At 65.5% G+C, this 57671-nt stretch carries 42 protein-coding genes; 23 read left to right on the top strand and 19 right to left on the bottom strand.

Going from position 1 to position 57671, the window contains the following annotated elements; all coding sequences use genetic code 11:
• Window positions 1-802 precede the first annotated feature (802 nt).
• The 4 genes from ACIPVK_RS10845 to ACIPVK_RS10830 form a co-directional block, all read right to left on the bottom strand.
• Window positions 803-1168 (bottom strand): hypothetical protein, encoded by a 366-nt coding sequence (locus ACIPVK_RS10845; protein ID WP_407611989.1) that lies wholly within the window; start codon window positions 1166-1168, stop codon window positions 803-805.
• Between the two features lie 557 nt (window positions 1169-1725).
• Complete coding sequence (locus ACIPVK_RS10840; protein WP_407611988.1) at window positions 1726-2367, bottom strand: NAD(P)H-binding protein; 642 nt, start codon at window positions 2365-2367, stop codon at window positions 1726-1728.
• 95 nt (window positions 2368-2462) lie between these two features.
• A complete protein-coding gene (locus ACIPVK_RS10835; protein WP_407611987.1) occupies window positions 2463-3389 on the bottom strand; it encodes an intradiol ring-cleavage dioxygenase in 927 nt (308 codons plus the stop codon).
• 29 nt (window positions 3390-3418) lie between these two features.
• Window positions 3419-4522, bottom strand: a complete 1104-nt coding sequence (locus ACIPVK_RS10830) for a maleylacetate reductase (protein WP_407611986.1) — start codon at window positions 4520-4522, stop codon at window positions 3419-3421.
• A gap of 394 nt (window positions 4523-4916) precedes the next feature.
• Here ACIPVK_RS10830 and ACIPVK_RS10825 point away from each other — a divergent pair, with 394 nt between their 5' ends.
• The 5 genes from ACIPVK_RS10825 (at window position 4917) to ACIPVK_RS10805 (ending at window position 10781) form a co-directional block, all read left to right on the top strand.
• Window positions 4917-6497 (top strand): bifunctional 3-(3-hydroxy-phenyl)propionate/3-hydroxycinnamic acid hydroxylase, encoded by a 1581-nt coding sequence (locus ACIPVK_RS10825; protein ID WP_407611985.1) that lies wholly within the window; start codon window positions 4917-4919, stop codon window positions 6495-6497.
• Window positions 6475-7632: an alpha/beta hydrolase gene (locus ACIPVK_RS10820; protein WP_407611984.1), complete on the top strand. Its 1158-nt coding sequence runs from the start codon at window positions 6475-6477 to the stop codon at window positions 7630-7632. The genes ACIPVK_RS10825 and ACIPVK_RS10820 overlap by 23 nt, the downstream gene beginning before the upstream one ends.
• A 10-nt stretch (window positions 7633-7642) precedes the next feature.
• A complete protein-coding gene (locus tag ACIPVK_RS10815) occupies window positions 7643-8461 on the top strand; it encodes an SDR family oxidoreductase (RefSeq protein WP_407611983.1) in 819 nt (272 codons plus the stop codon).
• Window positions 8462-8501: 40 nt separating this feature from the next.
• On the top strand, window positions 8502-10088 hold the full coding sequence (locus ACIPVK_RS10810; protein ID WP_407611982.1) for an FAD-binding oxidoreductase: 1587 nt from the start codon (window positions 8502-8504) through the stop codon (window positions 10086-10088).
• Window positions 10089-10163: 75 nt separating this feature from the next.
• On the top strand, window positions 10164-10781 hold the full coding sequence (locus ACIPVK_RS10805) for a TetR/AcrR family transcriptional regulator (protein WP_407611981.1): 618 nt from the start codon (window positions 10164-10166) through the stop codon (window positions 10779-10781).
• Between the two features lie 17 nt (window positions 10782-10798).
• Here the strand turns inward: ACIPVK_RS10805 and ACIPVK_RS10800 are convergent, their stop codons facing one another.
• Window positions 10799-11884, bottom strand: a complete 1086-nt coding sequence (locus tag ACIPVK_RS10800) for an alpha/beta hydrolase (protein ID WP_407611980.1) — start codon at window positions 11882-11884, stop codon at window positions 10799-10801.
• A 1393-nt stretch (window positions 11885-13277) separates the two neighbouring features.
• On the opposite strand from ACIPVK_RS10800, the gene ACIPVK_RS10795 reads away from it, so the two are divergent.
• Both ACIPVK_RS10795 and ACIPVK_RS10790 read left to right on the top strand, forming a co-directional pair.
• Window positions 13278-15011, top strand: coding sequence for a CocE/NonD family hydrolase (locus ACIPVK_RS10795; RefSeq protein ID WP_407611979.1), 1734 nt, complete (start codon window positions 13278-13280; stop codon window positions 15009-15011).
• Window positions 15012-15442: 431 nt separating this feature from the next.
• Complete coding sequence (locus ACIPVK_RS10790) at window positions 15443-16384, top strand: helix-turn-helix domain-containing protein (protein ID WP_407611978.1); 942 nt, start codon at window positions 15443-15445, stop codon at window positions 16382-16384.
• Between the two features lie 499 nt (window positions 16385-16883).
• Here the strand turns inward: ACIPVK_RS10790 and ACIPVK_RS10785 are convergent, their stop codons facing one another.
• On the bottom strand, window positions 16884-18194 hold the full coding sequence (locus tag ACIPVK_RS10785) for an ABC transporter permease (protein WP_407611977.1): 1311 nt from the start codon (window positions 18192-18194) through the stop codon (window positions 16884-16886).
• Window positions 18195-19284: 1090 nt separating this feature from the next.
• Between ACIPVK_RS10785 and ACIPVK_RS10780 the strand changes: the two genes are divergently transcribed.
• The 9 genes from ACIPVK_RS10780 to ACIPVK_RS10740 all read left to right on the top strand — a co-directional run bounded on the left by ACIPVK_RS10780 (window position 19285) and on the right by ACIPVK_RS10740 (window position 31820).
• Complete coding sequence (locus ACIPVK_RS10780) at window positions 19285-20784, top strand: helix-turn-helix domain-containing protein (protein ID WP_407611976.1); 1500 nt, start codon at window positions 19285-19287, stop codon at window positions 20782-20784.
• A 104-nt stretch (window positions 20785-20888) separates the two neighbouring features.
• The gene (locus ACIPVK_RS10775) at window positions 20889-21785 is read left to right on the top strand and encodes a universal stress protein (RefSeq protein WP_407611975.1); all 897 of its coding nucleotides are present in this window, start codon (window positions 20889-20891) and stop codon (window positions 21783-21785) included.
• Between the two features lie 76 nt (window positions 21786-21861).
• Complete coding sequence (locus ACIPVK_RS10770; protein WP_407611974.1) at window positions 21862-23307, top strand: PLP-dependent aminotransferase family protein; 1446 nt, start codon at window positions 21862-21864, stop codon at window positions 23305-23307.
• A gap of 159 nt (window positions 23308-23466) precedes the next feature.
• Window positions 23467-24663 (top strand): alanine racemase, encoded by a 1197-nt coding sequence (gene alr / locus ACIPVK_RS10765; RefSeq protein WP_407611973.1) that lies wholly within the window; start codon window positions 23467-23469, stop codon window positions 24661-24663.
• 165 nt (window positions 24664-24828) lie between these two features.
• Window positions 24829-26223 carry an aspartate aminotransferase family protein gene (locus ACIPVK_RS10760; protein WP_407611972.1) on the top strand — a complete coding sequence of 465 codons (1395 nt, stop codon included), beginning with the start codon at window positions 24829-24831 and terminating at the stop codon, window positions 26221-26223.
• A gap of 23 nt (window positions 26224-26246) precedes the next feature.
• On the top strand, window positions 26247-27260 hold the full coding sequence (locus ACIPVK_RS10755; protein WP_407611971.1) for a phosphotransacetylase: 1014 nt from the start codon (window positions 26247-26249) through the stop codon (window positions 27258-27260).
• 79 nt (window positions 27261-27339) lie between these two features.
• Entirely contained in the window at window positions 27340-28896 is a 1557-nt protein-coding gene (locus ACIPVK_RS10750) for an APC family permease (protein WP_407611970.1), read from the top strand.
• Between the two features lie 127 nt (window positions 28897-29023).
• Window positions 29024-30100 carry a YeiH family protein gene (locus ACIPVK_RS10745; RefSeq protein WP_407611969.1) on the top strand — a complete coding sequence of 359 codons (1077 nt, stop codon included), beginning with the start codon at window positions 29024-29026 and terminating at the stop codon, window positions 30098-30100.
• Between the two features lie 256 nt (window positions 30101-30356).
• Complete coding sequence (locus ACIPVK_RS10740; RefSeq protein ID WP_407611968.1) at window positions 30357-31820, top strand: protein adenylyltransferase SelO; 1464 nt, start codon at window positions 30357-30359, stop codon at window positions 31818-31820.
• 117 nt (window positions 31821-31937) lie between these two features.
• Here ACIPVK_RS10740 and ACIPVK_RS10735 read toward each other — a convergent pair whose 3' ends face one another.
• The 5 genes from ACIPVK_RS10735 to ACIPVK_RS10715 all read right to left on the bottom strand — a co-directional run bounded on the left by ACIPVK_RS10735 (window position 31938) and on the right by ACIPVK_RS10715 (window position 36561).
• Complete coding sequence (locus ACIPVK_RS10735) at window positions 31938-32405, bottom strand: 2'-5' RNA ligase family protein (RefSeq protein ID WP_407611967.1); 468 nt, start codon at window positions 32403-32405, stop codon at window positions 31938-31940.
• 89 nt (window positions 32406-32494) lie between these two features.
• Entirely contained in the window at window positions 32495-32917 is a 423-nt protein-coding gene (locus ACIPVK_RS10730) for a DUF1801 domain-containing protein (protein ID WP_407611966.1), read from the bottom strand.
• Between the two features lie 74 nt (window positions 32918-32991).
• Window positions 32992-34710 (bottom strand): cobaltochelatase CobT-related protein, encoded by a 1719-nt coding sequence (locus ACIPVK_RS10725; protein WP_407611965.1) that lies wholly within the window; start codon window positions 34708-34710, stop codon window positions 32992-32994.
• Between the two features lie 19 nt (window positions 34711-34729).
• Window positions 34730-35716, bottom strand: a complete 987-nt coding sequence (locus tag ACIPVK_RS10720) for an AAA family ATPase (RefSeq protein WP_407611964.1) — start codon at window positions 35714-35716, stop codon at window positions 34730-34732.
• Window positions 35717-35721: 5 nt separating this feature from the next.
• Window positions 35722-36561: an IclR family transcriptional regulator gene (locus ACIPVK_RS10715; RefSeq protein WP_407611963.1), complete on the bottom strand. Its 840-nt coding sequence runs from the start codon at window positions 36559-36561 to the stop codon at window positions 35722-35724.
• 191 nt (window positions 36562-36752) lie between these two features.
• Between ACIPVK_RS10715 and xsc the strand changes: the two genes are divergently transcribed.
• Window positions 36753-38558: a sulfoacetaldehyde acetyltransferase gene (gene xsc / locus ACIPVK_RS10710; RefSeq protein ID WP_407611962.1), complete on the top strand. Its 1806-nt coding sequence runs from the start codon at window positions 36753-36755 to the stop codon at window positions 38556-38558.
• Between the two features lie 191 nt (window positions 38559-38749).
• A complete protein-coding gene (locus ACIPVK_RS10705) occupies window positions 38750-40087 on the top strand; it encodes an NAD(P)/FAD-dependent oxidoreductase (RefSeq protein ID WP_407611961.1) in 1338 nt (445 codons plus the stop codon).
• Between the two features lie 78 nt (window positions 40088-40165).
• Here the strand turns inward: ACIPVK_RS10705 and ACIPVK_RS10700 are convergent, their stop codons facing one another.
• The 3 genes from ACIPVK_RS10700 to ACIPVK_RS10690 all read right to left on the bottom strand — a co-directional run bounded on the left by ACIPVK_RS10700 (window position 40166) and on the right by ACIPVK_RS10690 (window position 45744).
• Window positions 40166-42634, bottom strand: coding sequence for a TOTE conflict system archaeo-eukaryotic primase domain-containing protein (locus tag ACIPVK_RS10700; protein WP_407611960.1), 2469 nt, complete (start codon window positions 42632-42634; stop codon window positions 40166-40168).
• A gap of 61 nt (window positions 42635-42695) precedes the next feature.
• Window positions 42696-44486 carry a flavin-containing monooxygenase gene (locus ACIPVK_RS10695; protein WP_407611959.1) on the bottom strand — a complete coding sequence of 597 codons (1791 nt, stop codon included), beginning with the start codon at window positions 44484-44486 and terminating at the stop codon, window positions 42696-42698.
• 97 nt (window positions 44487-44583) lie between these two features.
• Entirely contained in the window at window positions 44584-45744 is a 1161-nt protein-coding gene (locus ACIPVK_RS10690) for a GAF domain-containing protein (RefSeq protein WP_407611958.1), read from the bottom strand.
• 163 nt (window positions 45745-45907) lie between these two features.
• Here ACIPVK_RS10690 and ACIPVK_RS10685 point away from each other — a divergent pair, with 163 nt between their 5' ends.
• Together ACIPVK_RS10685 and lhgO are read left to right on the top strand one after the other, a co-directional pair.
• Complete coding sequence (locus ACIPVK_RS10685; protein WP_407611957.1) at window positions 45908-46477, top strand: histidine phosphatase family protein; 570 nt, start codon at window positions 45908-45910, stop codon at window positions 46475-46477.
• Between the two features lie 139 nt (window positions 46478-46616).
• Window positions 46617-47816, top strand: coding sequence for an L-2-hydroxyglutarate oxidase (lhgO, locus tag ACIPVK_RS10680; protein WP_407611956.1), 1200 nt, complete (start codon window positions 46617-46619; stop codon window positions 47814-47816).
• Window positions 47817-47909: 93 nt separating this feature from the next.
• On the opposite strand, the gene ACIPVK_RS10675 is transcribed toward lhgO, so the two are convergent.
• On the bottom strand, window positions 47910-49160 hold the full coding sequence (locus ACIPVK_RS10675) for a hypothetical protein (RefSeq protein ID WP_407611955.1): 1251 nt from the start codon (window positions 49158-49160) through the stop codon (window positions 47910-47912).
• Between the two features lie 122 nt (window positions 49161-49282).
• The gene (locus tag ACIPVK_RS10670; RefSeq protein WP_407611954.1) at window positions 49283-50575 is read right to left on the bottom strand and encodes an exonuclease domain-containing protein; all 1293 of its coding nucleotides are present in this window, start codon (window positions 50573-50575) and stop codon (window positions 49283-49285) included.
• 175 nt (window positions 50576-50750) lie between these two features.
• Between ACIPVK_RS10670 and ACIPVK_RS10665 the strand changes: the two genes are divergently transcribed.
• Window positions 50751-52010, top strand: coding sequence for an APC family permease (locus ACIPVK_RS10665; protein ID WP_407611953.1), 1260 nt, complete (start codon window positions 50751-50753; stop codon window positions 52008-52010).
• A gap of 151 nt (window positions 52011-52161) precedes the next feature.
• On the opposite strand, the gene ACIPVK_RS10660 is transcribed toward ACIPVK_RS10665, so the two are convergent.
• The 3 genes from ACIPVK_RS10660 to ACIPVK_RS10650 all read right to left on the bottom strand — a co-directional run bounded on the left by ACIPVK_RS10660 (window position 52162) and on the right by ACIPVK_RS10650 (window position 55273).
• Complete coding sequence (locus ACIPVK_RS10660; protein ID WP_407611952.1) at window positions 52162-53955, bottom strand: BCCT family transporter; 1794 nt, start codon at window positions 53953-53955, stop codon at window positions 52162-52164.
• Between the two features lie 320 nt (window positions 53956-54275).
• Window positions 54276-54947, bottom strand: a complete 672-nt coding sequence (locus tag ACIPVK_RS10655) for a response regulator (RefSeq protein ID WP_407611951.1) — start codon at window positions 54945-54947, stop codon at window positions 54276-54278.
• A complete protein-coding gene (locus tag ACIPVK_RS10650) occupies window positions 54944-55273 on the bottom strand; it encodes a hypothetical protein (protein WP_407611950.1) in 330 nt (109 codons plus the stop codon). Before ACIPVK_RS10650 ends, ACIPVK_RS10655 begins: the two co-directional genes overlap by 4 nt.
• Before the next feature lie 112 nt (window positions 55274-55385).
• Here ACIPVK_RS10650 and ACIPVK_RS10645 point away from each other — a divergent pair, with 112 nt between their 5' ends.
• Window positions 55386-56567 (top strand): sensor histidine kinase, encoded by a 1182-nt coding sequence (locus ACIPVK_RS10645; protein WP_407611949.1) that lies wholly within the window; start codon window positions 55386-55388, stop codon window positions 56565-56567.
• Between the two features lie 448 nt (window positions 56568-57015).
• Window positions 57016-57639 (top strand): malonic semialdehyde reductase, encoded by a 624-nt coding sequence (locus ACIPVK_RS10640; RefSeq protein ID WP_407611948.1) that lies wholly within the window; start codon window positions 57016-57018, stop codon window positions 57637-57639.
• Window positions 57640-57671: the final 32 nt, after the last annotated feature.

Here is a 57671-nt window from a genome sequence, read left to right as displayed (position 1 = left end):
CGTCCGCGTGCTTTGCGAACGTTACCGGTGGAGAAGCCTGGCGCATCACGACTCGGCGGCGCGCTCCAACAGCTTGTGTTGGTGGTGGAGTACGAACTCGTGTCTGTAGTGAAGCCCAAGTCACGGGGAAGCGGTAAGTCCATCGATGTCAGACGCTTTCAGTTGCGGGAGTTTGTCTGGGCGGGGTGTTTTACCCGGGGCGCTTGAATTAGACGCCTACTGGCGAGTGCTAGTTAAGGTGGCTCGGTGCCACAACATGGTCTCTTCTCCCCTCGGATAGGTGGTCATCTGGCTGAAGAAATGAACAGGGAAAGCGGGGCATCCGTCCGTGAAACGACGCAAAAGAGAAGGTTCCTTCCCGCTAACAGGCGCAGAGGATGTCCTCGACACTGATGCAGCTTCACGTACCCTCGAAGTGTGTTCCAGATAACTCCGTGGGACAACCGGGATAGTCATTGAATAAACAAGCCTGCAGTGCAGGAACATAAGACTGCCTTCGTTGATCGTTCTGGAGCTGGACCGGATCCGCGATTCACTGTTCTTAAGCCGCGAGGACACCGGCTTCCCCCTCGCCAAGTCCGTACCGCCGTCGCCGAACCCTGGCGCCTGGACCCTTCTGGTTTTAGCAAAGCGGTGGAAAACGCGGGGAACCCGTGAAACGAGTCCAGGGTCGGGAAAACTGCCCCATGATGCGTTGGGAGATGGAGTATGAGGAGTAATGGATTGCGCGTTTAGGGGCGGCTTGTGAATTTAGCGCTGTTGTTTACATTCTCTGATGCAATCAATTATTTAATTTATTGCTTTAGTTGAAATGCCGGTGATTCCGGGATTCAGGGTGTCTGGTGGATGCCGCCGACCAGTCACTCCCCGCCGGGGGGGGGTATTCTCGTGCAGCTCGACGTACTAGGTGGCCGGCGTTGGGCTTGAAGCCGGCCGTGAGTATTTGCGGGTTGTGGGCGTCGCCTTCCAGCACGGGGCCGGAAAGGATCTTGTCGAACGGGATTCGTGCCGGGTCGATGTACTCTGCCTCGAGGGCGTATTCCTTCTCCAGATAGGGGCGTATCTCGGCGTGCCAGCGCTGTTCCGATTCATCGGGCCGGGCAAACACGTTCATGACCTTCACCGCGAGCTCTTCCGGGCCCTCGATCACCGGGGCCGTGGCCTCCACGGCCGGGGAAACCTGGGCGGCGTCCTCGGTGTTGCCGGGCAGCTGCGCACATCCGGCGATGGCCAGGACGGCCAGCCCGGCACAGGAGACTGCAGTTGCCTTGGACCACAGGCCGGCACGCGCCTGGGCCTCTTGGAACCGTGGGAAGTGGAGTCGGGGGCATGGGGGTTCGTGAAGCCGGGCATTAGAGGGGTGGCTTGTGAAAAAGTGAAATATCCGACGGTAGGGCGATTCCCTGCCCGGGACGGGCCTTCGTCTGGCCTTTAGCCCGTTCCAATCATGGGGTCTGATACCAATAAAGGAACATCGGTTGGCGCTAAGGAACCTGTTTAGCCGGCAGGGCCCAGGTGTTGCTGGTGAAGCGTCCGGTGACGGGGCGGTGGAGTCGACCAGTCGATGCACACTTGGCCCAGCTTGAAGCTGGGCCCGCCATTTGCATCCCCCACTGCCCTGTGCGATGCGAACAGGGCAGTGAGGCACAAACGAGGTCGATGGCTGCGGGACATGGATGTGGCGCTATGAGCGGAGTTTTCCGGCGACCGTCGTGACTGCGTGGCTCAGGCGTCACCGACAGTGAAGCGGGTGTTGTGATGCCTCGGTTGCTCGATCTCATCGAGGAGGGCGACGGCCATGGTCCCGGTCGTGGTGTGGGACTTACCGTCGGCCGCTAGCAGCAGTTCGTCCACTCCAATCATCGGCTTGCTCGCCCTGCCCGGGGCGAACGTCGCTTGCGGTGATGCGCCGACCCATTTCACGTGCTCAATGGTGCGCAGGTACGCCAGCTCCTGAAGCTGTTGCTCCGGGATGCTTATCCAGGCCTCGGCGCCCGGTGCCTTCCGGATCTCTTCGATGAACAGGTGGCGGTCCTCGCCGGTGACCAGCGAGCCGGCGCCGAGGATGAACACCAGTCGCGGCTGCTTCGGTCCTGCACATTCGACCAGATGCCGGGCCAGGTCCACATGCTTTTGAGCTTGGTCCGGTGACGTGCCGAAGGCGTCGACCACGACATCGAATCCCGCCAGGTCTTCGGCCGTGAGCGCGAAGGCGTCACGCTTCAGGACCGGTGCCTGGTCTCCCAGGACTTCGGTGGCCCGAGCCTGGTCGCGCACGATCGCGACCGTGTCGTGGCCGCGGGTTACGGACTCCTGGAACACGGCCGAGCCGGCTTTGCCGGTGGCCCCGATGATGCCGATCTTCATGGATTTCTTCTCCTTGCAGTGAAGTGGGTGGTGCAAAGGGCGTCGCTGCGGGCCGGGTGTCGGGTGGCCGCGACGAAGAGGGGGAGGAAGTGTGGTTACAGGATGCTGGCGGGGGCGAGGACGATGTCGAAGCGGGCCCGGGTCCAGACCGCGTCCAGCAGGTCGCGGCCGTCGGGGGTGGGGGTCCCGGCGGGCTGTTGCGCGAAGTCCTTGATGAGGGACTCCTTGACGCCGAAGACGGTGTCGTGTTTCAGCAGCTCGTCGCCGCGCACGAAGATGTGCGTGACCAGGGTGCGGTGGTTCTCGGCCGTGACCATGAAGTGCAGGTGGGAGGCGCGCATGGGGGACCGGCCAGTGGCCTCGAGCAGTTTCCCGACGGGGCCGTCGTGGGGGATGGGGTACGGGGTCGGGGTCAGGCCCCAGAAGCGGTAGTTTCCCTGGTCGTCGCTGAAGAGGTGGGCCCGCCCCGTCACCCGGTTGTCGGGGTACTGCACGTCGTAGAAGCCGTCTTCGTCGGCCTCCCAGACCTCGATCCGCACATGCGGGATCGATGAGCCGTCGGTGTCCTTCACGGTGCCCTCGACCCAGCAGGGCTGGCCGGAAGCACCTCCGGCAATGTCCCCGCCGATCGGGATTTCGGGGGCGTCCTCTACGAAGAAGGGGCCGAAGACGGTGGCCTCGGTGGCGTTGCCTAATGCGTCGTTGTTGACGTTGATGGTCTGCATCGAGACCCCGAGGATGTCGGAGAGCAGGATGAATTCCTGGCGGCGGTCATCGGTGATGTGCCCGACCTGGGTGAGGAACTCGATCGCGGTGTTCCATTCGGCTTCGGTGAGCCGGACATCGCGGATGAAGGCGTGCAGATGGGAAACCAGGGACTGCATGAGTTGCTTCAGCCGCGGGTCGGTGCAGTCCTCGAAGGAGGCGAGCACGTTGTTCGTCAGGGTCTGCTCGACCGCCTGCTGTTGGGTGGAAATGGCAGCGGGAAAAGCGGGCGAATCGGTGCTGGTGGTCTCCGTCATGGGATCCTCCTCGGTTCTGGGTGGGTGGATTAGCGAGCAGGCGTGGTGGCTACCATGGGGGTGGCACCGGTGAGTGCTTCGGTCAGCAATGCCGTGATGTTCTGCTCGGTGACGGCCGTGGGGTTCGACGCTGGTGCCGCCTTGACCACGCGCTGGACCGCTTCGGGGATCCCGGCCTCGGTGAACCCGTAGTCGGCCAGCCGGGCGGGCGCTTGCACCGCCGAGTAGAGCTCGCGCAGGGCGGCCACCGCGGCGTCGGCAGGGTCGTGCGTGGAGGCTTCGCCGCCGAGGGCGATGGCCAGCCTGCCGGCCAGCTCGGGCACGGCCGGGGCGTTGAACGCCAGCACATAGGGCAGCACGGTGGCGTGGGTCTGGGCGTGGGGCAGATCAAAGGTGCCGCCGAGCACGTGGCAGATCTTGTGGTGCAGCCCGGAACCGGCCGAGGCGAAGGACACTGCGGCCAGGTAGCACCCGTAGAGGGCTTGTTCGCGGGCGTCCATATCGTCGGGGTTGGCCACGATTCCCCGCAGGGCCAGGCCCAGCGCACGTGCCCCTTCCAGGGCCAGAGCCTGGTTGATCGGGTCGGCGTTTGGGGCCCAGAGGGAGTCGACGCAGTGGGCCATGCCGTTCAGCCCGGAGGCCACGGACAGGCCCACGGGCAGGGTCTTGGACAGGTCCGCGTCGTAGACCACGGTGGTCGGCAGCACCCGGGGGTCTGTGCCGGTGGTCTTGGTGCGGTCCTCGGTCAGTCCCCACACGTTGGTGGCCTCGGAACCTGCGTAGGTGGTGGGCACGGCGATCACCGGCAGCCCGGTGGTCAGGGCCACGGCCTTGGCCAGGCCGGTGGTCGAGCCGCCGCCGACGCAGACGATGACGTCCACGGACTCGATGGCCGCCGCTGCCCGGGCCTTCTCGGCGACCTCAGCCGGGACGTGCTGGATGACCTCGTCCCACCACAGGGCGGGGACGATCTCGGCGGTGGCAACCTCGGCCAGGGCGCGCTCGGGGGCGCCGGCGATGACCATCGGGCGGGTCACGCCCAGCCGGGAGATCTCGGCGGCCACGTGCTTGGCTGCCTGCCCGGTGCCGAATAGGACCCGCTGTCCCAGGGTCGTGTGCTCGAACTTCAACATAGGTATGTGCCTTCCTAGATATGGCCAGCCGACAGGAGTGCGTCCCGGCTGGCCTAAAAGATCGCCGACGCGGCGGAGGGCCGGTCAACGTAGGGGTTACTTCCTTCGCTGCGCCCTGTTTCGCTCGGGCCCGGGGTGCCCCGGCCTGACCGTACGCTGCGGCTCGACCATGGGTCCCGGCAATCCGCACCGTCAGCGATGCTCACAGGAAGAACGGCGGATTGTGTGAGTCCAATTTATACATTTGTACCGGGTTGTTGTCAACGAATAAATGGAGGAGAGATTATCCGTTGACAGATCGCGCATAGAAATGTAAGTTTATGTTCACATTGTCAGTGACGTGGTTCACACCATGTCGCTGTTCCGTATCAAGCACACTAGTCAGGAGTCTCCCGTGCTCACAAGCGCAGCCCCCGCCAAGATCGCCGTGGTCGGTTATGGACCGGCGGGCATGTCCGCCGCTGCCCTCCTCGGCCAACTCGGTCACGAGGTCGTCGTCATTGAACGGTGGCCCAAGCTGTATGGCCTGCCCCGGCTCACACACATTGATGATGAGACCGCGCGGATCCTGCAGGGTATCTGTGACATCGACAAGGCCCTTGCCGATTCAACCCCGATCCGTTACGAGTGGTTCAACGGGAAAAACGAACTTCTGCTGGAAGTCCCGACCATCACACGTGACCAGGGCTACCCGGCCCGCAATTCCATTCACCAGCCGGACATTGAGGATGCTATCGACGAGCGGCTCCGGTCCTTGCCGAATGTGGAGATCCGCCAGGGGTGGGCACTGATTGACTACAGCCAGGATGAGGCTGGGGTGCACCTGCGAATTGCTCCTTGGGAAGGGAAAGCTGCGAACGAAGAAGCCGCGGTGTCGCTAGACGTCGACTACCTGATCGGTGCTGACGGGAACCGTAGCGTGGTCCGGGAGGTCATGGGCACCGGCCGCAAGGATTTCGATTTCCACGAGCAGTGGATCAACATTGATACTGAGTGGCTCCGACCGCATGACGGTAGCTTCACCAGCGCGAAGCAGTTCTGCGACCCGGCCCGGGGGCACATGTTCATGGGCATCGGACTGCACCGGCAGCGCTTTGAGTTCGCGGTCCTGCCCGGTGAGGACGCCGCGCAGTTTGAGAAGACGGAGGCGGCGTGGGAGTGGCTGGAGCGCACCCATGGCCTCGGGCCGAAGGATCTCAAGATCATCCGCCACTTGTCGTATACGTTCGTTGGTCGCACGGCTGATGAATGGCGTCAGGGTCGGGTCTTCCTGGCCGGTGACGCCGCGCACGTCACGCCCCCGTATCTGGGCCAGGGGGCCTGCTCCGGGATCCGCGATGCGGCCAACCTGGCGTGGAAGCTGGACTTGGTTGCCACGGGCCGTGCCCCGCAGGCCCTGTTGGACACCTATCAGGAAGAGCGGATGCCGCATGCCACGGCCGTGATTGAAATGTCGATAGCGTTGGGCAAGATCGCCAACACTACCGACCGGGAGGCAGCCGCTGCCCGGGACGCGGCGTTCATGTCCGGAATGACTCCGCCGCCGCTGACCCTGCCCCGCATCGAAGGGTCCCTGCTGCCGTCGGCCTCCCAGGACTCACCGACCGGACAGATGTCGCCGCAAGGAGTGCTCGCCCGGGATGGTCAGGCACAGCGGGGTGATGACGTGCTGGGGGCCGGGTTCCGTCTGCTCGCCCTGCCCGGGGCGTTGGACCAACTGGGGGATCCCGAACGGGCAATCCTCTCCACCCTGAAAACCCAAGTCCACGTGCTCGACGTGGACGTCGAAGATGTCGATAGCACCTACGTCGACTATCTGAAAGCACACGCGGCGCAGGCGTTGGTCATTCGACCGGACCACCTGGTGCACGCCACCGCGACGGCCGAGGAGCTACCGGCCGTGATCGCCGACTTGGGCCAACGGCTGGACCTGACAGTGCAGGGCGAGCCTCGTGCCTTCAGTCAGCATGCCTGACGAGGTGCCGGGGACGGTGAGGAATACCGCGACTGTGGAGCGCGCGGGGCAGGGCGCAGAAGCGCTCCACCGCGACATGCCCTTCACCCGTCTGGTCGACTGCGGCATGGATCATGCCGACGCCCGCGAACTGTTGGATAGGACCCTCCACGGCCAGCCCTGGCACGTCGTGGCGCGGGAATTGGGCGAACGGCAGGCCCACCGCCGCGATCAGGCGACGGCCCGTGGCTTCCGTGCCACCGCACTGGACGCGGCACGGTACGCGATCGCCGCGTTCACCTTCGCACAGATGGCCCATGACCGGGACACCGCGCACAAGACCGACGACTACGAGCGGCTGGATGCGGCCATCGCCGAACTTGTCGCTTTGAGGCCGGCCGAGATTCGAGAGTTCACCACTCCCTACAAGCACGGTGAGCTGAACGGCTGGCTGCTCACGCCCCGGCACGCCGAGCCGGTCGCCACGGTGATCGTGTGGGGTGGGCTGAGCGGCTGGGGCATGGCGTACCTGCCCGTCGCCGAGGCCCTGGTGGACCGCGGCCTGGCGTGCCTGCTGGTGGAAGGGCCAGGACAAGGACGGTCGCGACTGAAGCACCGGCTCTACGGGTCCCGGGAGTCGATCGGTGGGTTCGGCACGTTCGTGGATGTCGCCACCGAGGCGCTCGGACTGCCAGGAAGGATCGGCATCCTGGGCAACAGTTTCGGCGGTCTCATCGCCGCGCACGTGACCGCGCGTGACAAGCGGGTTGCTGCCTGTGTCATCAACTGTGGACCGGCGGTGATCTCGGTGCCGTCCGGGCCCTCGGCCCGGGAACAGCTCGGAGCGTTCCTCGGCACCGACGACATTAACCGGATGGACCAGGAGCTAACCCAATTGCAGTTTCCCCCCGAACCCGGGGAAGAGACTGCACAAATCCGCGTCCCCTGCCTGGTGCTCAACGGAGGTCAGGACCCCCTGGCTCCGTCCATCGCGCAGGAACCGTTCCTGGCGCAGGCAACCCACCCGGCGTCCCGGCTGCAGACTTGGCCCGACGGCCAGCACAACCTCTACAACCATGCAGCCGAACGCAACGCCCTCGTCGGCGACTGGTTTCTGACCCATCTCACCACCCCTACTGCATCAACACATCGCTAAGGAGAATCACATGTCAGCATTCACGGACCTCACGGGAAAGACCGCCTTTATCACCGGAGGAGCCTCCGGCATCGGCCGCGGCATCGCCGAACACTTCCTCGAGGAAGGCATGAACGTCGTCATCGGCGACATCGAAGAGGACGTTCTGGCGGCCACCGTTAAGGAACTGGGCTGCAAGGGCATCAAGACCGACGTCACCAAGCCCGAAGACCTCGTCGCGGCCGCCGAGTACACGGTCGCTGAGTACGGGGCCGTGCACATCGTGGTCAACAATGCCGGCGTCGGCTCGATGGGACGGATCAAGGACCTCTCCCTGGCGGACTGGCGCTGGATGCTGGAGGTCAACCTCTTCGGCGTGATCAACGGCGTGCACACCTTCCTGCCGCTGCTGTCGCAGAACCCGGAGGGAGGCCACATCGTCAATACCAGTTCGATGGCTGGCCTGACCTCATTCGCCAATCTAGGCTCCTACACGACCTCCAAATTCGGGGTCGTCGGTCTCACCGAGGCCCTGGCCCGCGAATTGGAAGAAGACGGTTCCCGGGTTGGGGCCACCGTGCTTTGTCCGGGTCCGGTGCGCAGCAACATCAAGGCAGGTCTCCGCTCCCGTCCGGCGGAGGAGACAAGTGGGCTCTTCGACGTGGATGCCTCTGTCGAGGGACCGCTGGCCTCGATGCGGTGGATGCCCGCGATCGAGTGCGGGCGCTTGGTTGGCCGTGCGATCAAGAACGGTGATCTGTATGCGATCACCCATCCGGAATTGTGGCCCCTCGTGGAGGACCGCCAAGCCGGTGTGCAGGCCGCCTTTGCAGGCCAGCCGGTCCGCTGACCGGACCAAACCCAGATTCAGATCCAGACAGGAACACGACATGACAGATCAGACTACGGCGCCCTTGAGTGAGACCGCGACCGCATCGAACCTCTCCGCGGCCGTCCAGGACTGGGCCACGGCCCTGGGCCGGGAACACGTGCTGACGACCGAGGAGGAGGTCAGCAACTTCACCGACCCGTATGCCCCCGCTTCGACCCGTCCTCTGGCTCCGGCGGTGCTACTGCCCGCCACGGTCGAGGAGGTCCAGCAGGTGTTGAAGATCGCCCAGGACCACGGCGTCTCCGTCTGGGTGAACTCGCAGGGGCGCAACAATGGCTACGGGGGCTCCGCCGCCGCCGAGGTCGACACCGTGGTGGTGAGCCTGCGGCGCATGAACCAGGTGCTGGAGATCAACGAGGAGCTCGCCTATATCGTGGTCGAGCCCGGTGTTTCCTACTTCGACCTCTACGAGGCGGTCCGCCAGTCAGGCAAGCGGCTCATGATCGACGTGCCTGATCTGGGCTGGGGCTCCGTGCTGGGAAACGCCCTGGAGCACGGCAACGGATACACCCTCAACGGCGACCACGCCGCCTCGGTGTGCGGCATGGAGGTCGTTCTCCCGGATGGAGAAGTGATCCGCACCGGAATGGGCGCCCTGGACGGGGCCCAGACCTGGCATCTGAACAAGCGTGGCTTCGGGCCCTCCGTGGAGGGCCTGTTCATGCAGTCCAATCTTGGGGTCGTCACGAAGATGGGGCTCTGGGTCATGCCCCGGCCCGAAGCGTACTTTGACGGGTGGCTGACCATCGAGCGCGACGAGGACCTCGAAGAGCTGATCGACCGGTTCCGGCCCTTCATGCTCGACGGCACCGTGGGCAACTGCCCCTCGATATTCAATCCGCACTGTGCCCTGTCCACGAAGGTCACCCGGGCCGACCTCTGGGATCAACCCGGACCCTTGCCCCAAGACGTCGCCCTGTCCATTGGTCGCAGCCAAGGCCTGGGCGCCTGGACCATGCGCTTCGCCCTCTACGGGGACGAAGCCGTCGTCGCCCGGCATCGCCAGCGCATCGAAGACGCCTTCGCGAGCCTGGAGGGGGCGACCGTCACCGGGAGCCTGCTGGATCTGGACCGGGTCGTCCTCGAATCCGAGGACCTGGACCAGAAGCAGAAGGTCCAGGCCGGCGTGCCCGACCTGTCGATGCTGAAGATGCTCGACTGGGACGGCGCCCCCGGCGGGCACCTGTCCTTTGCCTCGACGGTGCCCCTTACCGGCCGGGATGTCCGTCGGATCGTCTCGCTGGTCAGGACCGAACAGGAGTCCCAGGGAATCGACTATCACGCCGGCATCCTGCTCTATCAGCGCTTCGCCATCCACGCGTCCTTGCTGATCTATAACCTCGACGACGAAGCCCGGTATCAGACCGTGCGGGACATCTACACGAAACTCGTCGTCGAGGCCGCCCGCCTGGGCTACGGCGAATACCGCGCCCACGTGGACTTCATGGACCTGGTCAGCGACCAGTACGGGCACAACGACCACGCGCTGCGACGGTTCGTCACCTCCTTGAAGGCCCATCTCGACCCGAAGGGTATCCTCGCCCCCGGTAAACAGGGCATTGGCTCTTCCCGGCACCGCAACTAGGCGCACCGGTCCTGTAAGGTCGGAAGCATGCCCGCACTGCCCGCCAAGCCTCCGGCCCTACAGGACCGCAGCCGAATGACCGAATACCGAATCCTCCAGGCTGCTCTCGGGATCATGGGCAAGGAAGGCCTCGAGGATCTGACCACGACCAGGGTCAGCGAAGTCGCCGGAGTCTCCGTCGGTACAATCTACCGGCGCTTTGGCAACAAGGAGCACTTGGTCCATGCCACCCAGCTGGAGTTCCTGCGCACCTTCCGCGAACACTTCGTGAAGCGCATCGAAGACCGAGGTCCCAGCCAGCTCAATCCGCTGTTGGCCGTCGAAGCCGCGACCCTGGCCCTGTGTGAAAATTTCAGGGACTACGAAAAATTCGTTCGCCAGCAGCTCTTCCTGGGCCTGCAGAACGAAACCGTCTTCACTGACGGCCGCGAGGCCAGCCTGGCCATTGGCAAGCTGTTCGGGGCACCAATCCTGCGGCACCGCTCGCTGATCGTGCACGATTCGCCCGAAGAAGCCGTCGACTACATCTACAGCCTGACCTTCTCCGCCTGCGCCCATCGCATCGGCCAACGCGGATTGCTGGAATCAAACCAGCCCCGCCGGTGGGATGACCTGATTAAGCGTCTTGTCCGAACGAACCAGGCCTACCTCTTCTGCCCGCTCGGGCAAGAGCCCTCTGAGCCACCGCGATAAGCCCGGCCGGACTCCACTCAGCGGGCCGTCCCGGCACTGAATTGATCCGCGAACCAGTCCGTGACCACATTGTTCCGTTCGTCGCTGTGGTTGTAGATCGTGTGGTTGCCGTCGTCCCAGACCTTCAAGGTGGCCTCAGAGCGGGCAGCTTCGAGGAAGGGCTGTTGGTCCTCCAACCGCACCAGCGGGTCCGCACCACCATGCACCACCAGAACCGGGCATTCGATCCGGTGTCGACCCGCATCGAAGCGCAGTCGGCGGAAGTTCTCCTCAATGGCGGATGCGTCCTCCGAACCGAGCATGGCCCCCGCCTGCTCCCGGAACGCCCGGAACTCCATTAGGTGTCGTTCGGCAAGGCCACCATTGATGCACACGGCGTCCACCTCGCTGTTGGCCGCCGCCGTGAGCGCGGCATAAAGCCCCCCCATGCTGTTGCCCCACAGCCCCACGGGGCCGCTATCGAGCGTACGGGCGTACGCGACGAACTCACCGTAAGCGGCCGTGACATCCACGTCCAGGTACACGTGGTGACGCATGCGGGTTTCACCCTGGCCCGGCCCTTCGGCCAAGATCGTGGTGAGCCCACGGTCGCCCAGGGCGTCCGCGTAACGGAGATAGGTGGCACCCCAGCCGCTCTGGCCCCCGAATACGATCACCGTTCCGCGGGAGGTATCACCAACCGGTTGGACCTGCCAGCCCACCAGGGCCCCGTTCTGGAAGGGCAGCTCAATACGGTTGACTGCCCGTGGTGCCAGCCGACCCGCCTCCCTTACCGCCCCAACGAACCCTTCATAGAGCTCCAGCTTGCGAGCAGTGTCCGTATTGATAGCCATCTGTGCAAAGGCAAAAGCAGCAGCAGCGGCCCGGTACTCACCAGCAGCCGTGACCCGGTGACCCGCGCTGGAAGCGGCACCAGCGCGATCAAGGCGCCTAAGCCCCGTCCGCTCCAGGGTGACATCCCACGCTTTGCCTTCGCTGGTGGCGCCTTCGAGCGACACGACGTCGGCATACTGCATCCCGCCGTCCAATAGGCGTGAGACCGGCATCGCGCGCCAATGAGCGGCATTCTCCGCCGCAAGTACGTCCAAGCCAGCTAGAGTCATCGCGAACCTCTCCTTCTACGCGACCTTCCGGACAGACCAGGCCAGGCACCGTGCCTGGTGTTGGCCCGCCAACTCAGGCCGGGTTCATGAGCGGCTCGCATCAGATATCTCTCCCCGTCCAGGCCACCGGGGAGATCGCCGGCTGCTGACCGGGGCGGGCGTTCGATCCTCGCACGCTGTCATCGCTCTTGAACACGTCGAGCTCCTAACTGGTTAAGGTACGGAGGCCCCGGAAGAGTGAGGCATGCCATAGCTAATATGAACATGAACTTACATTGGGTGGGGGTCGAGGGTCAATGGTGACGAAGGGGTGGTTACTTGCAAGGACTGACGCTGAACCCGGCGGGATATCCATTCCAGTTCCAGTGTCCCGTGAAGCTTGGCCTCTGCTGGGGGCTCCGTTGCAGAAGGGCTTTGTCATCCGCTTCGGTCGGAAGAGCCGGGCCGTCCTGCCTGGCGATAAGTCCATAAGTCTGGCTCAGGCTGCTTGGCAAATGCCGGATAAATGTGAATGCAAGATCGCAAGCTCGATACTTGGGCGCTAATCGCGGGAACACATCCTCCTGCCGCCTGCAATGGACGGGCAGCATCGGTGCCTCCCCGTCGGCCGGTGGCTGCCGCTGGGTGGAGAACGGCGACACTGCGGGCAACAGTGGTTCGTGCAGGTGCCCGCAATCCCCGCTCCACGCAAGCACAGACAATATCCCGGTGAACCACCGCCAGCGAAAGCTCCTGCCGCTTCCAATAGCGTTTGCGGACAAACTCCTCAACCACCGCCTCTATGGGCGGCGACCATCGGATCCCGCCCCTGCCGCCACCTGACCGTCCGGGAACCAAGTCCATCACCAGAACGGTACCTCACCTGAAGCCCTCGACCAGCCTGGCAACCTGTCGATGGGGAACACCGAACCGTGGGGCAGCATCGTCCGCCACCCCATGACCAACGACATCAAGTCCGGCCAAAGGAAGCAATCACAGCAGCCTGCTGCACCGCTATATCCCAAGCAGCATCAGACATCGTCAGCTGACCCCGCTCAACGATCGGCGGCGCATCTTCTGTCATACCCGCCACCGAAGAGGACGGAGTTTCGAAGCCATCGCTAATGGTCGTGCAGACGCCTTCAATACAAAATGGCTGCTGTGCAGCCGACTGAAAAACAACTGTTCAAAGTCGGCTGCACGCTCCCGGACTTCCGGATAGATCAGTGCAATCGACTTCGAAAAACGACAAGACCCGATTAGCGAGATTTGCTTCCGCTGCGTCCGGTCAAGCACGCGAGATCGCGGTTGGCGGGAATGCGCATGGCTGCTGGCAGGATTCCGAATGCCCCCGCCCTTGCCGGATGCCTACGCTGGCGCAATCCATCGCCAGTTTCATTCAAAGGAGAATCTCGTGGCACAACCCAACGCCGCTCCGATACCGACCCGTGACGGCACTGTTCGCGGCGTACCGGACCATCTGCCGATCATCTACTCACCGCTCGAGAGCGCCGAACAATCGCCGTACCCCGGCTTCGCGCCAGGTACCACTGTGCATCCGCGCGGCTCGATCCACCGCGAAGGCGGCATGCCGCTGCCCTGTGACGTGCTGGAAGAACGCGATGTGGCCATTGTGCTGCGCGACGGAACGACGATTTACGCGGATGTATTCCGTCCGGCCGACAGTGACGCACCAGTAGCCGCGCTCCTCGCGTGGAGCCCATACGGCAAGCGCGGCGGCATTATCAATCACGACACGTTCCTGCCCGGCAGGATGGACGTCAAGACCGAGTGGGAAGACGGTCTCAACAAGTTCGAGGGCCTCAATCCCGGCTACTGGGTAAGCCACGGATACGCGGTTGTTAACCCAGACGCCCGCGGTGCCTGGAAGTCCGAGGGGGACCTGCACTGGTTCGGCACGCAGGAAGCCGAAGACGAGTACGACACCATCGAGTGGGTCGCCGAGCAGTCCTGGTGTGATGGCAAGGTCGCGCTGACTGGTAATTCGTGGCTCGCCATCACACAGTGGTTCGTGGCAGCCATGAAACCGCCGCATCTCGCTGCTATCGCGCCATGGGAAGGGCTGGATGACGCATACCGCGATTGGTTCTGCAAGGGAGGCATTCCCGATGGCTCCTTTGCTGACCTCTTCCTAGGTGCCCTCCGCGGGGACGGCCGGTCGGAAGCCCCCCTGGCAACGCTCGACCGATATCCACTGATGAACGAATACTGGGACTCGAAGGTCGTCGATCATGCTTCGATCGAGGTGCCGGCCTACGTCGTCGCGTCGTGGACGAACATTCTTCACACGCGTGGCACGTTTCAGGGCTGGCGCAAAATGTCGTCGCCGCAAAAATGGCTGCGCGTCCACAATACGCACGAGTGGAACGACTATTTTAATCCGGTCAATGTCGAAGACATGCGCCGCTTCTTCGACCATTTCCTCAAGGACGTCGACAACGGTTGGGAATCGACCCCCCGCGTGCGTCTGACCGTACTCGACCCGGGCCACGACGACCTCATGTACCGTGCTGAGTCGGACTTCCCGCTCGCTCGAGCAACGAGCACAAGGTATGACCTTGACATCGCGGATCGGTCGCTTCGCACGGAGCCCGTAGCGGCAAGCGAAGTCTTGGCCTACGAGCCCGACGAGCAAGGTGTGACCTTCACGCTCCCGATCGCGCGCGACACCGAGTTCACGGGCTATGGCAAGGTGAAGCTCTGGGTGGCTGCGGAGGAGGCCAATGATCTCGACGTGTTCGTGACCGTGTCGAAGCTCGACGCCGACGGCCAGGAACTGCTCACGGAGGTCGTCAGCGGCCGGACGCACGCTGGCCAGTCGGGGCGACTACGGGTTTCACTGCGTGCCCTCGATGAGGCAGCATCGACCGAGCTCGAACCGCGGCAGTCGTTCCGCACGAGCGAGCCGGTCGAGCCCGGTCAAATTGTGCCGATCGAGATTCCACTGTGGCCCTACTCAATCCGCTTCCACGCTGGCGAGTCGCTGCAACTGCGCATCCACGGTATCGATCGCCTCAAGCGGCCTGAGTTCCCTGAGCTGCCTTCTGATCCCACGGTGAACCGGGGACGGCATCTGCTCTACAGTGGCGGCGAGCACGACTCGCACCTGCTGTTGTCGCAGATCTAACGCAGTCGATTCCGACGCAGAGCGGCACCGGTCGTCTTCCGAAGGTTGGTGCCGCTCTGTGTCATCACCGGCAGGATCGCCTGGCGTCCGCAACCCGTGCGACGACCGCGGGCGCGCCCCGATGTTGCGATCGATTATTCCTCTGGCGACCGCGGGAATCGAGTGTAGGGTTCAGCCGATCTGATGCTGCCGAATCACCGATGAACATTTGCGGGTCGTCGCATTCGAGCCCGGCGATCTCTGGTGCAGACGGCTCCGCAGCGGCACGAGATTCCCGGGGTTTGACAACGCGACGAGTGGCGAAGCACCAGAATTTCCACGCCTTGTCTCCGTCCGGCAGTAGTGGGGGAGGAACGACCTATAGTGGCTGGGCCTGTGTACTGTGAGGTCAGGTTCGCACTAGGCGGACAAGGTTTGGCGGAAGGGCTTTCATGACGGAGAGACTCAACAAAGGGCGCGCATCGCTGGACGCATTCGGTCTTGTCGACTACATGAGCGCGCTGTTCGGGGAAGTGAAGGTCGACACCGGCCAAGAATTCGCCGCTCGTGTGCGCAGCGAGCACCATCAGGACGTGCGCCTCATGCGGATTGCCGCGCCAGCGCACTCTGGGGCCAGCGACGGCGTCGTTCAGACGTCGGCGATCGCGCCGGCCCTTATCTGCTCCTATCAGGTGTCGGGCCGACTCAACCTGGTGCAACACCGCGACCACTCGTCGATCAATCCGGGCGACATCGTGATATACCGCACGGACGCGCCTGTGGAGCTCCGATTTGATGGCAGATACGAGCTCGTGGCGGTCACTGTTCCACTTGGCTCACCCATGATGCGGCCACTGCACTCAAGGCTCGACAGTGTGTGGCGACTGCCGGCCGACGATCCGGTCGCCTCGGCGCTGGGACTCTCGATCGACGCGGTGGAACGGGGCCTGTCACGGTCACCCCAAACGCTTCGAACACGAATGATTGAACACAGCGTCGGGGCTGTCGAGATCCTCGTTGCGCATGCCGCGGGTACGGTAGCCACACCGCAGTCACGGGACTCAAATCTGCTCCAGCAAGCTTTGCGGGTGATCGATGAACGACTTCGCGATCCGTCCCTCGGCGTCGACCTAATTGCCGCCGCGCTTTTCGTGTCATCGCGGCGGCTCTACCGCGAATTCCACGCCAGCGGTATGACCGTGGCAAGTTCGATCCGGCAACGTCGTCTCGAACGTTGCCGCAGCGACCTCACCGACCCGCTGCACGCATCGCGTTCGCTCACCGAAATCAGCTCGTCGTGGGGTTTGACGTCACCCAGTCATTTCAGCCTGATGTTCCACGGAGCATTCGGATGCCCTCCGAGCGAGTACCGCGCGAAGAACGGGAATGCTTAGCTCACGACGAGTCCTCGAAACTCTGATGGGGTCCGGTGGGTTCTCACTCTCGTCGGCATGAGGGCGAGATTGGAGCTGGAGGACCTGCGCGCCGAGGAAGCTGCGCGGAGCGAAATGACCGATACCGACGAAGGCCGGTGCCGTGGGAGGACGTCAGTGCGGCGCTGGACCTTAGCAAGAAATTTGAGTGCCAGCTTGGGACGAGCGTAGAAACCTAGTCTCAGACACTGCCCCGTGGGCGCCGAACCTGTCCGCCTCCGCAGCCAGGTGCCCGGTGGCCTTGCCGGTGCCGAAGGGCACGCGTTGGGGCAGGGTGTCGTGGCTGAAGTGCATTCGCATGTTCACGAAATGCTCCTGCTCCCTCTCTGCGTCTTGGGAGCGGGAGCGGGACGGCAGGCGTTCAAGACACGGGCAGTTCCATTCGCCGGGAGGCCGCACCATGCCCATCGGTGATTCGGGCACCGCTGGCACGGGAGGCGCGCCCCCGGGCTGGTCTCTTTTACTCGTAACGCAGTGACTCCACGGGATCCGCCTTTGCGGCGCGCGCGGCAGGGATGGTTCCCGCCAGGAATGCAATGACCATGACCAGTAGGATGATTCCGCCGATGTACATCGGATCGAAGGCGATCAGCTGCAACCCCGGGAGATCGGCCAGCAGTGTCCGGGACAACAGGGCGCTGAGGCCGGTACCCGCGGCGATCGCCAGGCCTGCACCGATGGCGCTGCCAAGGAAGCCGATGAAGGTGGCTTCGAGGCTGAACATCCCGAAGACCTTGCCGCTGCCCATGCCCATGGCCTTCATCAAGCCGATCTCTCGGGTGCGTTCCTGCACGGACATGAACAGGGTGTTCACGATCCCGAAAGCCGCTGTCAGCAGTGCCAGAATGGCGAAGGCATTGAGCACCAACACGATGCCGTCGACGACGCTGGTGATCATTCCGAGCTGGTCTGCAGTCGTGGTTCCTTCGTATCCGGCCTCGGCAAGCCGGTCCTTGAGCGCGGCAATCCCGTCCTCGCCCACGCCGGGGTCGAACCGCACGCTCGCGTTGGCGAATTTGTCGGCCTCCGTCGAGGATAGGCCGGTGCTCTGCTTTTCGAAGAGCGCGTCTCCCAGAGCCTCGTTCATCAGGATGCTCGAGCCGAAGGCGGAAGCCAGGGCCTCTTCGGTGACGCCCACGATGGTTGCCTCAATGTCATGCTGCTTGCGTTGCGCATCGGTGATGCCGATGACGAGCGTTTTGCCGATTGCGCTGCCGGAGTCGTCGAAACCCAGGGGTTCCACATACGAGGCGGGCAGGGACAGTTGGAGGTCGGCCGAGTCGTCGTCGGGATCCGCGCCGTTGGCCAGCAGCATGGTCTGCCCGGCCGTCAAGCTGCCGGCACCCGCAACATACCGGGCGCCGTTGCCAAACTGGATGTAATCCGGGGTGATGGTGCGCTGTGCTTCCACTGCCACCACATCCTCGATCTGCCCGATCGCCGTGATGTCATCAGGGGTCAGCGCGGTCACCGTGGCGCCGGGGGCGCCGAGGGCTCCTGCCGAGACCGCATCGGGATCGTATTCGGCCGGCCCCGCTTCCGGGGGGCCGAACCCGGAAGCAGCCTCGCTGGTCTTGGAGACGCTCATGGCGTCGGCAGCGCCTGCGCCGCTGAGGGTGTCGTCAATGTAGGAATTGATGCCGGTGCCCAGGCCGCTGGTGATCGAAAGGGTGAACGCGCCGATGAAGATCGAGAGGATCGTCAGCAGGGTGCGGGTTTTTGAACGGAAGGTGTTGGAGACTGCCGAGGAGATGAGATCGGTGGTTTTCACGCGGCAACCACCAATCGCAAATACAGCAGGCACCGTGTGCGTTGGTGCACAAGAGGAGAACGCCACCTATGCCCCGGCAGCTACGACCATCCCAGCTCGCCCAGCTACTGCTGCCCCCAGTGCTGCTCCTACAGTGCCGGCGGTTGCCCCGGCCCCTGGCCTGCCCGCTTTGCCTGCTGCTGCAGCGCCAGCGGCTCCTCACTCGCATTCAATTCGAGTACTAAAAGCCTTGTCTTGATGGTTCTGATATTCGCGTGGCACGTTCCTGCTGCGTAGGACATCCCCTAGTTCATTAGACTGCTAGCTTTATTTCATGGCAAAGGGACAGCCGTGCTGCTGTACACATTGGGCAGCTCGCGCCAGTGAACCACGTTGGCAGCCTCATCGAGTACCGCCATCAAGGAGTCTTGAGTCGTCCGCCTGGCTGCAGCGACGCCGTATTTTCGCTTCCGTCATCAAGGCCATCGCCAGCGCCTTCCTTGGATACCAGGAACAACGTATTGGTTGAGGTTGCGAACCGCTTGTGGTCCAGCTGCGGCCGTCCCGTTACGCCAGTTTCGCGAATCCACGGGGTCACCTGATCATTGGAGAGCACGTTGACCCACGGCCGCATAGTGCCATACAGGGGCTTGTGAAAAAGTGAAATAATCGACGTAGGGCGATTTTCTGCCAGAAATGTGCAGCCGCTGACCAGCACTCTGTCCGGTTTGTAGCCCTGGGTCCGATCTTCGTGGGCCTTGTGTATCGCAAAGCCCGGAGGCCATTACGTTGGCGTGCACGACAAGCGCTACACCACAAACCTCTACAATCCAGGGATGCATTAGCGCCTCGGGCAGTGTCTTCCAAAAGATCGTTACCTGATGCCGCGCGGGCCTAGCGTCGGATGTTTGACGAATTCACATTCTGGCCCTGGGCGGTGGGAAAGCCCGACGCGAATTGCTCCACATCGAGTCCTGGTGTTTCGTGGATTGCTGTGCAGACTGGCGGATTCGGCATGTAACTTCCTTGAAACGCATGTTTGGCGTTTCCACGGCAGCCTTTTCTGGTCAAGAGCTGGGAAGATCTCCACTTCTTCGCGTACGCTGAAAACGTGAGCACCCCCACATGGAACCGGCCCGCTACACCGGAGAAGAGCGTCCTGTCGCCGGAAGACGCCGAGCAACTGGACATCATTTCCCTCGGCCGGCGCATCCGGCACCTGCGCAAGGCCAAGGCGATGACCCTCGACGACCTCTCCGAGGCCGTGGGCACCGCCCCCAGCCAGCTGTCGCTGATGGAAAACGGCAAGCGCGAGCCCAAGCTCAGCATGCTCAAGTCCCTGGCCGCCATCTTCGGGGTCGGACTGGACGAGCTGCTCGGCGCCGCGCCTCCCACCCGCCGCGCGGCCCTGGAAATCGAACTGGAACGCGCCCAGCGCGGGCCGCTCTACCAATCGCTCGGGTTGCCCAAGGTGCGCATTTCCTCGCGCACGCCCATGGACGTGCTCGAATCCCTGGTCGGGTTGCAGGGGGAGCTGGAACGCCGGCTGAACGAACAATCCGCCACCCCCGAGGAAGCGCGCCGCGCCAACGCGGAGCTGCGCGGCGAGATGAAGGAACGCAACAACTACTTCCCGGCGATCGAGAAGGAAGCCGCGCGCGTGCTCAAGGCCATCGGCCACACCTCCGGGCCGCTCTCGCACCACCAGGTCGCCGACATCGCCTCGCACCTGGGCTTCTCCCTGCACAACGTCTCGGACCTGCCGCACTCCACCCGCTCGGTCACCGACCTGAAAAACATGCGCGTCTACCTCACCCAGTCCCAGCGCTCGGAGCATTCCACCCGCTCGGTGCTGCTGCAGGCCTTCGGCCACCACGTGCTGGGCCACGGAACCCCGGGCGACTATGCCGAGTTCCTGCGCCAACGCGTGGCCACCAACTACTTCGCCGCCTCCCTGATGATGCCGGAGAAGGCCACCGTCGATTTCCTGCAGCGCGCCAAGAGCGCCCGCGAGCTCGCCGTCGAGGACATCCGGGACGCCTTCGCCGTCTCCTACGAGACCGCCGCGCACCGCTTCACCAACCTGGCCACCGAGCACCTGGGCATCACGGTGCACTTCCAGAAGGTCCACGAGTCCGGCATCATCCACAAGGCCTACGAGAACGACGGGGTCAACTTCCCGATGGACCACATGGGCGCCATCGAGGGCCAGTCGGTGTGCCGGTACTGGACCAGCCGCGAGGTCTTCGACGTGGCCGACCAGTTCAGCGCCTACAACCAGTACACCGACACCGTCGCCGGAACCTTCTGGTGCACCGCACGCACCGAGCGGTCCAACACCGGCAAGTTCTCGCTGAGCATCGGGGTGCCCTACGTGCACGTGAAGTGGTTCCGCGGGCGCGACACCACCGAGCGCTCGACCTCCACCTGCCCGGACGAATCCTGCTGCCGGCGCCCGCCGCTGGAGCTGCAACAGCAGTGGGCGGGGCAGGCCTGGCCCAGCGCCCGCGCCCAGACGCACCTCTTGGCGGCCATGCCGCAGGGGGCCTTCCCGGGCGTGGACGAGACCGAAGTGTATTCGTTCCTGGCGCATCACTCGATGGACAAATAGTGCGCCGCGTCACAGGCGCGTCATTCTTTCTGCCCGGCCCCGACAACTGGTAGGCATGAGGGGGAATGCCCGAACCGACTCCCAGTGAAGGGGGACCCCGCGCCATGAGATATGTCGTTGGATGCACCGAGGACAAGCGCGGCCGCGAGGCGATCTCGCTGGCCCTGGCCCTTTCCCGGTCGCTGGCCGCACCCATCGCGGCGGAGCTCGAGCTGGTCCACATCATTCCGGGGGTTCCGCCGGGGCAGGCCGCCACCCGCAACGAGCGCGTCTACCAGGAGTTCCTTGAACAGGCCGCCCAAAAATGGATGGACCGGGCGTTGGCCCTGGTGCCCTCCAGCATGGAGGCGCGCACCCACATCCGCTTTGCCGCGTCGATGGCCGAGGGATTGCTCGAGGCCGTCGCCGCGTTCAAGGCGGACCTCGTGGTGGTGGGCGCCGCCAGCACCGGTCCGCTGCGCCGGTTCACCGTGGGCTCCGTGGCCAACGCCCTGCTGCACTCCTCGCCGGTTCCGGTGGCGTTGGCGCCCTCGGGCTACCTCCCCCCGCGGGAGATCACCCGCATCACCTGCGCCCTGGGCACCCGCGCCGGGGCGGATTCGGTGCTGGAGGCCGCGGTGGATTCCGCCGCCGTCCGCCACGTTCCGCTGCGTCTCATCTCCCTGGTGGCCATGGACGGCGAGAAGCACCACGGCGACCGGATCGAGGCGGCGCGCGTCCATGCCCGGCGGACCCTGGAGACCGCCGTCGCGGGCGTGCGGAACCGGACGATCGTCACCGCAGACGTCGCGCAGGGCCGTTCGACCGAGGCCGCGGTCGACGCCCTTGACTGGGACGAGTCCGAGATCGTCCTGCTCGGCTCGAGCCGCCTGGCGGAGCGGAGCCGGATCTTCCTGGGGTCCACCGCGAACAAGATGCTGCGCGCCCTGCCGGTGCCCATCGTGGTCGTCCCGCGCTTCTACGTCCCCGTCCCCGCGGGCGCCAGCCATGGATACGTCTAGGACCCGCCGCCCCGCGAACCCGCAAGCCCGGCGGCCGCCGGCGGAAGAACGCGCAGGAGTCAGGGCACCCATCGCTGTGTCGGCCGAGTCCGGCGAGCCGCTCTACCGGCAGCTGCGGCAGGCGCTGGAACACCAGATCCTCGTCGGCACCCTGGTGCCCGACCAGCCCCTGCCTTCCTCGCGCGAGATGGCCCGCGAGCTGGGGCTTTCGCGCAACACCGTCAACGCCGCCTACCAGGAACTGCTGGCCTCGGGCATGATCGAGTCCCGCTCGCGCCGCGGCTACTTCATCAACACCCGGATGCTGCGCAACCGCGCACTGGACGGCGCCACCGCCACGGCCGACGGATCGGCCGTGGACTGGTCCCGGCACATCCGCCCGCGCGAGGACGCCGGCATGCCCGAAATCACCAAGGTCCGCAACTGGTCCACCTACCCCTACCCGTTCGTGGCGGGGCAGGTCGACGAGCGCGACTTCCCGCGCCTTGCCTGGTCGCGGGCGCTGCGCGACGCACTGGATCCGCCGCACCTGTTCTACTCGCTGCGCGACTCGGTGGACGAGGACGACCCGTACCTTCTCGAGGTGCTGTGCAAGCGGGTCCTGCCGGCCCGCGGCATCCTGGCAAGCCCGGAAAACATCCTCATCACCGCCGGCTCCCAACAGGGCCTGGACCTGCTGGCGCAGACCATGATGGGCAGCGACACCGTGGTGGGGGTGGAGAACCCCGGGTACGTCGATGCCCGCCACACCTTCGTGCGCAGCGGCGCCACGCTGCGGCCGCTGGCGGTCGACGAGAACGGGCTGGTGCCGCCGGACAACTTCGCGGACCTGGACCTGCTCTACCTCACGCCCAGCCACCACAGCCCCACCAACGTCACGCTCTCCGGCAACCGCCGCCAGGAAATCCTGGCCGGCACCCGGGACGCCGGGGCACTGGTCATCGAGGACGACTACGATTCCGAGTTCCGCTACCGCGGCAAGCCCACCCCGGCGCTGAAGGCCCTGCCGAACTCCGGGCACGTCATCTACCTCGGGTCCTTCACCAAGTTCCTGGCCCCCGGGCTGCGCATGGGCTACCTGGTGGCTGAGGCCGAACTGATCACCGAGCTGCGGAACCAGCGGCGGTACAAGATCCGGCACATCGCCGGACATCCCCAGCGCGCCATGGCGCTGCTGATCGAATCGGGCCAGTACCACCGCACCATCTCGCGGCGCCGCACCCAGCTGCAGCGCAAGTGGCAGGTGCTCACCGAGGCGCTGGAGGAGTTCGTGCCCTTCAAGGTCGTGGCGCCCCCGGGCGGGGTCAGCGTCTGGATCACGGGTCCCGCGGACCTGGACTGCGTGGAGTTGGCCGCCCGGGCGCTGGAGGCCGGGGTGGTCATCGAGCGCGGGGACGTCTTCTTCGACGACCCCGGCGCAAACCGCAACCACTTCCGCCTGGGCTTCGCCGCCATCAAGCTCGAGGCCATCGAACCGGGCATCAGGGAGCTGGGCCGCGTCATCGCCGGGCTCGCCGGGTAGCGCGGGAAGGTCCCCTCGAGCCGGTGGACCCATTGAACCCTGCCCGATCTGGATCTGTGCCGAACGGCTCCCCTGCACAACAGTAGAAGACAACGCGGGCGGTTCGCCGCCCCGCCGCCGCGCCTGCGCTTCGGCACCCCAAACGACAAGGAAGTCGCCATGAATCTTTCCAGCACGCTCGAAAACAACACGCTCGAAGACAACCAGGCCGCAGGCCCGCGGACCGCCCCCGGGACGGTGCCGCAACGGGCCGCCTACATTGAAACGGCGGCCATCACCGCCAACGTGCGGGCCCTGCGCAAGGTCGCCGCCGGCGCCAGGCTGCTGGCGGTGCTCAAGGCCGACGGCTACGGCCACGGCCTGGTGCCCGCCGCCCAAGCCGCGCTGGCCGGGGGAGCGGACTACCTGGGCACGGCCGTGCTCGAGGAGGCCTTCGCGGTGCGCGCCGCCGGGATCACCGCACCGCTCTTTTCCTGGCTGGCCGCCCCCGGCGCCCCCTATGCCCGGGCCATCGCCGAGGACATCGAGCTCGCCGCCTATTCGGTGGACCAGCTGCGGGAAATCGCCGACGCCGCCCGGGCTGCAAGCGCGGTGGCCAGGATCCACCTGAAGATCGACACCGGCATGTGGCGCGGCGGGGCAACCATCGAGGACTGGCCCGCGCTGTGCGCCGCGGCCCGGGAACTGGAGGCCGCCGGCCGGATCCGGGTGGTGGGCATCTGGTCCCACCTGGCCTGCGCCGACGAGCCCGGGCACCCCTCGGTGGCCGCACAGCTGCGGGTCTTCGCCAACGCCATCGAGATGGCCAGGTCCCTGGGGCTGGACCCGCAGCTGTGCCATATTGCCAACTCCGCGGCAACGCTCGCGACCCCGGAAGCGCATTTCGACATGGTCCGCACCGGTCTCGCCGTCTACGGGGTCAACCCGCTGCCCGAACCCGAACGCGCCGGCTGCCCGGACTTGCGCCCGGCCATGACCCTGGGCGCGGCCGTGGTGCAAACCAAGCGCGCCCCGGCCGGTGCCGGGATCTCCTACGGCCACACCGAATCCACGCAGCGGGACACCACGCTGGCCGTGGTGCCGCTGGGCTACGCCGACGGGGTCTTCCGCAGTGCAAGCTCCGCCGGACCCGTCCAGGTCGGCGCCGGGCGGTACCGGGTGCTGGGCCGGGTCTGCATGGACCAATTCGTCATCGACGTGGCCGACGACGACGTAGCGCCCGGAGACGCGGCTCTGCTCTTTGGCCCCGGGGACGCCGGGGAGCCGCATGTCGAGCAGTGGGCCGAGGCCTCCGGGACCATCCCGTACGAGATCCTGACCCGCGTGGGGACCAGGGTGCCGCGCATCTACGTGTAGGCGCGCCGCTGGTACCTAGAAAGTGACGCCAATTTGGGTCTGGGAAAGGACCCAGTCCGAGGGCAGAGTGATACTCACCACACCGCATCGTCGGATGGTGCGGGGATCCCCGGGGCAAGGAAGCGCCCGGGGCCCTGACAGGAAAACTTTGAATGGAGGGGTCTCGTGACCAACTCAGATATCCGCAATCGTGCACAGCGGCATCTCTACCCGCACTTCACCGCAGGCCAGGTGTGGAACGACCCGAACCTGCCCATCATCACCCGGGGCGAGGGAAGCTACCTCTTCGACGAGGACGGCAACAAGTTCCTCGACGGGCTGGCCGGCCTCTTCTGCGCCAACATCGGCCACGGCCGCCAGGACATCCCGAAGGCCGCGTACGAGCAGATGTCCAAGCTGGCCTACTGGACCAACTGGGGTTCGGCCCACCCGGCCGCGGTCGACGCCGCGACCCTCATCGCTTCGCTGGCCCCCGGCGACCTCGACGTCGTGTTCTTCGTGAACTCCGGGTCCGAGGCCGTGGAGTCGGCCATCAAGTTCGCCCGCCAGTACCACCGCGGCCAGGGAGAACCTGAGCGCACCAAGATCATCGCCCGCAACATGGCCTACCACGGCACCACCCTCGGCGCCCTGGCCGTCACCGGGATCCCCGCCTACAAGGAGGCCTTCGGCACCCTGATGCCCGGGGTCTTCCACGTTCCCAACACCCTGGGCGAGGTCATCCCCGAGGGCGGCAGCGCCGCGGACCTGCCCTCCATCCAGGCCATCCGCGAGGTCATTGCCCGCGAAGGCGCACACACCATCGCGGCGCTCTTTGCCGAGCCGGTGCAGAACTCCCGCGGCGCGCTGGTCCCGCCGGCCGGCTACTGGCAGGAATTGCGTTCCATCTGCGACGAGCACGGCATCCTGCTGGTCGCCGACGAGGTCATCACCGGCTTCGGCCGCCTCGGCGAGTGGTTCGGCAGCATCAAGTACGGCGTGGTCCCGGACCTGATCACCTTCGCCAAGGGCTCCACCTCCGGCTACGCCCCGCTGGGCGGAGTCATCATCCGCAAGCCGCTGGCCGACGCCATGCTTGCCTCGCCGCTGGCCGGCATGTTCACCCACGGAGCCACCTGGGGAGGCCACCCGGTCTCCACCGCGGTGGCCGTGGCCAACATGACGGCGCTCAAGGAAGAGGATGTCGTCGGCAACGTCCGGAGCCTGGAACCGTACTTCCAGAACGGCCTGGACAAGATCGTCTCGGCGCACACCAGCATCAAGGAATACCGCGGGACCGGGTTCTTCTACGCCATCGAGCTCACCGGCAACCGGGAAACCGGGCGCGAACTCACGGCCGAGGAATCCAAGGAACTGCTGACCAAGGTGATGCCCAAGGCCATGCGCGAGGTCAACCTGATCACCCGCCCGGACAACCGCGGCGCCACCATGCTGGTGCTCTCCCCGCCGCTGGTCGCCGACCAGGACGTGCTCGATGACCTGCTGCAGAAGGTCGACCACGTGATGAGCGCCGCCGACAGTTACCTCAAGTCGCCGGCCGTCACCCTGGCCGCGGTCTAGGAAACAGGGGAGGAAACCGTCTCATGGCCATCGCAACGGTGCGGCCCGCGGGAGTCGACGAAAACATCCTGGCCCGGTTCCTGGCAGGCCCGGCCGAAGGCTCCCGCGGACCGGTCATCCTTGCCGATGGGCACGACCCGCGGGCCATTGCCGCCGCCGGCGTACTCAACGGGATCGGCGTGGACACCATCCTGGTCGGCGAGCGCGAGAGCATCAGGGCGACCGCGCTCGCCGAGGGCATCACGCTCGCCGACGCCACGACGATCATGGGCGTGGCCGAGCTGCGCGAGGGTGCCGCCGGGACACACCTTTCGGGCAAGGTCGCCGGCCTTGGCCCCGCCAAGACCGCCGGGTGGATGGACGACCCGTTGTTCCTGGCGGTCGCGGCGGTTCCGGCGGGGCTGGCCTCGGCCGCGGTCGCCGGTGCCACCCGGCCCACCGCCGACGTGCTGCGAGCGGCACTGCGCGTGGTGGGCACGGATCCCGGCGCCGGCACCATTTCCTCCTCCTTCCTCATGCGCCTGGCCGACGGGCGATATGTGGGATACGGCGACTGTGCCGTCATCCCGACCCCCGACGCCGCCCAATTGGCGCACATCGCGTGCGCCACCGCGCGGACCTTCGCCCTGCTCACCGGCGAGGAACCGGCGGTGGCCATGCTCTCCTTTTCCACCGCCGGGTCCGCGGAGCACGAAAGCATTTCCACGGTCCGCGCGGCAACGGCCCTGGCCCGGGCGGCCGAGCCCACGCTGGGGATCGACGGGGAATTGCAATTCGACGCCGCATTGCTTGAATCCGTTGCCGCGTCCAAGGCCCCGGGCTCAACGGTGGCAGGACACGCAAACGTCTTCATCTTCCCCAACCTGGCAGCGGGAAACATCGGGTACAAAATCACCCAGCGCCTCGCCGGGGCCCAAGCCTACGGGCCCATCCTGCAGGGGCTGGCCGCGCCGGTCAACGACCTGTCCCGCGGCGCAAGCGTCGCTGACATCGTCAACGTTTCACTCATCAGCATGATGCAGTCGCAAAAATCTTGACCCACCGCTCCGCCCCTTCCGGGGCGAGCGGTCTTCGCAAGCGGTGGCATCGCCGCCACCACCCGAGAACGAGGTTAAAATGAAAGCCACAACAGACAAGACGGTGGTAACTCCCATGGCACCGGCAGCTCCCGGTTCCGGACACGACCAGCCGGAACGCATGGAAAAAACCCTCAAGGCACGGTGGGTCTGGGCCATTGCCCTGGGCTCGGCCGTGGGCTGGGGCGCCTTCATCCTCCCCACCGACTGGCTGGCCATGGGCGGTCCCGTCGGGACCATCTCCGGCTTCATGATCGGCGGCGCCCTGATGGTGCTCATCGCCGTCAGCTACGGATTCCTGATCAAGTCCTTCCCGGTCTCCGGCGGCGAGCTTGCCTTCGCGCTGGTCGGCTTCGGACGGACCCACGCCTTCTTCTGCGGCTGGTACCTGACCCTGGGATACACCTGCATCGTGGCGCTGAATGCCTCGGCGCTGGCCCTGCTTTTCCGCAAGCTCATGCCCGACGTCGTGCAGCAGGGCTACCTGTACACCGTGGCCGGCTGGGACGTCTACCTGGTGGAAGTCGTCATTTCCATGGTCGCCCTGGCGGTCTTTGCCTACCTGAACATCCGCGGCACCGCGCTGTCCGGGCAGATCCAGTTCATCGCCTGCGTCATCATGCTCGTTGCGGTGGCCTGCATCCTGGTGGCCGTCATCGCCAGCCCGCAGGTCGTCTTCTCCAACGCGCTTCCGGCCTTCCCGAAGGACGTGAACCCGATCGCCGCGATCGCCGCGATCGTGGCCATCGCACCCTGGGCCTTCATCGGCTTCGACAACGTGCCGCAGGCCGCGGAGGAATTCGACTTCCCGCCGTCCAAGGCCATGCGCCTGATCGTGCTGGCCCTGCTGGCCGCCGCCCTGCTCTACTGCGCCATGATCGCCGCCGTGGCCATGGCCGCACCGTGGGAAGCGCTCGTTGCCGGGGACTCCGCCTGGGGAACCGCGGACGCCCTGACCGGGGTCATGGGCGGTTCCGGGATGCTGCTGCTGACCATTGGCATCACCATGGGCGTGAGCACGGGCCTGAACGGATTCTACGTCTCGGCCAGCCGCATCCTGCTCGGCATGGGCCGGGCGCAGATGGTCCCGAAGATGTTCGCCAGCCTGCACCCCAAGTACAAGACCCCCTACATCGGGATCATCTTCGTCGGCGCCATCTGCCTCATCAGCCCGTGGTTCGGCCGCGCGGCACTGACCTGGGTCGTTGACATGTCGGCGGTCGGAGTGACCGTCGCCTACCTCTACACCTGCCTGTGCGCGTTCCGCCTCTTCCGCACCTCCGGCGCCCCGGCGCGTGCGGGCACCCTCGAGGGCACAAACTCGACCTCCAAGAAGGTCCTCAGCGCGCTGGGCGCGGTGACCTCCCTGGTCTTCATGGGCCTGCTGCTGATCCCGGGATCCCCGGGGGCGCTGGGCAAGGAATCGATGCTGGCGCTGGCCGTCTGGTCGCTGCTGGGCGTCGTGTTCTTCCTGATGCGGCGCAAGCACAACAAAACCCTGTCCGACGACCAGGTCGACATCCTGGTGCTGGGCGCCCCGCGCCCGAAGGGCAGCGAGCTCAGGTCCGCGAGCCCCGCCGGGGCACCCGGCGCCTGATTAGCAGGCAGAATAGGAACCGTACCCACACGTTGTTCGCGGTGCGGCCGCACCCCCGGCGGGAGAAACATCCCGGGGGGGGTGCGGCCGCACCGCGGCAACGTAATTCTTCGAAGGAGCCACCTTCATGGTGCATCAAACTCACGAGCCGGCACTGCAGCCCCCGGCCCCGACCGGTCCCCGGAAGCCCCCGGGGCGCGCCCGCAGCTGGGTCTCCGGGCACTGGGCCGGCCTGGCGGCCTGTGCCGTGGTGGTCCCGTTGTCCTTCCTGGTCCACTTGCTCGTCCCCTCGATCCCGGTCATGACCACGGCCGTGGTGCTGGGAATCCTGGCAGCCAATCTCCCGGGGACCAACACGCTGGTGGTGGGCCCCTGGCGAAAGGGCCTGGGCTTCGCCGGGAAGAAACTCATGCGGGCCGGAATCGTGCTGCTGGGCCTGAAACTGAGCATCGTCGACGTGCTGGAACTGGGCTGGGCGACCTTCGGGGTGGTGGTGCTGATCGTGCTGCTGGCCTTCGGCGGGACCTACCTGCTGGGCAAGGCGTTCCGGCTTCCGGGGGACCAGCCGCTGTTGGTCGCCACCGGCTTCTCCATCTGCGGCGCCTCCGCCATCGGCGCGATGAGCGCGGTGCGCAGGTCAAAGCACGAGGACACCGTGATCCCCGTGGCCTTGGTGACCCTGTGCGGAACCCTGGCCATTGCCGTGCTGCCGCTGCTCATGGGCCCGCTGGGGCTGGGGCCGGAGGCCTTCGGCCAGTGGGTCGGTGCCTCGGTGCACGACGTCGGCCAGGTGGTGGCCACCGCGCAGACCGCCGGGGCCTCGGCATTGGCCATTGCCATCGTCATCAAGCTCACCCGCGTGCTGACCCTGGCCCCGATGGTCGCCGCGGCCGGCATCATCAGCCGGCGCAACGGCAAGGCCGGGGACGACGGACTGAAGCTTCCCCCCATTGTGCCGGGATTCATCATCGGGTTCGTGGCCCTGGTGGCGGTGCGCTCGATCTTCAACGTGCCCGTCGAGGTCCTGGAGGCCGCGACGATCGTGCAGGACGTGGTGTTGGCCGCGGCGCTCTTCGGCCTGGGTTCGGCCGTGCGGATCAGTCAGCTCTTCGCCTCGAAGGGCGCCTCCCTACTCATGGCGCTGTGTTCCTGGGCGTTGATTGCGGGACTCGGCTACGCGGGGGTGCTGTTGCTGCAGCTGTAAGGCAAGGGCCGCAAGAACCGAAGGGAAGGGCTCGTCTGCCGGAACGGTTTCCGGCGGACGAGCCCTTCCCCGTTTTCGGGTGTGGTGACGCCCCGTTGGCGACCGCCCGGATGCCGCGTTGGACACTGCGCCCGGTCGGGGCAACCGAACAACGACGCTCCCGGGCGGAGCCTGAGCAGGTGGCTGTCCGGCCAAGGCCGGTGCGCGGGAAGCGACTTCCACGCGGAGGGCAGCATATCGAAGGTACGCTTGAAAGATGAGTGTCGACGCACAATCCACGGTCTCCTTGGACGGCCAATTTGCCCGAGAAGTTCCCGAACTGGCCGTTCCCTGGCAGGCGGAACAGGCTCCGGATCCGCAACTGGTCGTGCTCAACTGGCCGCTGGCCGCCGAGCTGGGCCTCGACTCCGTGTCCCTGGGCACTGCCGAGGGTCTGGGGCTGCTGATCGGTACCGCGCTACCCCTTGGTGCCACTCCGGTGGCGCAGGGCTATGCCGGCCACCAGTTCGGCTCCTACTCGCCGCGTCTGGGCGACGGCCGGGCGCTGTTGCTCGGCGAGATTGCCGATGCAAAGGGCCGCCTGCGGGACCTCCACCTCAAGGGCTCGGGGCGCACGCCGTTTGCCCGCCGTGGTGACGGCCTTGCCACCCTCGGCCCGATGCTCCGTGAATACGTCGTCAGCGAGGCGATGCACGCCCTGGGCATTCCCACCACGCGCTCCCTGGCCGTGGTGGCGACGGGACGGCCGGTGAGCCGCGAGACCGTGCTGCCCGGAGCCGTGCTGACCCGGGTGGCCAGCAGCCACTTGCGGGTGGGAAGCTTCCAATATGCCCGCGCCATGGACGACGAGGACCTGCTGCGCCGCCTGGCCGACCATGCGATGGCACGCCACCATCCCGGAACGGCGGAAGCCCAGAACCCCTATCTCGCCCTGTTCGAAGCGGTGGTCTCGGCCCAGGCATCGCTGGTGGCCCAATGGATGCTGGTGGGCTTCATCCACGGCGTCATGAACACCGACAACATGACCATCTCGGGGGAGGGCATCGACTACGGGCCGTGCGCCTTCATGGACGTTTTCGATCCGGCCACGGTCTACAGCTCGATCGACGAAGCCGGACGCTACGCCTACGGCAACCAGCCCCTCGTGGCGCAGTGGAACCTCGCCCGACTGGCGGAGGCACTACTGCCACTCTTCCACGAGGACCAGGACCGGGCCGTTGCCCTGGCCCAGGAATCCCTCGGCAACTTCCACACCCAGTACAGCGCCGCGTGGCTGGCCGGAATGAAGGCCAAGCTCGGCCTGGCCGAGGGCCTGGACGATGAATCGGCCACGTCGCTCACCGGGGAATTGTTCGCCCTCCTGCAAGAAGCCCGCGTGGACTACACGTCCTTCTTCCGGGCTCTGGGCACCGCCGTGCGCGGTGACGCCGAGTCCGCACGCTCCCTGTTCCGCGGCCCGTCCGCGTTCGATGCCTGGGCGGAGCGCTGGCGGGCACTGGAACCGGACGCGGACCTGATGGACCGGACCAATCCCGCCTACATCCCGCGGAACCACCTCGTCGAGGAGGCGCTCGCCGCCGCCGTCAACGGCGACCGGGAGCCGCTCTCGCGGCTTTTGGCCGCGCTCGCCGACCCCTTCCGGGAGCGCCCCGGCCTCGAGCGCTTCGCCGCCGCGGCCCCGGAAGGCTTCGGCCCCTACCGGACGTTCTGCGGAACCTGAGTCTCCGTGCGGGCCATTCCGGTCCTGCCCGCATCGTTGTTCATTGCCGGGGCTGGGAATGTTTGCGCTGCCCGCAAGCCTTGGCCAACCAGGCCTGCGTGGGCGGCGGATCGTGTTTTACACCGGTTCCCAGACGGCCAAGACCCGGCGCAGCCGTGGATCATTGTCCGGACGCATGTCCACCAGCGCCGCCTGCCGGACCCGGAACTCGTCCCCGGGCCGCAGGCGTTTGGCGGCATGGGTGACGTGCGGGTGGTAATTCGAGCGGTTGTGCTGCGCACCGGGCAGATGGACCTGCGGTCCCAGCGCCTCCAGCGCGGCGGTGTGGAGCCGATGCAGGGCCGGCTCCGGTTCCACCAGGGAGACCGGCACGGACGCGTCGCGGCCGAACTGCGCGTCCGGGCCGATGCGCACGCCAAAGCCCAGCCGCTCCGGCAACACACCGTCGAGCCGGGCGTAGACGGCGTCGGCGGTTTCCCGGGTGTCGAAGCGGGCCAGGGTGATGTGCAGAGGCCAGCCGGACCGGGGGAAGACGAGGCCGGCCTGCACGGGAACGACAAAGGCAACGAGAACATATACGCCCATGGTTCAGGATAGGCCCATGCCCGGGGCGGGAGCACGCACCGGCGGCCCGTGACCCGTTCCCGTCCCGAACGACGCGGTCCACAGGGTGTTCAGCGCCCCGGCGATCGCGTCTCGGCGAGCGAATGCTCCAGCAACTGACGCAGCACCCCGCGATCCACCCCGGTCAACCGCGTGAGGTACAGGCAGGCCTTGCTCGCGCGGTGCGGCCCGAGCAGGGCCATCAGCTCCGGCCAACGCCGGGAAAAATCGTTGACGAGGTAGATCGTGTGCTTGGTGGGGCCCGGCGCGAAGGCGAGCAGGGGAGAGCTGCCCGAGTGCCCGCTTTCGTAGCGGTACTCGTATTGCCCGAACCCGATGATGCGGCCCGCCCAGACGACCGGCCGCTCGCCGCTGATCCCACCGAGCATTGCGAGCAGTTCGTCGGCCTCGACACGGCGCGGGCCCGTGGCACGGTCCAGTACCTGGGCAACCGGCAGGTCCGACGGTGACATGGCGGGCGCTTTCTTTCCCATGGGTCTCCTCGAAATGGTGCTGGATGACCCAGCGTACCCCCGGCACGGTGAGGCCCTGCGGGGGTGGCGCGGGCTCAGCGTCCGGGGCGTAGCGAGCGCTGAAGCAAATCCAGCAAATCGCGCACGGATTCGGACCCGCCGAGCCTCGCGGCGTCCAGGATGGTGTTGCGCCTGAAATACGGGCTCATGTCCAGCCCGAGCCCGAGGCCCAGAATTGTGGTCCCGCCCTCGGCCTCGGCCGCCCGCAGCACCGCGGCAAAGTCGTGCTGCAGGTAGAACTCGTCGTTGGCGTTCGCCGTGGCACCGTCCGCGGGGCTGCCGTCGGAGACCACCACCAGGATCCGGCGTTCCTCCTCCCGGGCCCGGAGCCGGCCCAGCGCCCAGCGCACGGCCTCACCGTCGATGCCCTCGCGGTACAGGGTCGACTTGAGCATGGCCGCGAGCCCCTGGCGTCCGGTGCGCCACGAGGTTGCGGCGTCCTTGAAGACCAGGTGGCTCAGCTCGTTGAGCCGTCCGGGGTTGTCCGGGGCGCCGGCGCGGCGCCAATCCTTCAGCGCGCGCCCGCCGTTCCAGGCGCCCGTGGTGTAGCCCAAGACCTCGCAGGGCACCTCGATGCGTTCCAGTGCCCGCACCAACACGTCCAGGAACGCGGCGAGTCCCTCGGCGTGCTGTTTCATCGACCCGGAGCAGTCCACCAGGAAGGCGACGGTCGCGGCGGCAACCGGCTCGAGGCGATCGGTCTTGAACAGCCGGGACTCGGTGGGGGAGGCAATCAGCTGGCCCAGCCGCGAGGCATCGAGCAGTCCCTCCTCCGCGCCGGAATCGTGGCCGGAGCGCTCTGGAACGCAGAGCAGCCCCTGCAGCCGCTTGGCCAGCAGTGCCGTGTTCACGGCCTCGGTGTGCACCCGATGGGCAATGCGCTCGCGGTAGCCGCGCAGCAGCTCGTCACGCACCAGTTCCCTGGCCGCCGACTCCTTGTCGTAGGCACGGGTGAAGACCTGGTAGCCGCCGGCGGCGGCCTCGAGGATGCCGCTGGTTCCGGTGCCGGTTCTCCCGATCAGCGCGGCCTCCTGCTCGACGTCCACGAGCAGCGAGAACTCGGCTGCCTTGGACTCCTTGGCCCTGGCCGCCTTGCGGGCAGGGGCCCGGGATTCCAGGGCCGCGACGGCGTCGGCGACGAGCAGCGCGATCTGCAGGGCGTGCTGGGCAAAGTCCGCCTGGCTGTGCTTGTGCCGGCGCAGGGCGGGAAGCAGCGGGCCCAGGGTGGAGGACAGGTTCGCTCGGGTCGCCTCGATCATGTCCTCGGATTCCTCGACGACCGGCTCGCCGGTGATCCGCGAGCGGGTGACCTGCAGGATCGTGTACAGCAGCATCCCCAACGAGGTTTCGGCCAGGCCCGAGGCCAGGTACTCCTTGGACCAGGCCTCGTGCCGGGCCCGGAGGTTGGCGACGACCCCGGGCAGGGCGGCCAGCGATTCGCAGCGGAATTGCTCGAGCACCTCGAAGACCAGCCGGGCGCTGGAGTTTTCGGGCAGGAACGCAAGGTGTGCGGCGGTGTCCGAATGCAGCGCGCGCAGGGCCATCCCGTCGCTGGCGCCGCGGAAGGACTCGAGCCCGGCGCCGGGGAGCGAGGGGTAGAGGTGCGGCGCATTGAACGGCAGCACCGCGGTGCCGCGGTAGGGGCGGGATCCGAGCAGTTCCAGGCGCGGGTCGGCGCCGAGTGCACGCAGGGTCGCGGCGCACAGCTGCCGGATTTCCTGGGCGCGGCGTTCGGCGTTCGGGTTGGCGTCCATGGCGGGGCGGCCGGTGACGTCAGGCCCCGGCCGGAACGAGCGCGTAGGACTCGTCGAGCTCGGTGGCCATGACGCGCTGGTAGTACTCGGAGATGATGAAGCGCTCGGCCTCGTCGCACTTGTTGATGAATGAGAGCCGGAAGGCCAGCGCGGGATCGCGGAAGATGGAGATGTTTTCCGCCCAGGTGATCACGGTCCGCGGGGACATCAGGGTGGAAATGTCCCCGGCGGCAAAGCCGTCGCGGGTGAGGTTGGCGACCTCCACCATGGACCGGATCAGGTCCATTCCGGCCGGTGTCCCGGCCAGCGCGGGGACCCGCGCCGCCACGATGTCGACCTCGTCGACCACCGGCAGGTAGTCCAGGGCCGCGACGATGTTCCAGCGGTCCAGCTGGGCATGGTTCAGGCGCTGCACCCCGTGGTAGAGGCCGTTGAGGTTTCCCAGTCCGACGGTGTTGGCCGTGGCAAAGAGCCGAAAGTGCGGGTGCGGGCGGATGACGCGGTTCTGGTCGGGCAGGGTGAATCCGCCGTCGCGCTCGAGCAGCCGCTGGATCACGAACATGACATCGGGCCGCCCCGCATCGTATTCGTCGAAGACCAGGGCCATGGGCTGGACCATGGCCCAGGGGACCACGCCTTCCTGGAACCTGGTGGCCGGGGCGCCGTCCTGGATCACCACGGTGTCCTTGCCGACCAGGTCCAGGCGGCTGATGTGCCCGTCCAGGTTCACGCGCATCAGCGGCCAGTTCAGCCGGGCGGCGACCTGCTCGATGTGGGTGGACTTTCCGGTGCCGTGCAGTCCCTGGATCATGACCCGGCTGTTGTGGGTGAAGCCGGCGAGGATGGCCAGGGTGACATCCGGGTTGAACCTGTAGGCAGGGTCGACGGCCGGGACATGCTCGGAGGTTTCGGTGAATCGGGGGACCCGCAGGTCGCTGTCGATGCCGAAGGTCTCGCGGACCGGGACCATTTCCTGCTGCGGGAGGGCTGCGGTTTCCTGGTTCATTTGCCTCACCATCCCGCCGCAACCGGCTCGGATTCCGGCGAACCCAAATCGGCGTGGTCTTCAATGCGCGAGATGCTCTCGGCGGCCCGGCGCAGTGCGGGCAGCAACTTGAGCAGGTCCGCCGAGCTCTTGCGCATCATGGGTGCCTGCACCGCGACGCAGAGGTTGGAGCGCCCCGCAGGGTTGGGAACGAGCACGGCAAGGCAGACCAGCCCGTCCAGGTATTCCTGGCGGTCCTCGGCGTAGCCTTCGACCCGGATCCGGGTGAGCTCGGCCTCGATTTCCGCCTTGTCGGTGAGCGTGTGGGCCGTGAAGCGCTGCAGGGGCCCGGTGGCCAGCACGCGTTCGCGCTGCGTGGGCCCGAATTGGGCAAGGATCAGTTTCCCGCTGGCAGAGCAATGGACCGGAACCCTGGAGCCGGGCCCCAAGTGCACGCGAAGGGGCTCATTGGTTTCGACACGGTCGAGGTAGATGACCTCGTTGCCGGACAGCGCGGTGATGTTGCAGCTCTCGCCGATCTCATCGACCAGCCCCCGGAGGATGGCGTGCCGGGTGCCGTGGCGCGTGTCGTTGAGCAGCACGTCCTCGGCCATGCGGCGCATGCGCGAACCTGTTCCGTAGTGCCGGCCGTCGGACTGCCGCGTGAGCAGGTTGGCGCCCTCGAGCTGTTGCAGCATGCGGTGCAGCGTGGGCTTGGGCAGTCCGGTCTGGTCCACCAGCGACTGCAGGGTGAAGAGCTGGTCGCGCGTGGTGATCAGCTCAAGCAGGGCGAAGAGGCGCAGCGCCGGTGTTTCCCCCTGGACAGCGCCCGCGGGCCCGAGATCCGGTTCCGTGAGATTTTCCATGATCGATCCAATCTGCCGATGTGCGAAGTTTCATTAAATCGTATCAGGACGAAGAATAAATGGAATAGGGGCTTGACGGATGTGAGCTGGGTCGCATAGCTTTGACATCAATCCCGTTTTTGGGAGCAGTTTGAATCATTTTTTGAGACTTTGCGTGACTGCGACGTCTTGATCCCCGAAGGAGACTAGTAATGACTGAAAAGGCCACATCCCGCGAGGTCGTCAAGGGCGCGCAGAAGATGACGTCGTCGGAAGCCTTCGTTGAGACGCTGGTGTCCAACGATGTCACCGACATCTTCGGCATCATGGGCTCTGCCTTCATGGACGCCATGGACATCTTCGCCCCGGCCGGCATCCGCCTGGTGCCCGTCGTGCACGAACAGGGCGCCGCCCACATGGCGGATGGCTACGCACGTGCTTCCGGCCGCCACGGCGTGGTCATCGGGCAGAACGGCCCGGGCATCTCCAACTGCGTCACCGGCATCGCCGCAGCCTATTGGGCCCACAGCCCGGTCGTGATCATCACCCCGGAGGCCGGAACCAACACCATCGGCCTGGGCGGTTTCCAGGAGGCCAACCAGCTGCCGATGTTCCAGGAATTCACCAAGTACCAGGGCCATGTCACGCACCCGAACCGCATGGCCGAGTTCACCGCCCGCTGCTTCGACCGCGCGATGAGCGAAAACGGCCCGACCCAGCTGAACATCCCGCGTGACTACTTCTACGGCGAGTCCATCACCGAGATCCCCGCCCCGCGCCGCGTGGACCGCGGCGCCGGAGGCACCAAGTCCCTCGACGAGGCCATCGAGTTGCTCAAGACCGCCAAGAACCCGGTCATTGTCTCCGGCGGCGGCGTGGTCATGGCAGACGGCGTCGAGGAAGCCAAGGCCCTGGCCGAGCGCCTCGGCGCACCGGTGGTCAACAGCTACCAGCACAACGATTCCTTCCCGGCCAGCCACCCGCTTTGGGCAGGTCCGCTGGGTTACCAGGGATCCAAGGCCGGCATGAAGCTGATCTCCCAGGCGGACGTCGTCATCGCGCTGGGCACCCGGCTCGGCCCGTTCGGCACCCTGCCCCAGTACGGCCAGGCCTACTGGCCCACCGAGGCCAAGATCATCCAGATCGATGCGGACCACACCAAGCTCGGACTGGTGAAGAAGATCGCGGTCGGAATCACCGGAGATGCCAAGGCAGTTGCCATTGAACTCTCCAAGCGACTTGAAGGCATCGAACTGGCATCGGATGCGACCAAGGCCGAACGCGCAGCGAACATCAAGGCCGAAAAGGAAGCCTGGGAGCAGGAGCTCTCCGAGTGGACCCACGAGCAGGACGAGTACTCGCTCGACGTGATCGAGGAGGCCAAGGGCGAGGAAGGCAACTGGCTGCACCCGCGCCAGGTACTGCGCGAACTGGAAAAGGCCATGCCGGAGGACGTCATGATCTCCACCGACATCGGCAACATCAACTCCGTTGCGCACAGCTACCTGCGCTTCGAGAAGCCACGCAGCTTCTTCGCGCCAATGTCCTTCGGCAACTGCGGCTACGCACTGCCGACCATGATCGGTGCCAAGGCCGCGGCCCCGCACCGCCCGGCCATCGCCTACGCAGGCGACGGCGCCTGGGCCATGAGCATGGGCGAGGTCCTCACCGCGGTCCGCCACGACCTCCCGGTCACCGCGATCGTCTTCCGCAACCGCCAGTGGGGAGCGGAGAAGAAGAACCAGGTCGAGTTCTACAACCGCCGCTTCATCGCCGGCGAGCTCGACAACGGCGAGTCCTTCGCCGAGATGGCCCGCAGCATGGGTGCCGAGGGCATCGTCGTGGACAAGCTGGAAAACGTCGGGTCGGCACTCAAGGAAGCCCTGAACAACCAGATGGTCGACGGCAAGACCACCGTCATCGAGATCATGTGCACCCGCGAACTGGGCGACCCGTTCCGCCGCGACGCGCTCTCCACCCCGGTCCGCCACCTGGAGAAGTACAAGGACTACGTCTAAACCGCAGCTGGATCCGCACGACCCCCGGTGGCCGGGGGAAGTGCTCCGGAGGGTGGGCACACCCTCCGGCGCACTTCCGGCCACCCCAGACATTGAACCCAGACATTGAACATCGGCAATTCGGCCGGGCACCGCCCGCGGACAGCGACGTCCGCCGGCGGTGCCCGGCAGGCAAGAGAGTGGAGCGTGAAATGAGCACAACGAGTCCGGAACACGTGGTCGTCATCGGTGCGGGCATGGTGGGCCTGTCCACGGCCTGGTACCTGCAGGAGCGCGGGGTCAAGGTCACCGTCCTGGACCGGGACGGCGTGGCCGCCGGTTCCTCCTGGGGCAACGCAGGCTGGCTCACCCCGGCACTGACCCTGCCGCTGAGCGAGCCCTCGGTGCTGACCTACGGGTTGAAGACCATGTTCGACCCGGCCTCCCCGCTCTACATCCCGCTCTCGGCCAAGCCCTCGCTGATCCGGTTCCTGCTGGGCTTTGCCCGGCACTGCACCCCGGGCAAGTGGCGCGAGGCCATGGCGGTCTTCAGCGAGATCGGCGCCACCGGGCTGGACGCCTTCGACGAGATCTCCGAGGGCAGCACCATCAGCAGGATCGGACAGGCGGGCTCCGTCAACGGGTCCGGCGCCCGGGGCAACGACGGGGGCACCGCGACCCTGGGGACCGGCGTCGTGGAACCGACCCGCCCGGCCGAACCCTTCCTGACCGGTTTCAAGAACCTCAAGGACCGTGACGGGCTGCTCCACGAATTCGAGGGCATCCGCGCCGCCGGCGGCGAGGTCGAATTCGACCTGATGAGCGCGGCGGAAATCCGCGACATCGAACCCACCCTGGGCGACGGGGTCAAGGCGGGTGTCGCGATCCACCACCAGCGCTTCATCAACCCGCCCAAGTTCATGGACTCGCTGGCCGACTCGGTAATTGCCCGCGGCGGGGACATCGTCACCGACTTCGAGGTCGCCGACGTCATTGAGCACGCCCACGGCGTCGAGGTCCTCGACGCGCACGGGCGCACCCAGGGTGCCGACGCGGTGGTCATCGCCACCGGGGCCTGGCTGGGCAAGCTCGCGCGGAAGTTCGGCGTCAAGCGCGTGGTCCAGGCCGGGCGCGGCTACTCCTTCACCGTGGTTCCCGAGGTCATGCCGACGCACCCGATCTACTTCCCCGCCCAGCGCGTGGCCTGCACCCCGCTGGGAGACAGGTTCCGGGTGGCCGGGACCATGGAGTTCCGCGACGCCGACCACCCGCTGGAGCCCAAGCGCATCGAGGCCATCGTCGCCGCGGCCTCCCCGCTGTTCACCGGCATCAACTGGGAGGACCGCCAGGAGGAATGGGTCGGCTCCCGGCCCTGCACCACCGACGGACTGCCGCTGATCGGGGCCACCCGATCCTCGCGCGTGCATGTCGCCGGCGGACACGGCATGTGGGGAGTGGCCCTGGGGCCGCTGACCGGCAAGATGCTTGCCGCCTCGATCACCGGGGAATCGACCCCGGCGGTCATGCGGCACTTCAACCCGTTGCGCTAGGTCGCCGCCCGGCGCAACGACGACGGCGGCGTGGCCTCCCAACCCTTGGTGACGGGGACGGGCGGCCACGCCGCCTACCTATTGAACGCGGGTGTCGGAGCCGGGCGCGGGGGAGAACCCCAGGTCCCGGTACCCGCCGGCGCGCTTGTCGTAGGCGCGGGCGATCACCGGGGTGAGCACATCGACGTAGTCGTGCACCACTGCGGTGGCCTTGCCCGGGTACGGGCGGGTGACCCGGCCGGCGTACTGGACGAGCCGTCCCTTGAAGGAAACCGGAGCGGCCAGGAAGAGCGTGTCCAGGCGCGGGCAGTCGAAGCCCTCGCCGATCAGCGACCCGGTGCCCAGCACCAGCAGCGGTTCGTCCTCCGGGGCGGAGTTGATCCGCTCCATCGCGGCCCGCCGCTCGGAGGTCTTCAGCGATCCCGTGAGCTCGATCGGGTCGAGCCCGGCACCGCGCAACTCCTCGGCGATCAGCTGCAGGTGGCGCTTCCAGGTCGAGAGCACCAGGATCTGCCGGCCCTGTCCGTGCGCCGCGACGACGTCGCCAACGACCTGGGCCAGCCGGGCACGGTCCTCGACGAGGATCTTGTAAATCTGTGCAATGCCGCCGGGCTCGCTCGGGTCGATGTCCCCGTCGTAGTCGAACGCCGTGTCGTGCCGGCGCAGCTGCAGGGCAGGAGCGGGGAACTCGGCGGCGGATTGCGGCAGTTCGCCGTGGCGGGCCGCGGCGAACTCGTGGGTGAAGGTGCCCAGCTGGTGGAAGATCAGCTCCTCCAGCCCGTCGCGCCGGTAGGGCGTGGCGGTGAGCCCGAGCCAGGAACGGGCCGGGACCTGGTTCATGACCTGGCTGAACGCGGCCGCCGGCACGTGGTGGCATTCATCGACGACCACGAACCCGTAGCCGGCGGTCAGTTCGGCAACATTCTTGCGCCGGGCCAGCGTGGGCAGCAGGGCAACATCGATGCGGCCGGTGGTCTTGGACTTCCCGCCCCCGATTTGCCCGGATTTCTCGCCCAGGAAGGTGAGGATCTCGCCGCGCCATTGGTCGGCCAGCGCCTTGCGGTCGACCAGCACCAGCGTGGACACGCCCTTGGCCGCGATCAGCGCACAGGCCATGACGGTCTTGCCGCTGCCCGGTGCGGCGACCAGCACCGAGTGGGTGCGGGCCGCCAGCGCATTGAACGCCCGCTGCTGCTCGGGGTGCAGGGCCGCGGTGAAGGCGAAGTCGGCCGCTTCCCCGGGCGCCCGGCTGTCGGTGAGCCTGAGCTTGCTGCCGGCGGTTTGAACGAGTTCCTCCAGCCGGGGCAGCAGCCCGCGGGGCAGGATGAGGTCGCCGGCCAGGGTTTCGTCGTAGCTGGTGAGGAAGCGGGGGATGCCCCAGGTGGAGCGCCGCTGGCGCTGGCGTTCGTAGAAGTCGGGGTTGGGCAGGGCCGCCGCGTGCTTCAGCGCGGTGACCATGGCCGGGCCCAGGTCGGTGGCGCGCAGGGTGATGCGTGCGGCGATCGAGGCGTTGACGATCGGGGCGGGTCGCGGGGAGATCTTGGAGGAGGCGGGGACCTCCAGGCGGGTCTTGCGCCCGGTGACCGGTGCCGGCAGGACCCGCAGCAATGATTTCAGTTCCCCGGGGCTCACCCGCCCGAGGCCCGAGAGGTACGCCCACTGGTCCTCGTAGGGCTCCAAGGTCGCGGTGTCCAGGAAGAGCGTGGTGCCGTGCTTGCGGCGCCTACCCGAGAGCGGGGCGGCGATCAGGTTGCCCATGCCCTTGCCGGTGTGCCGGTCCTGGGAGGGGAAGAGCCGGTCGTAGCTGCGCAGCGACATCGAGCCCCTGATGCCCATGGCCTCGTGCAGTAGCGAGCTGGCCAGGGAGCGCGCGGACTCGGCGGGGACCTCCTGTGCGAAGAAGATCCACACGTGCGCCCCGCGCCCGGACTGGGAGACCTCCAGGGCGGCGGGGATGCCGCGGTAGCGCGCGGCCTTGAGATAGGCCAGCGCATCGAGCATCGCGGCGTCCCCGTCGAAGTCCGCGGCCACGAAGTGGCAGGTGTCCCGCGCGGTCAACGGGTAGAGGCCGATGTGCTGGGTGCCCCGCAGGTGGCCCTCGACCTCGGCCGGGGTGAGCCTGGTGTAGTTCGTGTTGTCCCGGTCCATCCACTTGCGCCAGCCCCCGGGAACCGCCGGTACCCAGCCGGCCTTTCCCTCCGCCGCGTTTTCCCAGCGCAGCGCAAAGACATCGGTTCGGGCGCGGAACAGGTCCATGTAGAGCCGGATCTTCTCGGCCTCCGGGGAGCTGGCCGTCACCGGGCCCGAGGGGCGCAGCGCGGGCTCGGCCTGGGAGGGGGCCGCGGCCCGGGCCTCCGCGGTGCCCAGGGACAAGAGCCTGCGCAGCCGCGCGTTGTCGATGCGCAGCGCCTCGAGCTCGCGTTGGACGGCGCCGGCGTCGGCAGGGGCATCGGCGGGGGCGCGGGTGCCGGCCGGTGCCGGGGGCTGGACCGATGCCTCGTCCAGCGGCAGCTGGGGCTGGTCCGGATCGTGGCGGGTGGGACTCACAACACCATTGTGCCCCGCAGCCCCGACGATCACGGGGCTGCGGGGCACCATGGGCGCCGGATCAGGAGCTGTGGTGTGTCTCGGCCAGCGCATAGACGGGGGTGTCGATGCCCTCGAAGCGTGCCTTGAGCTGCAGCGCCAGGTACTTGGAGTAGTGCCTCGACTGGTGCAGGTTCCCGCCGTGGAACCACAGGTTTTCCTGCCGGGTCGGCTTCCACATGTTGCGCAGCTCGCCCTGCCACGGTCCCGGGTCCTTGGTGGTGTCCGAGCCCAGGCCCCAGCACTTGCCCACCGCATCGGCGACGTCCTGGGAGATGAGCTTGGCGGCCCAGCCGTTCATGGAGCCGTAGCCGGTGGCATAGACCACCGCGTCGGCCGGCAGCACCGTGCCGTCGTCGAGCACCACCGAGTCCTCGGTCAGCCGCGCCACATCTCCGTGGGCCAGGGCGATCGACCCGTCGGCCACCAGTTCGGAGGCGCCGATGTTGATGTAGTAGCCCGAGCCGCGACGCAGGTACTTCAGGAACAGCCCGGAGTCGTCGTCGCCGAAGTCCAGGTCGAAGCCGGCATCGGCTAGCCCCTGATAGAAGTCCGCATCGTCCGCGCGGATCTTCTCGAACGCCGGGCGGTGGAATTCGGGCAGGACCTTGTAGGGGATGGAGGCGAAGATCAAGTCCGCGGTCTCGTGGTCGATGCCGTTGGCCAGCGCCTCCTCGGAGTACAGCGGCCCGAGCACGGTGTTCATCAGCGACTCCGAACGCACGATGTGGGTGCTGGAGCGTTGCACCATGACCGGCTTGGCGCCGTTCTGGTAGAGGTCCGCGCAGATGTCGTGGGCGGAGTTGTTGGCGCCGACGACCACCACGTTCTTGCCCCGGTAGGCCTCGCCGCCCGGGTGGGTCGAGGAGTGGTTCTGTTCCCCGCCGAACACCTCCTGGCCCTCGAAAGAGGGGATGTTGGGGATCCCGGACATGCCGGTGGCGATCACCACGTGCGCGGGGGCCAGGGTGAGTTCTTGGCCCTCGCGGACGATCTGGACGCTCCAGGTTCCGGTGTCCGGGTCGTGGACGGCGGAGGTGGCCTCGGTATTGGACCAGTAGTCCAGTTCCATCAGCCGGGTGTAGCTTTCGAGCCAGTCGCCCATCTTGTCCTTGGGGGTGAACACCGGCCAGTGGTCGGGGAACGGGATGTAGGGCATGTGGTCGTACCAGACCGGGTCGTGCAGGGCCAGCGAGTGGTAGCGCGAACGCCATTGGTCGCCCGGGCGCGGGTGCTTGTCGATGACCAGGGCGGGGACGCCCAGGCGCTTGAGCCGGGCGCCGAGACCGATGCCGCCCTGCCCGCCGCCGATGACCAGCACGTAGGGCTGCTCGGTGATGCCGAATTCCGCCGCGCGCCGGTTGCGCCGATCCAGCCAGTTCTCGCTTGACATCTCCGACCCGTGGTCGGCCCCGCGTTCGCGCAGCGCCCCGGCCGGTTCCGGGAACTCGCGCAGCCCCTGCGCGGTGGACAGCAGCGTCCAGCACTTTCCGTCGCGCAGCCGCAGCAGCCCCTTGCCGTCGATGGATTTGTTGGTGAAGGTGTACCAGGCCTCAATCACGCCGTCGCCCTCGGTGGCCGAGACCACGGCGAGGTCCCGCGGCCAGGCGTCGGGACCGACCCCGTCCAGCATGTCCTTGATTTCCCCGCGGCCCTCGGAGGTATGCAGGTTCCAGGTCAGCGCTGACAGGTCCCGCCAGTAGGATTCCTCGCCGAAGAGGGCCGCCGCCGCCTCGGTGTTGCCCGTCTTCAGTGCATGTTCCAGCTCGCCGAGCCATTGCCCTGCCGCGGTGCTGGCATTCTCTTCGGTCATGTCCGTCTCCTTCGAAAGCATGTTGCGATGGAGACGATGCTATGAGCTGCGTCACAGTGTTGCGAGCGTTGCAAAAGGTTGCAATGCCTGCCCGGCCTCAGAGGCGGAAGGTCGCCGGCAGGCCCAAGCGGTAGGGCCGGGACTCGATCAGCCCGCCGAGCCTGGCGCGCAGCCGGGAGAGCTCGGCGCGCACCGTGACGGTGGTGGTGATGCCGGGAAGCCGCTCCATGAGATCGTGGGCGTCCAGGCCGGCGGGGTTGGCCACCAGCAGCGCCAGGATCTCGCCGTGCCGCTCGCTGAGACGGATCTCGGTCCGCTGCCCGTCCTGGACGACGACGGCGACCGGCACCGGGGCAAGGGCCAGTTCCAGCCGGGCGTCCGACTCGCGGTTGCCGCCGTGCAGCAGCCAACCCCCGGGAACCTCTTCGGCCACGACCGCCCCGAGCTCGGGCAGCCAGGCGCCGCCGGCGGACAAGGTACCGGGCAGCCGCAGGCGGGTTCCCACGCCGAATCCCGCCGAATGCGCCACCCAGCCCTGCGCATCGACCAGCACATGGCGGCCGGCCGGGGCCGCAACCGACCCGGCCAGCAAATGCAGCTCGCGGTGGTGCCGTTCGGCAAGCAGGCCGGAGGCCTCCCGGGCCGTGGCGCTGACCAATGCCAGGGTGTGCGGATGCGCGGTGCGGTAGGACCCGGAGAGCGTGATGGCGCCAAGCACCTGGCCGGTGCGTTCCTCGATGATCGGGGCGCTGGTGCACACCCACGTATGTTGTTCCTCGCGGGCGTGCTCGGGGCCGAAGATCTGCACCGGGGTGCGTTCGGCCATGGCGGCACCCAGCCCGTTGGTGCCGACGTCGGTTTCACGCCAGCGGGCCCCGGCGACAAATCCGATATCCTCGCTGCGCCGGCGAATGGGGGAGGGGCCCGCAACCCAGAGCACGTAGCCCTCGTCATCGCTGATGACCAGCTCGTTGCCGGCATCCGCGGCCAGTTGCAGCAGGCGGTCCTCGAGCATCGGCACCAGGCCGGAAAGCACCGCGGCACGTTCCCTGCGGTCGGCAATGTCCCCGATGCCCAACGGCCGGATGGCGGGGTTCTTCAGCGACTGCCGTTGCCACGAACGGGCCACCACGGGACGCACCGGCGCGGGGATGGTCTCGGTGCTGGCCCACGCCCGGAACAGGGGCACCAGCGACCGCGCCTTGGCCGTCGGATCCTCGACTGCCGACAGTGCGGCTTCCAGCCGATTCACGCCCATGTGTCCCACCTCTCAACCCTTAGAAGGATCGCACGGAACCCGGCTCTTGGACAGTGGCCGCCACACGCGGTGCCGCTTATGGACGCACAAACGGTGGCAGGGGCTCTTCCGCAAGAGGAGTAACAAGTAGGCGGTCCGGGCACGGAAGCACGAGAATGGAGGAATGAAACTAGGATTCATTCGCCATGGACAGACCAACTGGAACGCCGAAGGCCGCCTGCAGGGCTCCAGCGACATCCCGCTCAACGACGTGGGACGCCAACAGGCCCGCGACGCCGTGGCGGTGCTTGGCGCAGGCTCGTGGGACGCGATCGTCAGCTCCCCGCTGTCCCGGGCGCGTGAAACGGCGGAGATCATCGCCGCCGGCCTGGGCATAGAGCTGGGACGCAGCTACGACGCGCTCATCGAGCGAGATTACGGCCAGGCCGAGGGCATGCGGGACGAGGAATGGGAAAAGCTGTGGCCCAACAAGGACGGCGGCGGAATAGAACTCCTGGATTCGGTGGTGGCTCGCGGCCGCGCCGCCATCGAACAGATATCCGCGGATTTTCCGGGGAAGAACGTTGCTGTCGTCTGCCACGGAACGATCATCCGCTACACCCTTTCCGCGCTCGCCGGAGTCCAATTCGACAGCATCCTCAATGGCTCCGTCTCCCTGACCGACAACGCTGACGGCCCGTGGGCGGTTCGCAGCGTCAACGGGGAAACGATTGGATCACCGCTCGCCCAGTAACCGCCGCGTCCCCGCCGGAGGCCGGCCTTGCCGTGGACTCGTTCCCTGATCGCCGTGGTCATCCGAACGGTGACATGAGACGATTCGATGATGAGGGCCAGGGAGAAAAACGTGGAACCATCGGCAATCGGCCACATCGATGACTGAACGAATTGGGATCGTCGGTGCCGGCATCGTCGGCCTCGCCATTGCGCAGGCTCTGGTGCGCACCGGGAATTTTGACGTCACGGTCCTTGAAAAGGAAGCGCGCGTGGCCACGCACCAAACCGGTCGCAACTCCGGGGTCGTGCATGCCGGACTGTACTACCGGCCAGGCTCGCTCAAGGCCGAACTCTGTGCCAGGGGACGTGCCCAGATTCGTGAGTACTGCATGGAACACTCCCTCCCGTATCGAGAATCCGGAAAGCTTGTCGTTGCCTTGAACGCGGACGAAGTGCCTCGTCTCGACGAAATCGAGCGCCGCTCCCGACTCAATGCCGTGCCCGGCCTGGCCCGCGTATCCATGGCGCGGCTACGCGAAATCGAACCGCATGCAGCGGGAGTGGCAGCGCTGCATTCCCCGCATACCGCCGTGGTCGACTATGCGGCCATTGCCGAAACGATGGCCAACGAAATCCGGAAAGCCGGCGGCAGGGTGCTGCTGAACCAGGAGGTCACTGCGGTGCAAACGGCCGCCGGAGCGTGCCTGGTGTCGACCGCCGGAACCACCCACTCCTTTGACCGGTTGGTGGTCTGCGCCGGCCTGCACTCCGATAAGTTTGCCAAGTTTGTCGGCGCCTCGGACTCGCCGAGGATCCTGCCGTTTCGGGGCGAATACTGGTCCTTGGCCCCCGAACGAGCGGAACTGGTCAGGGGCATGATCTACCCCGTTCCGGATCCTGCCTTTCCGTTCCTCGGCGTCCATTTCACCCGGGGAGTGTATGACGAGGTCCATGTGGGGCCCAACGCCGTGCCTGCCTTGGCCCGCGAGGGATACACCTGGGGCAAGGTTTCGGTCCGGGACACCTGGGAATCGCTGCGGTGGCCCGGCGCGGGCCGGCTGGCCAGAGACCACTGGAGAATGGGCGGGAAGGAAATCGCGGCCTCGATTTTCAAGCCCTTGTATTTCAAGGCGGCCCAGGCATTCATCCCGGAGCTGCTGCTCTCGGACCTGACGCACAAGAGCACCGCTGGCGTCCGCGCCCAGGCCTGGGCCAGGGACGGGTCCTTGCTTGATGATTTTGCCGTAGACCAGGTCGGCCCGGTCACCGTGCTGCGCAATGCCCCGTCGCCGGCAGCAACCTCCTCGATGGCGATTGCCGAGCACGTGTTGTCCAGGTATCTGGGTATCCGGTCCTAGTCCTTCGGCCCTCGAGAACGTTTCACGGGAAACACCGGCAAACCGGGCCACCTGCGGAACCCCGAAATGTTCGAAGGTCGGCAGTCGGGACGGTCAGGGCCACGACGTGGGATTCCCCGTGAAATCAGGATCCTCGTCGTTGGGGTCCTTGAAGATGTACTCGACCTCGGATGCGTTCGCGAGCTCCAGAACCAACGGCTTGCACAATACCGGCGGGATCGTAAGCTTTGCATCGATTCTCACGAGCCCTTCATCGCGCAACTGCTCCAGGTTTTGCCAGGCAACTTCGATGGTGTCGGGGGTTCCCCGCGGATCGAAGTCGTCCAGGCCGCGGATCGGGTGCTTGAGCACCTCGACACTGATCGGCTCGACGGCCGCTTCCAACAGGAAATAGCGGGTCAGATAGCCCAACTCCGGGACCATGCGGAGGTCGTCTATTTCCACCGATACGGCTCGGTACATCTGCTGCGCGACGCGGCGGACAACATTGACGAGATTTGCCGCAGGATCCTCGAGGAGATCAATGGTCTCCTTGCTCGGGTAGGCACGCGTGGCACTCAACTCGATGAGTCCCGCACCCACCAGTGCATCCCAATACAAGCCCAGCCGGGCGACATTCCGTGCGGTCTTGAACCGGACCGGCCCGTTCTTGGACGGTCCACCTATGGGTGTCAGCGAGTCGTCATAAACGGCAAGGACGTCCAGGGCTGCCGCTGCCTCTTGAACATGTTTCCGGTTCAAGATCTTCGCACCGGTTATTTCACGCTTCGGGCCGAACCATTGCAAGAACGACTGCACTCTGCTGGCGATCGCCAAGTCCGTAATCCCCGCAATGGCTTCTTCTTGGGAGAGCCGCGGGACCCTGATCAACACCTTTTGTAGTTCGGGGATCGCCGAATAGGCTGGTTCGAACTTGGGGAAGTTGAAGCAGCTGAAGTAGGTTTCGACGCGCTGGAATTCCTCGTGGGTGCCGGTCCATGTTCCCGTCGTGTGCAGGAACTCAAGGTAGGCTCCCAGGACGTGGGTCATTTCCAGGAATTCGTTGGCTTTCTTGCCAAACATCAAGTCATCGAGCGTTGCCGCAAAGGCCGGAAGGTTCAGGAAAGTGATTTCGCGGCTGCTGTTGACGCGCGCATAGTGTTCCAGGAAGGCGACGATCCTCGCGCGCAGCTCGGAACCGTGGGTATCGAAGCGGCGTTCCTCGCACCATTCATCAAACGCCGGGAGGACGCGCGGTAGTTCGCGGCGGATCCGCAGCTCGTCGATGCTCACAACTGACTGATCGGCCGTGTCGCCAGGTGACGGGTCGACCTTGTTGGCTGGTTTCGGATCTTTGGGTGACATCGTTATTCCGCACGGTTTGAGCCTCTTGGAAGTGCCTGCAACCAAGACACCGCCGCTGATGACTTGAGCATACTAGCGAGCCAAGATCGATTGTACAGTTGGCCGATATTTCTGAAGCGCCGTCAGTTCTCCGGCGTATGGAGAAGGCGGTTCCAGAGGTAATCCTCGCCGACGACCGGAATGCCGTAGGAGCGTGCCTTTCGTGCCTTGCCCGAGAGACTGTCCGGATCGGCCGCCACGAGAAGTTTGACCTTTTTCGTTACGGCTCCGTGCGGCCTGAACCCTGCTGTCTTCAGCTCGGCCTCGATGGCACCGCGCGGCCTGCTCATGTCTCCGGTCAGCACGATGAGATCGCCGGGTTCCAGGAACTCTGTTGTGGCGGCTCCCGTTCCCGGATCCTGCGGTGCCGTTTCCTGTCTCGCTCGCGACGCCGCCTCGAGCTGTTCGGCAGGGATGCAAAGCAGCTCCGCGATGGTTGTCAGATCTTTGAGTTCTTCATCGGTGAGAACGCCATCCGACCATGCAACATCCGACACCGAAGCGAAGTACCGCGCGTGCAACTCCCGTACCGTGTTTTGGCTGATACCCAGTTCATCGGCCATAGCAATCAGGGCTGACTGTTCGTGGGCGGAGAGGTATCGGTCTAGCAGTGCGCGGTCAAGCAGCGCCAGGTAGTCCTGATGTTCGGCGGGCCCGGAGAGCTCCGGCAGCCGGACCACAATCCGATCAACGAAGTGTGTCTCCTTGGAATCCGCGGATGAGCGAAGTGCAGGGGTGAGAAGTGCAGGAGGCGGGGAAGGTCGCCACGTTGTTGCCGCGGCCTCCGTGAGCAGGTAGTCCCAGTCGCCAAGATCGGGATCAAGCTCCATGTATCGGGCAAGGAGCACCGCTGCGGCCTCGGCGTCATCCCCGGCGCTGTGGGCATGCCGCAGCTCGATGCTGAATGAATCGCAGCAATCCTGCAGGGAACGCCCGGCACCGGGCAAATATTCGTGCGCCATCTGCATGGTGCATAGTCCGCGCGGAAGATAGAAATCGGGCAGTGCCAGTCCTGCACGATGGAATTCGGCGCCGAGGAATCGGGCGTCAAAGCCAAGATTGTGTGCGACGACGATGGTTCCGGAAAATCGCCATTCAAGTTCCTGCGCGATGTCGCCGAAGCGCGGCGCATCAAGGATGTCCTTGGCGCGAATCCCATGGATCGATTGCTTGCCCAGATCACGCTCCGGGTTGATCAACGTTTCCCATCGATCCAGGACCGTGCCGGACCGGTCCAACGTAATGACCGCAATCTCTGCAATGCGGTCGTGGTTGCCCGGGAAAAGTCCCGTGGTTTCCGTGTCGATTACTGCGAAATGTCCCAACGCCATCTGATTCCCCGAATCTTGCCCGTTTTCAACGATCGCTTCTGACACTATGCGAACCACCCCTGGATCGGGCGAAGGACAGCGACGCGTTGTGGACGATCCCCTTGCCATCGAATTCGCCTGGTTCGTGGAGCGTTCCGAGGACCCGGCGGGCGTGCTTTGCGCGCGTCCCGTGATGTTGCTGCGATGCCAATCGTTAACCTCGATGTAGTAACAGTTGAGAATGCGCAGCCTGAGTGGAGAAGAAGTGAGTCCAAGCCTTCAACGTCGATTGGGGACCAAAGACGCCGTCATGATCGGGCTCGGTGCCATGATTGGCGCCGGGATCTTTTCCGCGTTCACACCCGCGGCCTCCGCCGCCGGTTCAGCGCTTTTGGTGTCCCTGGTCTTGGCTGCCGCCCTGGCCTATGCCAACGCACGCTCCAGCGCCCAGCTCGCGGCACGCTATCCGACCTCCGGCGGCACCTATGCCTACGGACGCGAGGTCCTCGGTCCGTGGCCGGGCTTCATCGCCGGCTGGGGTTTCGTGGTCGGCAAGACGGCCTCGGCCGCGGCCATGGCGCTGACCTTCGCCACCTATACGGTTCCCGACGCCTGGGTGAAGCCCGTTGCCGCCTTGGCGGTGGTGTTGCTCGTTGGAGTCAACTACTTGGGGGTCACACGAACCGCGGCCGCTGCAAGAATCATTGTCACCGCGGTGTTGGCGCTCCTGGCCGTGGTCCTCGTAGTGATCCTGTCCGGCACCGGCGTGGCACCGACCTACGCTGCGGGACACGGCGCAGGCCCCCTAGGGGTTCTGCAGGGTGCGGGACTGCTGTTCTTCGCCTTTGCCGGATACGCGCGCATCGCGACCTTGGGTGAGGAGGTGCGCAACCCGACCAAGAGTATTCCCCGTGCCATCGGGATCGGTCTTGGCATCGTCGTGGTGCTGTACACCGCGGTCGCACTGGTGCTCCTTGGCGTGTTGGGTGCCGGCGGCATTGCGCAGAGTCCCAAGCCGTTGGCTACCGCACTGGGGGAATCCTGGGCCCTGCCGCTGGTACAGATCGCTGCGTCCTTGGCATCCCTGGGGGCGTTGCTTGCATTGATCGCAGGCATCGGACGCACCGCCATGGCCATGGCGCGGGAACACGACCTGCCCCATCCCTTGGCTTCCATCCACCCGCGGTTTTCCACGCCGCACCGCGCCGAGCTGGCAGTCGGAGTCGCGGTGGTTTTGCTGATCATGCTCTTCGACCTGCGAACGGCCATCGGATTTTCCTCGTTCGGGGTGCTGGTCTACTACCTGATCGCCAACATCTCGGCCGTCAAGCAGCCGCGGAGCGAGCGCCTCAGCCCCGTTTGGCTGGGTGTCGCGGGGTCCATCGGCTGCGCCGTGCTCGTCGCTACGCTTCCGCCCAATGCCGTCATCGGCGGACTGGCCATGTTTGCCGTGGGTCTCGGGTACCGCGCCATCCGGTTGCGCGTCGGTTCTGACGGCTGACCTGTGCGCGCAGCGCTGTAGGCCGGGGCCTTGGCAGGAGCGCGACGGGGAGACCTTGGATCTACGTGGCCTGGCCTGAAACGCATTCGAGGCGTTGGGTTTCCCTCCGTGGATGGGAGCCCAACACCTCGAATTTGCCAAGCCTCGTCGTCTAGCTGGTGGAAGCGGGCGGCTGATCGGGGTGCTTGCCGTTGCCCTCGGCGTAGGCCTCTGGCGCGCCTAGGCCGCGGGAAGCCTCTGAGCGGACCCTGCCGGCAGCCGCCGGTACATGGCCTCGGCGCGCGAGCGGAACAGCCCGTCGCAACCGTGCAGTGAAGTTCTGCAGGTTGATCAGCTGCGAGTCCTCGTTTGGCGCTTCGACTTCCAAACCGTAGAAATCGCCGATGTGGTCAACGAAGGCCATCCGCCGGGCTTTTTCGTAGACTTTCACTTCACGTGAGAATGCCCGATACGTCGCCCAACAGATCATGATCAGGACGATGCTGAAAGGCAGGGCAATAATGATTGCTGCGGTCTTGAGCGCCTCAAGGCCACCGGAGAGCAGGAGGGAAGCAGCCAGGAGGGAAGTCGCCAGCGTGAAGAATATGCGGATCCAGTTCTTGGGTTCCACGTCTCCGCCGGTGGCAATCATGCCCATGACCAATGCACCCGAGTCGGCAGAGGTGACAAAGAAGATGACAATCATGATGATCGCACCCACCGTGAGTACGGAGCCGGCTGGCAATTGGTCGAGCATGGCGAACAGGGCGCCCTCGGTGTCAATCGAACGGTCCGGTGCGATGAGATTCCCGGTGCCCTCCAGTTGTCCGTGCAAGGCGATCCCGCCCAGGACAGCGAACCAGAGCATCGTGACAACCGTCGGCACCAGAATGACGCCGGCAACGAACTGGCGCACCGTGCGGCCCCGCGAAATCCTGGCAATGAAGATTCCCACGAACGGGGCCCAGGAAATCCACCAGCCCCAGTAGAACGTGGTCCACGTGCCTTGCCAGATCTCGCCCTCGGCGCCGGTGAAGGCGCTGACGTTGAAGGACATCGCCAGGAAGTTCTGCAGGTAGTTGCCGACCGACTGCACGAAGTTTCGCAGTAGGAACTGGGTGGGGCCAACTATCAATAGGAAGACAACCATCACACCGGCCAGGATCAGGTTGGTGTTTGAAAGCCATTTCATGCCCTTGCCGACGCCGGAAAGCACGGAGAAGAGCACCAATGCGGTGACCACCGCAATGATGACGAGATCGACGAACTGGGAGGCCTCGATCAGTCCGGCACTTTGCAGGCCTGCGCTGATCTGCAAGACCCCCAATCCCAACGAGGTCGCCACGCCGAAGATCGTTCCAACCAGTGCGACCACGTCAATGAGGTTTCCGAGTCCGCCGTGAACCTTGCGGCCCAGCAACGGTTCGAGGGTCCATCGGATCGAGATGGGTCGCCCGCGTCGGTGAATTGCGTAGGCGAGTGCCAACCCGATAACCACGTAGATTGACCAGGCATGGACGCCCCAGTGGAGGAACGTTTGGGCCTGTGCCTGTTGGGCGAGCTCGGCAGGAGAACCCGAGGCGCCCGGCTTGGGTGAGGCGAAATGGCTCAGCGGCTCGGAGACGCCGTAGAAGACCAGCCCGATGCCCATGCCGGCGGCAAAGAGCAGCGAAAACCAGGAACCGAGGGAGAACTCCGGTTCGTCGTCATCCTTGCCGAGCTTGATTTCGCCAAATTTGCCAAATCCCAGCCAGAGGCTGAACACCACGAAACCCGTGGCGATGAGAACGTAGTACCAGTTGAAGTAACCGATGATCTTCGACTGGATGGAGGCGAAAAGCGCCTCGGCTGTGCCTGGCATGGTCATTGCAAACGTGGCAAAAACAATGATGATGATGGCTGCGGGCCAGAAAACCCATCGGTGAACGCGGGGTTTTGCGCTCGCCTTCGTCAGTTCAGTTGTCATTTTTCGAGCCTATGCGACAGGCGGGGGCAATCAGCAAGAAAGGTGGTTATTCCCACCTAATTTGCAAATAATTGTCGATCCGTGAAATTGACAAAAATTTAGTAAGACTTACAAGTTTTTCGACATATGGAATCGTTGCCAACCATGGTCCATACAGCAAGATGCCCGCTGAACTATCCCGGGAACACTTGCCCCGTGCGACAATGACACGTTCAGTAGGGCAGGACCATTGCCGGGGAAGAACAGGCATCGGACGGGGTTCGCACTGTCGGTGGCTCAGCGCGGACGTGGCATCGCGTCTAGGATCCCTGGCCCGGCGGCTAATCCATGTGTAGTTCGACGAGCCCGTACTGCGCAGCACGGATCAAGGTCTGGACCCTGTCCCGGACGCCAAATTTGGCCATGACGCGGCTCAGGTGGGCCTTGACGGTGGCTTCGGAAACGTGCAACTCGGCAGCAATTTCCGGATTGTTGCGCCCGCGAGCGAGCAGTTGCAGGACTTCCAATTCTCGCTCGGACAAGGGCATGGGGCTTTGCCGGCTGGTGCTGCTCGGCTTGACGTCGTAGCCATTTCGGACGGCGCGGATGAGGTCCTGAGACACCGACGGCGAAATGGCGGCGCTTCCGTCGTGCACGGCCCGAATGGCGGCCAGGATTTCAGTGGGCTCGGCGTCCTTGACCAGGTACCCGGCCGCCCCCGCACGCAGGGCCGGGACCAGGTATTCCTCCGAGGAGAATGCGGTTATGGCGAGCACGCCAATATCCGGGTAATTCGTGATGATGATTTCGGTTGCCTCAACCCCGTCCATGCGCGGCATCTGCATGTCCATGAGGATGACGTCAGGGCTGTTGCCCGCGCAGAAATCCACGGCTTCGATGCCGTTTGTCGCTTCTCCAAGCCACTGGAACCCCGGGGCTGCTTCAAGAATGATTTTGAGGGCTTGGCGCATGAGGGGTTCATTATCAACCACAAGAACTTGGATATCGGTCACGGTTCTGAGTCTAGTGAACTTCGGACATAACGACGTTGTGACTGGCCAAGTATAAAAAATTCATCTAAAAGTACCTGTTGACTTAATGAAATAGATGCAAGAATGGGCAACATGACTCGTAAAACTCGTATCCTCGCTGCTGTAACCATGTCCGTTGCCTTGTTGGTGCCGGCCGCCATGCCTGCCCAGGCTGCCGCGGTTCCCGGTTCGCTGTCCCAGGGCAGCTCATTGCCAGTTGCTTCGCCTGCTGGTGCTTCCGATGCATTCAATGACTGGCTGTGCCGATACTTCGGTGCATCCTGCCCTAGGTAGGAATGAGGACTCATAGGAATGGGTCCTCATTTGGGTGAGAATGGAGCGGTGAACCGATTCGTTTCTGCCCCTGATGCAACTAGTGAGCAATCTTCCTCCACATTGGGGAGGAAGATTCTCCTGGTTGTGAGCGGTATCGTCGTCTTGTTGCTGGTTACAGACATTGTGAGTCTGGTCAGCGAATCCGACCCCGTTAAGTTTCAAGTTCGCGCGACCGAAGTCATGGTCAACGCGACTTTCGCCCTTGCGCTCGGACTCCTTTGGGTTCGAACCCAATATGCGGTCATTGTTTCCATTGCGGCCATGACATTGACGGCCTTCACGGGCGCCTATATGTTCGCTCTCCTGATCGTTCCCCTTCTGGTGGGCATAGTTACGCTGACGGAAACCCGTAAGTTTTCGTTTCGCTACCTATGCATTACGGGCCTTTGGCCGATCCTGATCGTCGTTGTCAGGTCCTACGACGTGGGCTTCTTGATCATCATCATTCCTTTGGTCGTGGCTGCTTACTTCGTCGCCGTATTTGCGCGGAATTTCCAAGAGCAGCGAGCGGCCGACAAGAAACGCATTGAAGAGCTTCGCCGCAAGCAACGTGAGGCCGTCGAGGCCGAGCGGAAGGCAATCGCCAGGGACCTGCACGATATCGTCGCTCACGACATCACCGTGATTTCCATGCAGGCCAAGGCCGCCGGTTTTTCCGGCGATCCGGCCGTTGCCCAGGCCGCGCTCAAGGTCATCGGAGCCACCTCGAAGGAAGCTCTCCAAGACCTGCGTGTCATGCTCAATGTGCTGAGATCCGACGGTCCGACGACACGTGTGGACGGCTCGCTCGTCGATCCCGCGGAGAATGCGGCCAGCAGCCTGGAAATTCTCATCGGTGTTGAGATCTTTGCGGAGAGATTGGTTGACCTCGGCCATCCGACCAAGACCATGGCCGATCCGAAGCTATCCGGCTTGCCCCAGTCCGCCCAGGCCGCCCTGTACCGGGTCCTGCAGGAATCCACGACGAACATCGTCAAGCACGCCGAGCGGGATGCGCCATGCCGCATTGAGGCCCTTGTGGTCGGTGACAGGGTGTGGTTGGAAATCGCCAATAAGCTGCCCCGCCGCGTCATGGACCAAGGGTTTGACGGTGGAGGGCATAGCTCCGGGATCGTGGGCATGTCCGACCGCATGGCGGCCTTCGGGGGAACCCTTTCGGCCAAGCGCGTCCGTGGCGACTGGGTGGTGCGGGCAGAGCTGCCGGCAGCCATTATTGACGGGACCAATAGGTCTCCCGAGGAAGCCGTTGAGACCTCGGATTTTTAGTGAGGTTACCTCACCAAGTATGGTCAAAGGTCTAATGTGGAGCACCTGCCATCGTGGATACAGTAGGTAGTACATCGGCCGCATAGCCGATTGATGAGTTCTCGGAGCGTTTTGCGAGTGGCGTTTCAAGAACTCATTTCCAGCACGCCGGACGACGCCAGCCCCGCAGACCAAGCCCCCAAGTTGGTCAGCATCAGGAATCGCGTCAAATGCTTTCCCCCAAGGAGCATTTGATAATTAAGGTTCCGCGGTCGCTACTACCCCAAGAGTAGCCACCATCGGTGTCGTCGGGCGTGCTGATGTTTAACCATGTAAATGCCCCGTTTACGGACTTCCCGGACCATGTCCGGTGATGCAGCTCACGGGGGTTCAGGGAATGCGGCCGGCTGCTGCGGTGGTTCTGCTCTAGTAGGAAGTCACCCATGAGCCGCAAGGAGCAGACCCGCACATGAGCGTTGAAACCGCCTCGACCGTGTATGAGCAGCTGTCGATCGATGCAGATACCGCCGACAAGCTTTTCCTTGAAGCACGGACTGCAAACACCTTCTCCGACGAGACCGTCACCGACGAAACCCTGGAAGCCATCTACGAGCTCACCAAAATGGGTCCGACGATGATGAACAACCAGCCTTTGCGCATCACCTGGGTCAAGAGCGCCGAGGCCCGCGAGGCCGTCGTCGCCCAGATGATGGAGGGGAACCGTCCCAAGTCCTTGGCCGCCCCCGCGCTTGCGGTCCTGAGCTACGACGCCGATTGGCACGAGCAGTTCCCGGTGTTCTTTCCCCACGCCGCGGAACGCAAGGCAATGTTTGACGAGGACGCCGCCATGCGTGCCGAGGTCGCCAAGAACAACGCCTGGATGCAGGCGGGCTACTTCATCATGGCCGTCCGCGCCGCCGGCCTGCATGCCGGGCCCATGGGCGGCTTCAACGCCGCCGGCGTGGACACCGTCATCAACGCCGGCACCGCCAACCACGCATTCCTGATCGTCAACGTGGGAACACCGGGCGAGAACCCCTGGTTCGACCGCCTGCCACGCCTCGACATCGAGTTGGCAACCAGCAGCATCTAAGTGCTGTCCTGCCCGGACAGCAAAAAACCGTC

This window comes from Paeniglutamicibacter sp. MACA_103 (assembly GCF_045798555.1).
Classification (GTDB): domain Bacteria; phylum Actinomycetota; class Actinomycetes; order Actinomycetales; family Micrococcaceae; genus Paeniglutamicibacter.
The sequence above is the reverse complement of the archived record's forward strand: the minus strand, read 5'-3'. Positions and strand labels throughout refer to the sequence as shown.

Coding starts and splice junctions, on each gene's coding strand:
- ACIPVK_RS10800 (WP_407611980.1), bottom strand. CDS start 11,884: ATGACTCTAGCTGGCTTGGACGTACTTGCGGCGGAGAATGCCGCTCAT.
- ACIPVK_RS10660 (WP_407611952.1), bottom strand. CDS start 53,955: ATGACAACTGAACTGACGAAGGCGAGCGCAAAACCCCGCGTTCACCGA.
- ACIPVK_RS10695 (WP_407611959.1), bottom strand. CDS start 44,486: ATGACCGAAGAGAATGCCAGCACCGCGGCAGGGCAATGGCTCGGCGAG.
- ACIPVK_RS10730 (WP_407611966.1), bottom strand. CDS start 32,917: ATGGGAAAGAAAGCGCCCGCCATGTCACCGTCGGACCTGCCGGTTGCC.
- ACIPVK_RS10705 (WP_407611961.1), top strand. CDS start 38,750: ATGAGCACAACGAGTCCGGAACACGTGGTCGTCATCGGTGCGGGCATG.
- ACIPVK_RS10640 (WP_407611948.1), top strand. CDS start 57,016: ATGAGCGTTGAAACCGCCTCGACCGTGTATGAGCAGCTGTCGATCGAT.
- ACIPVK_RS10810 (WP_407611982.1), top strand. CDS start 8,502: ATGACAGATCAGACTACGGCGCCCTTGAGTGAGACCGCGACCGCATCG.
- ACIPVK_RS10650 (WP_407611950.1), bottom strand. CDS start 55,273: ATGAGTCCTCATTCCTACCTAGGGCAGGATGCACCGAAGTATCGGCAC.
- ACIPVK_RS10665 (WP_407611953.1), top strand. CDS start 50,751: ATGCGCAGCCTGAGTGGAGAAGAAGTGAGTCCAAGCCTTCAACGTCGA.
- ACIPVK_RS10750 (WP_407611970.1), top strand. CDS start 27,340: ATGAAAGCCACAACAGACAAGACGGTGGTAACTCCCATGGCACCGGCA.
- ACIPVK_RS10735 (WP_407611967.1), bottom strand. CDS start 32,405: ATGGGCGTATATGTTCTCGTTGCCTTTGTCGTTCCCGTGCAGGCCGGC.
- ACIPVK_RS10815 (WP_407611983.1), top strand. CDS start 7,643: ATGTCAGCATTCACGGACCTCACGGGAAAGACCGCCTTTATCACCGGA.
- ACIPVK_RS10745 (WP_407611969.1), top strand. CDS start 29,024: ATGGTGCATCAAACTCACGAGCCGGCACTGCAGCCCCCGGCCCCGACC.
- ACIPVK_RS10740 (WP_407611968.1), top strand. CDS start 30,357: ATGAGTGTCGACGCACAATCCACGGTCTCCTTGGACGGCCAATTTGCC.
- ACIPVK_RS10840 (WP_407611988.1), bottom strand. CDS start 2,367: ATGAAGATCGGCATCATCGGGGCCACCGGCAAAGCCGGCTCGGCCGTG.
- ACIPVK_RS10725 (WP_407611965.1), bottom strand. CDS start 34,710: ATGGACGCCAACCCGAACGCCGAACGCCGCGCCCAGGAAATCCGGCAG.
- lhgO (WP_407611956.1), top strand. CDS start 46,617: ATGACTGAACGAATTGGGATCGTCGGTGCCGGCATCGTCGGCCTCGCC.
- alr (WP_407611973.1), top strand. CDS start 23,467: ATGAATCTTTCCAGCACGCTCGAAAACAACACGCTCGAAGACAACCAG.
- ACIPVK_RS10720 (WP_407611964.1), bottom strand. CDS start 35,716: ATGAACCAGGAAACCGCAGCCCTCCCGCAGCAGGAAATGGTCCCGGTC.
- ACIPVK_RS10805 (WP_407611981.1), top strand. CDS start 10,164: ATGACCGAATACCGAATCCTCCAGGCTGCTCTCGGGATCATGGGCAAG.
- ACIPVK_RS10755 (WP_407611971.1), top strand. CDS start 26,247: ATGGCCATCGCAACGGTGCGGCCCGCGGGAGTCGACGAAAACATCCTG.
- ACIPVK_RS10835 (WP_407611987.1), bottom strand. CDS start 3,389: ATGACGGAGACCACCAGCACCGATTCGCCCGCTTTTCCCGCTGCCATT.
- xsc (WP_407611962.1), top strand. CDS start 36,753: ATGACTGAAAAGGCCACATCCCGCGAGGTCGTCAAGGGCGCGCAGAAG.
- ACIPVK_RS10790 (WP_407611978.1), top strand. CDS start 15,443: ATGACGGAGAGACTCAACAAAGGGCGCGCATCGCTGGACGCATTCGGT.
- ACIPVK_RS10685 (WP_407611957.1), top strand. CDS start 45,908: ATGAAACTAGGATTCATTCGCCATGGACAGACCAACTGGAACGCCGAA.
- ACIPVK_RS10830 (WP_407611986.1), bottom strand. CDS start 4,522: ATGTTGAAGTTCGAGCACACGACCCTGGGACAGCGGGTCCTATTCGGC.
- ACIPVK_RS10775 (WP_407611975.1), top strand. CDS start 20,889: ATGAGATATGTCGTTGGATGCACCGAGGACAAGCGCGGCCGCGAGGCG.
- ACIPVK_RS10675 (WP_407611955.1), bottom strand. CDS start 49,160: ATGTCACCCAAAGATCCGAAACCAGCCAACAAGGTCGACCCGTCACCT.
- ACIPVK_RS10715 (WP_407611963.1), bottom strand. CDS start 36,561: ATGGAAAATCTCACGGAACCGGATCTCGGGCCCGCGGGCGCTGTCCAG.
- ACIPVK_RS10690 (WP_407611958.1), bottom strand. CDS start 45,744: ATGGGCGTGAATCGGCTGGAAGCCGCACTGTCGGCAGTCGAGGATCCG.